Origin of the sequence: Streptomyces sp. NPDC088147, from assembly GCF_044741565.1 — a bacterium.
In the GTDB taxonomy this organism is placed as follows: Bacteria; Actinomycetota; Actinomycetes; order Streptomycetales; family Streptomycetaceae; genus Streptomyces.
In genome coordinates this window covers 970500-1026586 of the sequence record NZ_JBIUSY010000001.1, presented here as the reverse complement: position 1 = coordinate 1026586, position 56087 = coordinate 970500, and the positions used below count along the sequence as shown (strand labels likewise).

General features: G+C 71.6%; 50 protein-coding genes and 1 pseudogene (2 of these 51 cut by a window edge). 23 read left to right on the top strand and 28 right to left on the bottom strand.

Translation table 11 applies throughout. From position 1 onward, the window contains the following. A protein-coding gene (locus tag ACIOGX_RS03670) for a hemolysin family protein (RefSeq protein WP_401909962.1) crosses the window boundary here: on the bottom strand, positions 1-784 show its 5' portion. Its footprint begins 551 nt before the window's first position; the window shows 784 of its 1335 coding nt (coding positions 1-784); the start codon lies at positions 782-784; its stop codon lies beyond the left edge, outside the window. Between the two features lie 192 nt (positions 785-976). Then, the gene (locus ACIOGX_RS03665; protein WP_401759513.1) at positions 977-2383 is read right to left on the bottom strand and encodes an LCP family protein; all 1407 of its coding nucleotides are present in this window, start codon (positions 2381-2383) and stop codon (positions 977-979) included. 277 nt (positions 2384-2660) lie between these two features. Between ACIOGX_RS03665 and ACIOGX_RS03660 the strand changes: the two genes are divergently transcribed. The 3 genes from ACIOGX_RS03660 (at position 2661) to ACIOGX_RS03650 (ending at position 4607) form a co-directional block, all read left to right on the top strand. Further along, a complete protein-coding gene (locus tag ACIOGX_RS03660) occupies positions 2661-3236 on the top strand; it encodes a TerD family protein (RefSeq protein WP_129767667.1) in 576 nt (191 codons plus the stop codon). A gap of 72 nt (positions 3237-3308) precedes the next feature. Next, a complete protein-coding gene (locus tag ACIOGX_RS03655) occupies positions 3309-3887 on the top strand; it encodes a TerD family protein (RefSeq protein ID WP_356510557.1) in 579 nt (192 codons plus the stop codon). A 264-nt stretch (positions 3888-4151) separates the two neighbouring features. After that, positions 4152-4607, top strand: a complete 456-nt coding sequence (locus ACIOGX_RS03650) for a tellurite resistance TerB family protein (protein ID WP_129767665.1) — start codon at positions 4152-4154, stop codon at positions 4605-4607. A gap of 139 nt (positions 4608-4746) precedes the next feature. On the opposite strand, the gene ACIOGX_RS03645 is transcribed toward ACIOGX_RS03650, so the two are convergent. From ACIOGX_RS03645 to ACIOGX_RS03630, 4 genes are all read right to left on the bottom strand, one after another. Beyond that, entirely contained in the window at positions 4747-5643 is an 897-nt protein-coding gene (locus tag ACIOGX_RS03645; protein WP_401909957.1) for a YhjD/YihY/BrkB family envelope integrity protein, read from the bottom strand. Between the two features lie 119 nt (positions 5644-5762). Then, positions 5763-6515 carry a PIG-L deacetylase family protein gene (locus ACIOGX_RS03640; protein ID WP_401909954.1) on the bottom strand — a complete coding sequence of 251 codons (753 nt, stop codon included), beginning with the start codon at positions 6513-6515 and terminating at the stop codon, positions 5763-5765. Then, entirely contained in the window at positions 6512-7264 is a 753-nt protein-coding gene (locus ACIOGX_RS03635) for a papain-like cysteine peptidase (protein WP_401909952.1), read from the bottom strand. Before ACIOGX_RS03635 ends, ACIOGX_RS03640 begins: the two co-directional genes overlap by 4 nt. 28 nt (positions 7265-7292) lie before the next feature. Continuing rightward, the gene (locus ACIOGX_RS03630; RefSeq protein ID WP_401909949.1) at positions 7293-8492 is read right to left on the bottom strand and encodes a hypothetical protein; all 1200 of its coding nucleotides are present in this window, start codon (positions 8490-8492) and stop codon (positions 7293-7295) included. 414 nt (positions 8493-8906) lie between these two features. Here ACIOGX_RS03630 and ACIOGX_RS03625 point away from each other — a divergent pair, with 414 nt between their 5' ends. Beyond that, the gene (locus ACIOGX_RS03625; RefSeq protein WP_401909946.1) at positions 8907-9725 is read left to right on the top strand and encodes a lipase family protein; all 819 of its coding nucleotides are present in this window, start codon (positions 8907-8909) and stop codon (positions 9723-9725) included. A 63-nt stretch (positions 9726-9788) separates the two neighbouring features. Here ACIOGX_RS03625 and ACIOGX_RS03620 read toward each other — a convergent pair whose 3' ends face one another. After that, on the bottom strand, positions 9789-10145 hold the full coding sequence (locus tag ACIOGX_RS03620) for a PRC-barrel domain-containing protein (RefSeq protein WP_356518631.1): 357 nt from the start codon (positions 10143-10145) through the stop codon (positions 9789-9791). A gap of 236 nt (positions 10146-10381) precedes the next feature. On the opposite strand from ACIOGX_RS03620, the gene ACIOGX_RS03615 reads away from it, so the two are divergent. Further along, entirely contained in the window at positions 10382-11413 is a 1032-nt protein-coding gene (locus tag ACIOGX_RS03615; protein ID WP_356518632.1) for an acyl-CoA desaturase, read from the top strand. 49 nt (positions 11414-11462) lie between these two features. Further along, the gene (locus ACIOGX_RS03610; RefSeq protein WP_356518633.1) at positions 11463-11951 is read left to right on the top strand and encodes a GNAT family N-acetyltransferase; all 489 of its coding nucleotides are present in this window, start codon (positions 11463-11465) and stop codon (positions 11949-11951) included. A 27-nt stretch (positions 11952-11978) separates the two neighbouring features. Here ACIOGX_RS03610 and ACIOGX_RS03605 read toward each other — a convergent pair whose 3' ends face one another. The 4 genes from ACIOGX_RS03605 to ACIOGX_RS03590 form a co-directional block, all read right to left on the bottom strand. Beyond that, positions 11979-12350: a VOC family protein gene (locus tag ACIOGX_RS03605; RefSeq protein ID WP_356518634.1), complete on the bottom strand. Its 372-nt coding sequence runs from the start codon at positions 12348-12350 to the stop codon at positions 11979-11981. A gap of 77 nt (positions 12351-12427) precedes the next feature. After that, positions 12428-13162, bottom strand: a complete 735-nt coding sequence (locus ACIOGX_RS03600; RefSeq protein ID WP_356518635.1) for a phosphatase PAP2 family protein — start codon at positions 13160-13162, stop codon at positions 12428-12430. After that, a complete protein-coding gene (locus ACIOGX_RS03595; protein WP_401909941.1) occupies positions 13159-13794 on the bottom strand; it encodes a phosphatase PAP2 family protein in 636 nt (211 codons plus the stop codon). Before ACIOGX_RS03595 ends, ACIOGX_RS03600 begins: the two co-directional genes overlap by 4 nt. Continuing rightward, on the bottom strand, positions 13791-14498 hold the full coding sequence (locus ACIOGX_RS03590; protein WP_401759482.1) for a DedA family protein: 708 nt from the start codon (positions 14496-14498) through the stop codon (positions 13791-13793). The genes ACIOGX_RS03595 and ACIOGX_RS03590 overlap by 4 nt, the downstream gene beginning before the upstream one ends. Positions 14499-14625: 127 nt before the next feature. Here ACIOGX_RS03590 and ACIOGX_RS03585 point away from each other — a divergent pair, with 127 nt between their 5' ends. Next, positions 14626-15000 carry a BlaI/MecI/CopY family transcriptional regulator gene (locus ACIOGX_RS03585; RefSeq protein ID WP_356518638.1) on the top strand — a complete coding sequence of 125 codons (375 nt, stop codon included), beginning with the start codon at positions 14626-14628 and terminating at the stop codon, positions 14998-15000. Continuing rightward, the gene (locus ACIOGX_RS03580; RefSeq protein ID WP_356518639.1) at positions 14997-15950 is read left to right on the top strand and encodes a M48 family metalloprotease; all 954 of its coding nucleotides are present in this window, start codon (positions 14997-14999) and stop codon (positions 15948-15950) included. The genes ACIOGX_RS03585 and ACIOGX_RS03580 overlap by 4 nt, the downstream gene beginning before the upstream one ends. A gap of 272 nt (positions 15951-16222) precedes the next feature. Here ACIOGX_RS03580 and ACIOGX_RS03575 read toward each other — a convergent pair. Next, positions 16223-16624 (bottom strand): annotated as a pseudogene (locus tag ACIOGX_RS03575) (hypothetical protein); the annotation flags it as partial. Between the two features lie 353 nt (positions 16625-16977). On the opposite strand from ACIOGX_RS03575, the gene ACIOGX_RS03570 reads away from it, so the two are divergent. Continuing rightward, the gene (locus tag ACIOGX_RS03570; RefSeq protein WP_356518640.1) at positions 16978-17889 is read left to right on the top strand and encodes an SRPBCC family protein; all 912 of its coding nucleotides are present in this window, start codon (positions 16978-16980) and stop codon (positions 17887-17889) included. 225 nt (positions 17890-18114) lie between these two features. Further along, positions 18115-19287: an acyltransferase family protein gene (locus ACIOGX_RS03565; RefSeq protein WP_401909936.1), complete on the top strand. Its 1173-nt coding sequence runs from the start codon at positions 18115-18117 to the stop codon at positions 19285-19287. Positions 19288-19371: 84 nt separating this feature from the next. Here ACIOGX_RS03565 and ACIOGX_RS03560 read toward each other — a convergent pair whose 3' ends face one another. Next, positions 19372-19827, bottom strand: coding sequence for a tellurite resistance TerB family protein (locus ACIOGX_RS03560; protein ID WP_129767762.1), 456 nt, complete (start codon positions 19825-19827; stop codon positions 19372-19374). 180 nt (positions 19828-20007) lie between these two features. On the opposite strand from ACIOGX_RS03560, the gene ACIOGX_RS03555 reads away from it, so the two are divergent. Further along, the gene (locus ACIOGX_RS03555) at positions 20008-20748 is read left to right on the top strand and encodes a dienelactone hydrolase family protein (RefSeq protein WP_356518642.1); all 741 of its coding nucleotides are present in this window, start codon (positions 20008-20010) and stop codon (positions 20746-20748) included. A gap of 24 nt (positions 20749-20772) precedes the next feature. Here the strand turns inward: ACIOGX_RS03555 and ACIOGX_RS03550 are convergent, their stop codons facing one another. After that, positions 20773-21663, bottom strand: coding sequence for a UbiA family prenyltransferase (locus tag ACIOGX_RS03550; RefSeq protein ID WP_401909933.1), 891 nt, complete (start codon positions 21661-21663; stop codon positions 20773-20775). 189 nt (positions 21664-21852) lie between these two features. Here ACIOGX_RS03550 and ACIOGX_RS03545 point away from each other — a divergent pair, with 189 nt between their 5' ends. The 3 genes from ACIOGX_RS03545 to ACIOGX_RS03535 all read left to right on the top strand — a co-directional run bounded on the left by ACIOGX_RS03545 (position 21853) and on the right by ACIOGX_RS03535 (position 24551). Continuing rightward, positions 21853-22905 carry a 3-oxoacyl-[acyl-carrier-protein] synthase III C-terminal domain-containing protein gene (locus tag ACIOGX_RS03545; protein WP_356518643.1) on the top strand — a complete coding sequence of 351 codons (1053 nt, stop codon included), beginning with the start codon at positions 21853-21855 and terminating at the stop codon, positions 22903-22905. A gap of 99 nt (positions 22906-23004) precedes the next feature. Next, positions 23005-23529 (top strand): isoprenylcysteine carboxyl methyltransferase family protein, encoded by a 525-nt coding sequence (locus ACIOGX_RS03540; RefSeq protein WP_401909930.1) that lies wholly within the window; start codon positions 23005-23007, stop codon positions 23527-23529. Next, positions 23526-24551, top strand: coding sequence for an NAD(P)/FAD-dependent oxidoreductase (locus ACIOGX_RS03535; protein WP_401909927.1), 1026 nt, complete (start codon positions 23526-23528; stop codon positions 24549-24551). Before ACIOGX_RS03540 ends, ACIOGX_RS03535 begins: the two co-directional genes overlap by 4 nt. A gap of 67 nt (positions 24552-24618) precedes the next feature. Here the strand turns inward: ACIOGX_RS03535 and ACIOGX_RS03530 are convergent, their stop codons facing one another. Both ACIOGX_RS03530 and ACIOGX_RS03525 read right to left on the bottom strand, forming a co-directional pair. Then, complete coding sequence (locus ACIOGX_RS03530) at positions 24619-25875, bottom strand: DUF4032 domain-containing protein (protein ID WP_129767648.1); 1257 nt, start codon at positions 25873-25875, stop codon at positions 24619-24621. A gap of 197 nt (positions 25876-26072) precedes the next feature. Continuing rightward, positions 26073-27818 (bottom strand): TIGR03767 family metallophosphoesterase, encoded by a 1746-nt coding sequence (locus tag ACIOGX_RS03525; RefSeq protein WP_401909924.1) that lies wholly within the window; start codon positions 27816-27818, stop codon positions 26073-26075. A gap of 424 nt (positions 27819-28242) precedes the next feature. Between ACIOGX_RS03525 and ACIOGX_RS03520 the strand changes: the two genes are divergently transcribed. Then, the gene (locus ACIOGX_RS03520; protein WP_401909921.1) at positions 28243-28821 is read left to right on the top strand and encodes a hypothetical protein; all 579 of its coding nucleotides are present in this window, start codon (positions 28243-28245) and stop codon (positions 28819-28821) included. 36 nt (positions 28822-28857) lie between these two features. Here ACIOGX_RS03520 and ACIOGX_RS03515 read toward each other — a convergent pair whose 3' ends face one another. The 3 genes from ACIOGX_RS03515 to ACIOGX_RS03505 form a co-directional block, all read right to left on the bottom strand. Beyond that, the gene (locus ACIOGX_RS03515) at positions 28858-30186 is read right to left on the bottom strand and encodes an NAD(P)/FAD-dependent oxidoreductase (RefSeq protein WP_401909919.1); all 1329 of its coding nucleotides are present in this window, start codon (positions 30184-30186) and stop codon (positions 28858-28860) included. Next, the gene (locus ACIOGX_RS03510; protein ID WP_401909916.1) at positions 30183-31712 is read right to left on the bottom strand and encodes an FAD-dependent oxidoreductase; all 1530 of its coding nucleotides are present in this window, start codon (positions 31710-31712) and stop codon (positions 30183-30185) included. The genes ACIOGX_RS03515 and ACIOGX_RS03510 overlap by 4 nt, the downstream gene beginning before the upstream one ends. A 158-nt stretch (positions 31713-31870) precedes the next feature. Next, positions 31871-33355: an FGGY family carbohydrate kinase gene (locus ACIOGX_RS03505; protein WP_401909913.1), complete on the bottom strand. Its 1485-nt coding sequence runs from the start codon at positions 33353-33355 to the stop codon at positions 31871-31873. Between the two features lie 653 nt (positions 33356-34008). On the opposite strand from ACIOGX_RS03505, the gene ACIOGX_RS03500 reads away from it, so the two are divergent. After that, positions 34009-35016 (top strand): hypothetical protein, encoded by a 1008-nt coding sequence (locus ACIOGX_RS03500; protein ID WP_401909910.1) that lies wholly within the window; start codon positions 34009-34011, stop codon positions 35014-35016. Positions 35017-35113: 97 nt separating this feature from the next. Then, positions 35114-36643, top strand: coding sequence for an amino acid permease (locus tag ACIOGX_RS03495; protein WP_356518653.1), 1530 nt, complete (start codon positions 35114-35116; stop codon positions 36641-36643). A gap of 137 nt (positions 36644-36780) precedes the next feature. On the opposite strand, the gene ACIOGX_RS03490 is transcribed toward ACIOGX_RS03495, so the two are convergent. The 4 genes from ACIOGX_RS03490 to ACIOGX_RS03475 all read right to left on the bottom strand — a co-directional run bounded on the left by ACIOGX_RS03490 (position 36781) and on the right by ACIOGX_RS03475 (position 43520). Continuing rightward, complete coding sequence (locus tag ACIOGX_RS03490; protein WP_401909906.1) at positions 36781-37767, bottom strand: glycoside hydrolase family 75 protein; 987 nt, start codon at positions 37765-37767, stop codon at positions 36781-36783. 67 nt (positions 37768-37834) lie between these two features. Then, positions 37835-38329, bottom strand: a complete 495-nt coding sequence (locus ACIOGX_RS03485) for an NUDIX domain-containing protein (protein ID WP_356518655.1) — start codon at positions 38327-38329, stop codon at positions 37835-37837. A gap of 339 nt (positions 38330-38668) precedes the next feature. Further along, positions 38669-40873 (bottom strand): discoidin domain-containing protein, encoded by a 2205-nt coding sequence (locus tag ACIOGX_RS03480; RefSeq protein WP_401909903.1) that lies wholly within the window; start codon positions 40871-40873, stop codon positions 38669-38671. A 151-nt stretch (positions 40874-41024) separates the two neighbouring features. Beyond that, on the bottom strand, positions 41025-43520 hold the full coding sequence (locus ACIOGX_RS03475; protein ID WP_401909900.1) for an RICIN domain-containing protein: 2496 nt from the start codon (positions 43518-43520) through the stop codon (positions 41025-41027). 330 nt (positions 43521-43850) lie between these two features. On the opposite strand from ACIOGX_RS03475, the gene ACIOGX_RS03470 reads away from it, so the two are divergent. Continuing rightward, positions 43851-45950, top strand: a complete 2100-nt coding sequence (locus ACIOGX_RS03470; RefSeq protein WP_356509452.1) for a SpoIIE family protein phosphatase — start codon at positions 43851-43853, stop codon at positions 45948-45950. Positions 45951-46087: 137 nt separating this feature from the next. Here ACIOGX_RS03470 and ACIOGX_RS03465 read toward each other — a convergent pair whose 3' ends face one another. From ACIOGX_RS03465 to ACIOGX_RS03455, 3 genes are all read right to left on the bottom strand, one after another. Next, positions 46088-46963 carry an ABC transporter substrate-binding protein gene (locus ACIOGX_RS03465; protein ID WP_401909897.1) on the bottom strand — a complete coding sequence of 292 codons (876 nt, stop codon included), beginning with the start codon at positions 46961-46963 and terminating at the stop codon, positions 46088-46090. Positions 46964-47120: 157 nt separating this feature from the next. After that, on the bottom strand, positions 47121-47780 hold the full coding sequence (locus ACIOGX_RS03460; RefSeq protein WP_383968759.1) for a response regulator: 660 nt from the start codon (positions 47778-47780) through the stop codon (positions 47121-47123). Between the two features lie 2 nt (positions 47781-47782). After that, positions 47783-48880 carry a HAMP domain-containing sensor histidine kinase gene (locus ACIOGX_RS03455; protein ID WP_401759432.1) on the bottom strand — a complete coding sequence of 366 codons (1098 nt, stop codon included), beginning with the start codon at positions 48878-48880 and terminating at the stop codon, positions 47783-47785. Positions 48881-49086: 206 nt separating this feature from the next. On the opposite strand from ACIOGX_RS03455, the gene ACIOGX_RS03450 reads away from it, so the two are divergent. From ACIOGX_RS03450 to ACIOGX_RS03430, 5 genes are all read left to right on the top strand, one after another. After that, complete coding sequence (locus ACIOGX_RS03450; RefSeq protein ID WP_356509460.1) at positions 49087-49380, top strand: DUF3040 domain-containing protein; 294 nt, start codon at positions 49087-49089, stop codon at positions 49378-49380. 434 nt (positions 49381-49814) lie between these two features. Further along, positions 49815-50300 (top strand): cation:proton antiporter regulatory subunit, encoded by a 486-nt coding sequence (locus tag ACIOGX_RS03445; protein ID WP_383013312.1) that lies wholly within the window; start codon positions 49815-49817, stop codon positions 50298-50300. 6 nt (positions 50301-50306) lie between these two features. Beyond that, a complete protein-coding gene (locus ACIOGX_RS03440; protein ID WP_356509464.1) occupies positions 50307-51599 on the top strand; it encodes a cation:proton antiporter in 1293 nt (430 codons plus the stop codon). Positions 51600-51926: 327 nt separating this feature from the next. Further along, positions 51927-52436: a BlaI/MecI/CopY family transcriptional regulator gene (locus ACIOGX_RS03435; protein ID WP_401910529.1), complete on the top strand. Its 510-nt coding sequence runs from the start codon at positions 51927-51929 to the stop codon at positions 52434-52436. A 4-nt stretch (positions 52437-52440) separates the two neighbouring features. After that, positions 52441-53412 carry a M56 family metallopeptidase gene (locus ACIOGX_RS03430; protein ID WP_401909892.1) on the top strand — a complete coding sequence of 324 codons (972 nt, stop codon included), beginning with the start codon at positions 52441-52443 and terminating at the stop codon, positions 53410-53412. A 60-nt stretch (positions 53413-53472) separates the two neighbouring features. Here ACIOGX_RS03430 and ACIOGX_RS03425 read toward each other — a convergent pair whose 3' ends face one another. Together ACIOGX_RS03425 and ACIOGX_RS03420 are read right to left on the bottom strand one after the other, a co-directional pair. Next, positions 53473-55062 carry an SDR family oxidoreductase gene (locus ACIOGX_RS03425; protein ID WP_401909889.1) on the bottom strand — a complete coding sequence of 530 codons (1590 nt, stop codon included), beginning with the start codon at positions 55060-55062 and terminating at the stop codon, positions 53473-53475. Between the two features lie 116 nt (positions 55063-55178). Beyond that, a protein-coding gene (locus ACIOGX_RS03420; RefSeq protein ID WP_401909887.1) for an FAD-dependent oxidoreductase crosses the window boundary here: on the bottom strand, positions 55179-56087 show its 3' portion. Its footprint extends 546 nt past the window's final position; 909 of the gene's 1455 nt are visible here — the last part of the coding sequence; its start codon lies off the right edge, out of view; the stop codon is at positions 55179-55181.

Below are 56087 nucleotides of genomic sequence, written 5' to 3'. Positions count from 1 at the left end.
TCACCTCGTCGAGGCTGTCGCGGTAGACCGGGAACCGGGACAGGCCGGTCGCCAGCGTCAGATTCGCCGCGTCCGTGGCGGTGGCGTGGGCCTCCAGGGCCCGTACGTCCACGCGCGGCGTCATCACGTTCTCCGCGGTCAGGTCCGCCAGATGCAGGGTCCGTACGAACAGCTCGGCGGAGTCCGCCTCTATGGCGCCCTCCCGGGCCGAGTGCCGCGCCAGGGCGACCAGCTCCTCGGGGGTACGGGCGGAGGCCAGCTCTTCGGCGGGCTCCAGCCCGAAGCGACGCACCAGACGGTTCGCGGTGTTGTTGAGATGCCTGATCAGCGGGGTGAAGGCGGCGGTGAAGCCGCGCTGCGGCCCCGCCACGACCTTGGCGACCGCGAGCGGGTTGGAGATCGCCCAGTTCTTGGGGACCAGCTCGCCGATCACCATCAGTACGACGGTGGACAGGGCGACGCCCAGCAGGGTGGCGACGGTGGACACCGCGCCCGTCGGCAGGCCGAGCGCCTCCAGCGGCCCGCGCAGGAGCAGGGCCAGGGACGGTTCCGCGAGCATGCCGATGACCAGCGAGGTCACCGTGATGCCCAGCTGGGCGCCGGAGAGCTGGAAGGTCAGCCGCTTGACCGCCGCCAGCGCGCTGGCGGCGCCGCGCTCACCAGCGGCGGCGGCACGCTCCAGCTCGCCGCGCTCGATGGTCGTCAGGGAGAACTCGGCCGCTACGAACACCGCACAAGCGAGCGTGAGCGCGAGAGCGAGGAGCAGCAGAAGCAGCTCGGTCACCGTGCCACCTCCGTTCCATCGCTCGACGGGACGGGGACGGCACGGCTCGTACTGGGAGGCTCACCCATTGCGGGACCGCAGCTCCTTCTTGGTCAGGTAGGTGGTGAAGGGCGGAGTGGACACCCCGCCCAGCAATAGTAAAGGATTCGCAAAGAAGCGCAATGCCGTGTCCGGCTCACGCCATCGCCCGGATCACCGGACGGCGCCGAAGTCCTTGCCGACGGTGAGTGTCACCACGCCCGGGGCGGCCGTCGCGTCCTCCCGGGCGACGCTGCCCGGCAGCCGTGAGGCCAGTACCTCGGCCGGTCCCGCCTGGTCCTGCGGATAACCGACCGTGGTCTTCTTCGTGTCCTCCGGCGCGTTGCCGACACCGACGACCGTGAATCCCACCGACCGCAGTGCCTCCGCGACCGTCGCGGCCCGCCCTGTGGTGCCGGAGCCGTTGAGGACCTGGACCCGCACCGTATGGGCGTAGACCGGGTTCTTCGCGTCGGCTTCCAGTTTCTCCTTGTCGACTTCGTCGTCCTTCGCCAGGGAGGCGAACAACTCCGCCGCCTGCGGGTACTGCCAGACGACGTTCGCCTTGTCGGTCGGCGCGTCCGCCTCCCGCGCGTAGTTCGGCACCGTGAGGAACGTCAGCCGGTCGGTGGGGATTCCCTTGACCTCGGACGCGAGGCCGGAGAGGGGCTTGATGCCCGCCAGCGCCTTGTCCGTGGTCAGCGACTTGGTCGCCGAGTCCAGGAAACCGTACAGCGCGTTCGGGCTGGTCAGTTTCTCCTGGGCCTTGGCCGCCAGGGCCTCCATGAACTCCTGCTGCCGGCCGATACGCCCCAGATCCGAGCCGTCCCCGACGCTGTAGCGCGTACGGACGTACCCGAGGGCGGCCTCGTCCCTGACCGTCTGGCATCCGGCGTCCAGGTCGAGATGGGCCTTCTTGTCATGGATGGCGGTCTCGGGGCAGACCTCGATGCCGTCCAGCGCGTTGACCATGCCCTTGAAGCCCTGGAAGTCGACGGACATGAAGTGGTCCATGCGCAGGCCGGTGTTCTGTTCCACCGTCCTGATGGTGCAGGCGGCGGCGCCGGACACCTCGCCGGTCGTACCGCCGATGGCGAACGCCTCATTGATCTTGAACTTGTGCGGCGCGGACTTGCTGCCGTCCCCCTTGTCGCACGCCGGTATGTCCACCCATGAGTCGCGGGGGAGCGACACGACCGTGGCCCACTTACGGTCGGCGGACACATGCAGGACCATCAGCGTGTCCGACTGCATGGTGGTCAGGCCCTCGCCGTACTTCGCGTTGTCGCCGCCCCGTGAGTCGGACCCCACCACGAGGATGTTCTTGGACCCCGGGCTCAGATTGACCGGCCGGTCGCCGCCGATCCTGTTGTCCACGTCGGCGGAGTGGATATTGCCGTTGAGGTCCTGGTAGATCCAGGCCGCCGCTCCCGAGACGCCGATGAGTGCCACGGCGAGTGCGCCGCCCGACCACACGGCTATTCGGCCCCGCCGGGTCAGCCTGGTCCTGCCCGCCCGCCGGCTGCCGCGATGACCCCTGCCCGCCGAGTGACCCCGCCGCCCGCTGGATTCCCTGCCCACGCTGATCCTCCGTGCCCGTCGCCGGCCGCCGTTCGTCCGGAACAGGCCGGTCATCGCCCCGTGCGACAGATGCACTCTACTTTCTCTACATGCTTGTAGAACGAACTGGGGCTTCCTCGCCGGCCCTTCACGGCACACCTTCGCGGCCGGCAAACTTCTACAGTGTTGTAGATTTGCGATCGTGCCATACGGCACCGCGTGGCACCGGAACGTCCGGCGTGCCCGGCGCCCGGGACGGAAGACGTGCCCGGTTCCGGGACGGAAGAAAGGAAGCAATATGGGTGTGAGCCTCGCCAAGGGCGGCAACGTCTCGCTGAGCAAGGAGGCTCCCGGTCTGACCGCCGTTCTGGTCGGCCTCGGCTGGGACGTACGGACCACCACCGGCGCCGATCACGATCTGGATGCCAGTGCCCTGCTGGTCGACGGCTCCGGCAAGGTCGGCTCCGACCGCCACTTCGTCTTCTACAACAACCTGACCAGCCCGGACGGTTCGGTCGAGCACACCGGGGACAACCTCACCGGTGAGGGCGAGGGCGACGACGAGACGGTCAAGGTCGATCTGGCCGCCGTGCCGGCCGATATCACCAAGATCGTCTTCCCGGTGTCGATCCATGACGCGGAGTCCCGTGGCCAGTCCTTCGGTCAGGTCCGCAACGCGTACATCCGGGTGATCAACCAGGCGGGCGGGGCCGAGCTGGCACGCTACGACCTCAGCGAGGACGCCTCGACCGAGACCGCGATGATCTTCGGCGAGCTGTACCGCAACGGCGCCGAGTGGAAGTTCCGCGCCATCGGCCAGGGGTACGCCTCCGGTCTCGCCGGTATCGCCTCCGACTACGGCGTCAACGTCTGACGTCCGTCCCCGTACCCGCGTGCGTCCGCGTACCGACCCGCGCGTCCGACCCCACGCCCCCAGGAGCGAACGATGAGCGTCAACCTTGCCAAGGGCCAGCAGATCAGCCTGACCAAGTCCGGCGGAGGTGAACTCACCGTCGTCCGCATGGGCCTGGGCTGGCAGGCGGCCCGCAAGGGCTTCCTCGCCCGGCTGACCGCCCGCGAGATCGACCTGGACGCCTCGGCGCTGCTCTTCGCCGGGAAGGAGGCCGTGGATGTCGTCTTCTTCCAGCATCTGACCAGCGACGACGGATCGGTGCGGCACACCGGCGACAACCGGGTCGGCGGCGCGGGACAGGGCGGTGACGACGAGTCGATCGTCGTGGACCTCCAGCGCGTCCCCGTCCATGTCGACCAGATCGTCTTCACCGTCAACTCCTTCACCGGCCAGACCTTCGAAGAGGTCGACAACGCCTTCTGCCGGCTGGTCGACGAGACCAACGGCCAGGAACTGGCCCGCTACACACTCACCGGCGGTGGCAAGCACACCGCGCAGGTCATGGCCAAGGTGTACCGCTCCGGCGGTGCCTGGCAGATGTCCGCCATCGGCACCCCCGCCGAGGGACGTACGTTCCAGGACCTCATGCCGGCCGTCGTCCCCCACCTCTAGGGCGTGTTGCGAAAGTAGCGCCGTCCGCCCGCAGGGCGGGGCCTGCGGCGTCCGGTGCGTGCGATCGCAAGGCGGAGGGTCGCCCCAGTACTGGACGTACTGGGGTGATCCCGACAACGCCGCGAGCGTGCGTGCCGGGCGTCGCGGGCCAGGCGGGACTTTCGCAACACGCCCTAGGCCCCCGCGGACGGGCGGCGCTGCTTCCGCAACGCCCTGGCGTCCGCACCCCTCACCCCCGCCGCCCTCACTTTCCAGGAGACACACGTGGCCCTGTGGGACCGCATCAAGGATTCCGCCGCGTCGATGCAGACGCAGCTGAACGCGAAGAAGAACGACCTCAAGAGCGGCGCCTTCCGTGACGCCAGCATGGCGATGTGCGCGCTGGTCGCGGCGGCCGACGGCTCCATCGACCCGTCCGAGCGCCAGCGCGTCGCCTCGCTGATCATGACCAACGACGTACTGCAGAACTTCCCCGCGGACGATCTGCAGACGCGCTTCAACGACTACTGCCAGAAGCTGACCGCCGACTTCGACTTCGGCAAGGTCGGTGTCCTCCAGACCATCGGCAAGGTCGCCAAGAAGCCCACCGAGGCCCGCGCGGTCATCCAGATCGGCATCGTCATCGGCGGCGCGGACGGCGACTTCGACGAGAGCGAGCGCGCGGTCGTCCGCGAGGCCTGTTTCGCGGTCGGCATCGCGCCGGGCGAGTTCGACCTCTGACGGGTCCGACGGTCATGAGCCGGGGCGTGCCGTCTCCCGTACGGCGCGCCCCCCGGGCGTTCTCGGGGCCGGGTCGGCGTACCGCCGTGGTCCCGGCCGCAGTGCACGCTGTTCCGTCGGTGCACCCTGGCCCGCCGGTTCAGTCCGTCCCCTCGGTTCGGTCTGTCCCCTCGGGGGGATCCGTCTCGTCGTAGGCGTCGATACAGCGCTGGATCCGCCGGTGCATGCGGTGCTCGTGGAAGAGACGGCCCACCAGCGCGCCGCCGTAGACGACGAAGCCGACGCCGACCAGCCAGGACTGGATGACCAGGACCGTCCCGAACGGGCCGTAGGTCACCGCGTTCGCGGCGATCAGCGGAGAGAAGACGACGCGCGAGAACACCCGGAGTCCGAGCAGCCCCAGCGCGGTCGCGATGGCACCCGGCAGGAGCGCCGGCCAGCGGACGCGGCCGGCCAGGAGCACCCGCTGCGACCACCAGAAGAAGAGGCACGTCCCGATCAGATCGCCGAACGTCGCGAACACGATCGCGACGACGGACTCGGAGGTGACGGGCGTGTTGACGAAGAGCAGGAGAAAGAAGACGAGCACCGCCAGCCACAGCACATGGCGCCACATGGTGTGCCAGCGCGCCGTCGGCAGCTCCCAGACCCGCTCGTAACCGGTCTGTACGGCGGACCCGAACGTCAGCCCGAACACCGCGAGCGCGGCGAGGCCGAACGCCGTCGTCCGCTGCAACGCCTGGCCCGGTCTGCCGAACAGCTGCTGGATCTCCGCCTGCGCGGAGGACGACACCCCCAGCCCCTGCCCCAGCCAGCGGGCGAACCCCTGACCGCTCGCCGGGTCGGCCGCCGCGACGAGGATCAGCAGGGGCACGAGAGTGAGAAAGCCGAGCGCGGCGAAGCTCATCGCCCGGTGCATCAGCTCCATCTCACGGCCGCGGTTCCAGGCGAGCACGGCGGCAGACGCGGCGATGGAGCGATAGAGGCTCCGGAACCGGTGTCTGTGCTCCGTCGCACCGAAACGCTTGCGGGTCATGGTCGTCTACTACCCGCCGGGGACGCCGCACCTGTGCAGGGCCCCCGGATGGGTGCCGCGCCGCCCGCCCGGCCCCACCCGCGCGGACAGGTCGCGGGCGGGGCGCGGCGTGGCGCCTGTCAGCCGGACTCTCCCGGGGATCCGGCCTCCTCCAGCGCCCAGACCCGCTCGGCGCGCAGCGGTCCGCCCCGGGCCATCACGCGACCGTGGTCGATGGCGAGCGGCGCCAGCTGCGACGCGTAACAGAGCACCGCCGCGCGCTTGGCCGCCCACTGCTGGTCGGACAGCGTCAGATCATGGACGGTCCGCGTCCGGTAGCGGCTCGCGATGTCCTGATAGGCGCGCCCGTAGTCCTCGTTCTCGGCGAGGGCCGTGTCGGTCTCCGCGCCGCCCCACTCCTTGAGATGCCCCGTATAGGGAAGGTCGGCGTAGACGAGGGGGAGCGGCCTGCCGAGTTCGCCGAGGACGCGCAGCGCACGTTCGCGGACCTTCGTGTGATCGGCCTGGTTGGTGCCCAGGGGAATCAGCAGCCGCGTGTCGGGGGCGAGATCGGCGAGATACGTGTCGATCTCGTGGAGCGGGCCGCCGTCCCCGTACGGGCCGTCGGGATGCCCGAGCACGACCCGCTCGACGCCCAGCAGCGCACAGGCCCGGGTGTCTTCCGCCACCCGGGCGAGATGCGCCTCGCCGCCGGACGAGAAGCCGCAGGTGGTGTCCCACCAGGAGACCTCCTGTCCTGGACACGGCGCGCCGCCGTACACGGTCACGACGGTGACGGGCGAGTCGAGCGCGGGGATCAGCCCCGCGAGCGACAGCGCGGCGTCGTCGAAGTGCGGGGAGAGGATCACGGTGGCGGGCGGGGGCGGTGTCATACGGACGTGCTCCTGTCGGTGGCGGATGATGCGGGTGTCGCGGATACCGCGGATACCGCGGATACCCCACGCGGTACGGAGACTCCACGCGGTACGGATGGTGGCGGCGTTGGCGAGGGGGCTGGCGAGGGCGCCGCGGCGAACCGCACCTCGCGGAAGGCGGCGTCCCACTCGGCGTCGTCGCCCTCCCACCGGCCGGGGGCTGCCGCGACCGTGCCCCAGCCGATTCCGGGGCCGAGGGCGCCGCCGTCCGGCGGCGGGGTACGGCGCAGCCAGAGCAGATCGAACCGGTGGCGCGGGTACGCCGTCGCGATGACCAGCCGCAGCCGGCGCAGATCGGCGGCGGTGAGTTCGTCGAAGGCGTCGTGGTGGACATACAGCACATACGCGGACGATCGCGCGAGCGTACGCCAGCGGTCGGCCAGCGCCCGGAACTTGGCGCGTACGCGGTCGAGCTGCCGGTCGATGTCGGACCGGCTGAGCGTGCTGCCCGGCGCCGGGTGGAAGTCGTGGAAGAAACGGATGTCGGTGCCCCGGTCGAGCGCGCAGTGACCGTCGCCGAACGGTTCGACCATCCCGGGCCGCAGCACGTCGGAGAAGTCCCCGGCGATCGTCTCCACCACGGACTCGAATTCGAGATCCAGCCAGTCGAAGAAATGGGCGCGGTCGTCGCCGGTGATCCGGCGGATCTGATGGGTGGACTCGCAGTGGTAGCCCAGCCCGACACAACGGTCGTACGCGTCGTCCATGTCGTACCTCTCCGGTCTCCCCGGGCGGTCAGCCGTTCGTACGCCGCAGGAGCAGGCCCACGCTGCCGCGCTTGCTCAGATAGGCGCGTCCCGCGCAGACGGTTTCCAGCTGCGGGGGTACGAGAACGGTCTCCTCGTCCGCCCGCCAGCTGGTGGACCGCTCCAGCCAGGGGCGTACGCGCGAGGCGAGCGCCGCGGGTTCGAGCGCGACGAAGACGAGATCCGTGGCCAGATCGTCGAGGAGCGCCAGATCCTGGCCGTAGTAGAGCATCTCGATCAGCAGGTGCGCGGTGGCGCGAGGACCGTCTTCCTTGGCCAGTTCGGCGAGGTCGGCACCGTCCACGGTGACCCCGTCGGTACCGGCGAGCGCGGCGGTGAGCCGGGGCCGGAAGACCGCGTTGGGCTCGGTCGCCCGTACGGTGAAGCCCGCGGCGGCGAGCCGGTGGGTCAGCGCTCCCTCACAGGCCCCCACCTCCACCAGCGCGCCGCCGGAGCCGGAGCTGTCGCCGTTGCCGGCGCACCGCTCCCGTACCCAGGCCGCGGTGGCGTCGAGCCGTCGTGCCTCGTACGGCGAGCTGTCGAACTCCCAGGGATCCACCACGGACGCCGCCTCGTCGTCCAGGCTGGCGAGCAGCGCGAAGAGCCGCTCACGCTGGTCGGGGTCGGTGTCGAAGAAGCGCTCGACGGCGGGGACATGGGGTGTCTGGACGACGAACTCGGGGTCCGGCTCGGCCAGCAGATGCCCGCACGAGCCGTTGACGAAGTCCAGCTTGGCCGCGATGTGTTCCGGCCCCAGCGAGCGGTCGAGATCGCTGAGGATCTGGAGGTACGGCGAGAACCCGACGGCGTGCCGCAGCCCGGCCCCCGCGAGGCGGGCGTCGGCGGCGCGGGCGAGGGCGGTGTCACGGCCGAGGCGCCCGCGACTGCGCCGGGTGTCGGCGGGGGAGTGTGTCCAGATCCGGCAGGGCTGTCCGGCGGCGGCCTGACGCAGGAGCGCGGCGAGTACCTCGGGCCCCGGCGAGGCGATGCCCTCCGTCACGGGCCTGACATGGGACGCGATCAGGGCGAGGCGTTCCGCCGCATTCATGTCCGCACCGAGGACCAGCGTCTCGGCGCGATCGTGATCGGCGAGGATCACCCGGGTCTCGCCACCGCCGTCGTCGGTGAGCACGGACAGGAAGTCGAGGACGGCGTCCTCGGCCCGGAGTACGACAACGATATCGATCACGGTACTTCGGTCCTTGGTACGGAGCCGACCGGGGGAGCGGGGCGGGGTGGGGCCGTCGGAGGGTGCTCGGTACGGGAGTGTCGGCTGGCAGGGACCCTAGCGGTCACCGCGCATGTGGTCCAGACCAATCGGAAGGGTGATCGTCGATTTTCGGCCACCCCGGCCGGTCCCACGAGAACGCCGAACTCGCCGAACGCGCCGCCGAACCCGCCAACGACGTGAAGGCGCGAAGGCGCGAGGCCGGGCGAGGTGCGACGCGGGTACGCCGGGGCAGGGGCCCGTGCGCTCCGAGCGCTCCCGCACGCCGCCCGTACGGGTGAACGCGGTGATGTGGCGGGTCCGGGGAATCGCCGATCATCGGACGCGTCACTTCCACGCCCGTGTCCGTGTCCGCGTACGTCCCGGAGGTTCGCCGTGCCCGTCGCCCCGCTCGACCATCAGACGACCGGCTATCAACTGGCCCACGCCTACTGGCTGGCGAAGGCCGCGGAGCTGGCCTACCGCGACGAGGACGAGGCGCGGACCGTCCTCGCCGACTGGGGGTTCGACCGGTTCCGGCACTTCGAGGCCCGCCATGAACTGCCGTTCCCCCTGGAGGACACCCAGGCGTACGTCGCCGCCAGCGACCGGATGATCGTCATCGCGTTCCGCGGCACCCAGCCGCTGGAGATCCGTGACTGGCTGACCGACGCCAACACCCCGCCCGTACCGGGACCGGGTAACAAGGGCTTCGTCCACTTCGGCTTCCACCGGGCGCTCGCCTCGGTGTATCCGGACGTACGGTCCGCCGTCGAGGCGTTCCGCACCGGCGGCCAGACCGTGTGGTTCACCGGGCACAGCCTGGGCGGCGCCCTCGCCATGCTCGCCGGAGGCCGGCTGTACTTCGAGGAGCCGCGGATCCTCGCCGACGGCATCTACACCTACGGACAGCCCCGCACCTGCGACCGGCTGCTCGCCGTCGCGCACAACACCGCGCTGAAGGGCCGTACCTACCGCTTCGTCAACAACAACGACATCGTTCCGCAGGTCCCGCCGGCGCCGGTGTTCACCCATGTGGACCACGTCAGGTATTTCGACGCCGATGGCGTACTCCACGACCGGATGCCGCTGATCGACGGGCTCGTGGACCGTATCAAGGGGCGTACCGCCGATCTGTTCGCGCCCGCGTCCGTCGGAATTCGCGACCACTTCATGCCCGCGTATCTGGCGAATATCGAGAAAAACCTCGTCTGATCTCCGCGCGGCCACGGCGCGGGGCGCGGCTCTCCCGCCGCGCCCCGCGCCCGCGTCGCTTTTTCAGCGGCGGCCGAGCCGGCGCTCACCCTGCGTTCCGGTCGCGTAGGGCAGCCCGTAGTGCGAGAAGATCCGCGGTTCGTCCTCGGAGAGAAGTTCTCCGTCGGTATCGATCGACGGGGCGTCCTTGGCGAGTTTCCTGTCCCACGGGACCTTCAGATAATCCGGTCCGACAGTGGCGTCGGCCAGCGGGACGAAGACCAGCCGCCGTTTCATGGGCAGTCCGACCGTGACCGTGGCGAACGACGGGGCGTCCGTCGCGGTGTCGACATAGATGGCCTCCAGCGAGCCGATCTTCCGCTTTTCGACATCGACCACGTCGTGGCCGCGCCACTCCCGGATGTCCTCGGCTTCGAACATGAGCGCCTCACCTCTCCTCGGCTTATTCTCTTCTTATCCGTTTTTCCAGGACAGTACCCGGACTGGGTATCGGACCGATGCCGGCCGCGCCCGTATCCGCCGTTCGGGGGTGGTGGACGGCTACACTCGAAAACACATTCCCGGTCGGTGTACACAATCAACAGCCGGCTCAAGACGGTCGAGACCGACCCGAAAGGCGTGGCTGAATGGCGATCCATCCCTCAGGTGAACCCGCGGTGCTCGAAAATCGACGGGAAGCCGGCAGTGATTTCGCCTGCCTGGCGAGGAAAATCACCGCGGCCGGCCTGATGCGCCGACGGCCCGGGTATTACGTGGCGCGGATGTCGCTCATCGCCGTGCTCTACGCGGTCGGCTGGGCGGCCTTCGCCCTTCTCGGCGACAGCTGGTGGACGCTCGCCGTCGCCGCTTTCCTCGCCGTCGTCTTCGGACAGGTCGCCCTCGTCGCACATGACGTGGGACATCGCCAGGTGTTCCGGCTGCGCCGGGCCAGTGCCTGGGCCGGCCGGCTCGCCGGGAATCTCGGTATCGGCATGGGATACGGCTGGTGGCAGGACAAGCACTCCCGGCACCACGCCAATCCGAACCACGTGGAACTGGATCCGGACGTCGAACCCGACGTACTGGTGTGGACCCGCGGCCAGGCGCGCGCGGCCAAGGGGCTGCCCCGGCTGATCGGCGGCTCGCAGGCCTATCTGTTCTTCCCGCTCCTCGCGCTGGAGGGCATCAACCTCCATGTGGCCGGGGTACGGGCACTGGCCGACCGTTCGCTGAAACAGCGTCGCCTGGAGGGCCTGCTGCTCTTCACCCACTTCGCGCTCTATCTCGGCGCGCTGTTCGTGGTCCTGCCGCCCGGCAAGGCGGTGGCCTTCCTCGCCGTCCACCAGTGCCTGTTCGGTCTGTATCTCGGCTCGATCTTCGCCCCCAACCACAAGGGCATGCCGACCCTGACCGGTGACGACCGCCCCGACTTCCTCCGGCGCCAGGTCCTCACCTCGCGCAATGTGCGCGGCGGCTGGTTCACCGATCTCGCGCTGGGCGGGCTCAACTACCAGATCGAGCACCACCTCTTCCCGAGCATGCCCACCCCGCATCTGCGCCGGGCCCAGCCCCTCGTCCGGCGTTACTGCCAGGAGCTGGGGATCGACTATCTGGAGACGGGCCTTCTCACCTCCTACCGCCAGGCGCTCAGAAGCCTGCACGACGCGGGCGCCCCGCTCAGGTCGGCCGTGGCCGCCACCGAGGCGTGAGAGGGAAAAGCACTGGTGGGCCCGTGGTGTGTCCGGGCATTCTGGCCGCATGCTGATCAGGGAAGCCACCCCCGAGGACTGGCCCGCCATCTGGCCGTTCTTCCACCGGATCGTCGCCGAGGGCGAGACCTTCACCTACCCCCTCGGGCTCGGCGAGGCCGACGGCCGTGACATGTGGCTGGTCGCGCCGCCGAACCGCACCGTCGTCGCCGTCGACGACGCGGGTACGGTCCTGGGCACGGCGAAGATGAACCGGAACCACATGGGCAACGGCTCGCACATCGCGAGCGCGAGTTACATGGTCGACCCGGCGCACGCGGGCCGCGGGCTGGGCAGGGCGCTCTGTACGTACTCGATCGACTGGGCCCGCGCGGCGGGATACCGCGCGATGCAGTTCAACGCGGTCGTCGAGACCAATGTGCACGCGGTGAAGCTGTACCGGTCGCTCGGCTTCGAGGTACTGGGCACGCTCCCGGAGGGCTTCCTGCACCCGGCGCGCGGCTATGTCGGGCTGCACATCATGCACCGCGCGCTCTGAGGGCGGACGGGACTTCCGTAACACGCCCTAGCGGTCCTGGAGCACGGACAGGACGTTCCCCGCCGGGTCCGTGAACCACGCGATGTACGGGCCGCCGCCCCGGAAGACAGCCTTCTCGTCCGCTTCCATTCCGGGGTAGCGCTCGAAGGTCACGCCGCGGCGGCCCAGTTCGTCGACCGCCGCGTCGATGTCGTCCACCGGGAAGTTGAGGATCGTGAACGACGCGGGTGTGTGATCGGGCTTCGGGTAGATGAGCACGCTGGTTCCGCCCGCGAGACGCAGATGCAGCAGGCCGTGCTCCTCCTCCACCGTCAGTCCCAGTGTCTCGCCGTAGAAGTGCCTGGCCTTCTCGATGTCGTTCACGGCGAATCCGCTGAACGCCGGGGTGTTGCCGAACATGGCGGCCGTCCTTTCTCGATCGGGGTTGATCAGGGGGGATCAGGGTCTAAGAGGTAGACGCCCGCGAGGTCCGGGACTCATCGGTCGTCCGGCGGCGGATGCGGCGAGTGCTCGTGGTGCGACCGTCCGGCCGGGAGGTGCGATCGGGCCGGGACGAAGGACGCGCCCAGCCCGAGCCAGGTGGCGGCGTAGAGCCATCCGCCCACGACATCCGTCGCCCAGTGCACCCCGAGATAGATCCGGCTCAGCCCCACGGCGACGGCCCAGCAGACGAGGAGCGCGATGAGCGCCCCTCTCAGCCGTCCGGGTATCGCCTCGGATACGCGGGCGAAGCGGAGGAGGCCCCAGATCAGCAGACCCGCCGCGAGCGCCGACGTGGTGGTGTGCCCGGAGGGGAACGCGAAGCCGGAGGCGTGGGTCAGCCAGTCCGCCATCGGCGGCCGGGGACGGGCCACGGCCGCCAGCAGGCCGTAGCGGGCGGCCTGTCCCGCGAGGAGGAACACCAGCGCGCCGGCCGCCGCCACCAGCCGGTGCCGCGCGTCGCGGCCGGCGAGCAGCCCCGCCACGACCGCGCACAGATAGGGATACGGCCCGGTGCCGCTCGCCGTCACGGCCCGCGCCGCCGTGACGGCCGCGGGGGACGAGCGGTGCCCGACCGACCAGTCGAGCGCGTCCGTGTCCAGCGGGAACGGGGCGCCGCCGCGGCTCGTGATGAGCACGGCCAGCAGGGCGAAGGCCCCGGCGCACAGCGCGGTGACGATCAGCGGCGCCGTGCGGACGGCTCTGCGGGCCGGCGGTCCCGTCAGGCTCACCGACGGGCCACCAGCGGGCGCAGCGGGGTGTCATGGAGCCGTTCGGCCAGCGGAGCGGTGCGTCGCGCGAGGCTCATCAGCGCCCAGGCCACCACGGAACCGACCAGCAGCCCGAGGACGACGTCGTGCGGGTAGTGCGCCCCGACCCAGACCCGTGATCCGGCCATCAGCAGCGCCGCCGGGACCGCGACCGCCGCGAGCGAGCGGTCGACGAACAGCAGCGCGACGGCCGCCGCCGCCGCGATCGCGGCGTGGTTGCTCGGCAGCGACCAGTCGCCCAGCGGAGGGCAGGCCTCGATGGTGATCGTGTGCAGCGTCTGACAGGGCCGCTGCTCCCGCATCACCGACTTGAGGGCCAGACCGGCGACGTACGCCAGCACCAGCGCGAGCGGCGCGGCGAGTGCCATGACGGCACGCGCCGAGGACCGCGGAGCGCCGGCCGCGGGCCGGGCGCGCCACCACGCCGCCAGCAGGAGCGCGCCGAACAGGGCCAGACCGTAGGTGGACCAGAGGGAGACGGCGGTGTCCAGCGGGCCGGGTGAGCGGTCCGCCAGGCCGGTCACGGACCGGTACAGACCCTCGTCGAACCATCGCTCATCGGACGCGCCCGGCGCCCACGCGTTCACGGTCAACGTGCCTCCTCGGGGGACTCGGGCAGGGATCCGGCGGCTCCGGTCCCGGCCGGGGACGCGGCGGCGCGGCGCGAGCGCAGCACCTCCAGGGCGAGCGGAACGAGCGAGATGACCACGATGACCGCGACGATGGGCAGCAGATAACGGTCGACATTGGGCACGGTCGAGCCGAGCGCGTATCCGGCGAGTACGAGCCCGACGGTCCAGAGCACGCCGCCGAGGACCTGCCAGAGGGTGAAGAGACGGGCGGGCACGTTCAGGGCTCCGGCCAGCGGGTTCAGCACGGTGCGCACGACCGGGACGAAGCGGGCGAGCACGATGGCCTTCGCGTGGCCGTAGCGTTCGAGCAGTTCCTCCGCGCGGGCCGCTCCCTCGCGCAGCTTGCGGGCGCGGCTGCGCGCCAGCAGCGCCCGGCCGCCGCGCAGACCGATCCAGTAGCCGGTCTGCGCGCCCAGCAGAGCGCCGAGGACCGACGCGGTCAGGACCTGCGGGAGCGAGAGATGCGCGGTTCCGTTCGCGCCGGAGACACAGAGCAGCCCGGCGGTGAAGAGCAGTGAGTCACCGGGGAGGAAGAAACCGACGAGGAGGCCGGTCTCGGCGAAGAGCACGACGGCGATGCCGAGGGCGCCGAACGCGGAGAGCAATGAGCCCGCGTCGAGAAGGTTCACGGCCTGTGGCGTCGTCGCGAGGGCGGATACGTCCATTGAAGGGCTGCTCCCATAATGGTGGACGGAGGGGCGGACAGGGGTGTCCCGCATGACGACCCGATTGACTACAGTTCTGTAGACGGTCTACTTCACTGTAGACGAAGAGAGCGGGAGGAGCGTTCCCATGGGTGACGACGGCGCGGAACGGCGGCCGGCTGGGGAGCTGGAAGCCGGTGTGCTCGCGGCGCTGTGGGCGGCCGAGGAGCCGCTCACACCCGGACGTGTCCAGGAGGCGCTCGGTGGATCGCTCGCCCGCACCACCGTCACCACGATTCTGTCGCGGCTGTACGAGAAGGGCAGTGTCACGCGCATCCGTTCGGGGCGCGGCTACGCGTACTCCCCGACCGAGGACGCCCCCGGGCTGACCGCCCGCCGTATGCACTCCGAGCTGGCGAAGGACGAGGACCGGAGCGCGGTGCTCGCCCGCTTCGTCTCCCAGCTCAACGACGAGGACGAGCGGCTGCTGCGCTCGCTGCTGGACGACGGCGGGGCCGGATGACCTACCTCGTACTGATCCCGCTCCTGATGCCCTTCCTCGCGGCGCCCGCCGCCCGCCGGGTCGCCGCGGCCCTCCCGCCGCGCCGCGCGGCCCTGCTGCTCACCGCCGCCGCGCTGGTCCTGGCCGTCAGCGCTTCCGCGGCCCTGGCGCTGCTGGTCGTACCGGGCGCGTCGTATCTCCCCGCCGTCGCCGTCCTCGGTGAACTCGCCGAGCCGCTGGCGGCCGGACCACCCCCGGTGACCATCGCGCTCGCGCTCGTCGCCGGGGCTCTGCTGGTCCGGCGTGCGGCGGCGCTCACCGCCGCCGCGCGGCGCGACCGGGCGGAGCTGCGCCGGGCCAGGGCCCTCACGGGCGGTACGGACGGCGAACTGGCGGTGGTACGGGACGACCGCCCCGACGCGTACGCGCTGCCCGGCCGCCCCGGCCGGATCGTCGTCACCACCGGCATGCTGCGCGCCCTGGAACCGGCCGAGCGCGAGGCGCTGTTCGCCCATGAACGCGCCCATCTGCGCGGCCGTCACCATGTCCTGCTCGCGGCGGCGGAACTGGCCGCGCTCTGCCACCCCGCCCTGCGCTCACTGCGCGAACCGCTCGGCTACGCGCTGGAGCGCGCCGCGGACGAGGCCGCCGCCGCGGCCGTCGGTGACCGGCGTCTCGCCGCCCGCGCGATCGGGCGCGCCGCGCTGGCCGCCCGCGGTGCGCCGGGCCGGCCGGGGTCGGTCAGGCCCAGGACCGTGCTCGCGGCGACCGCGGGCCCGGTGCCGCGCCGTGTCGCCGCGCTGCTGGGTACCGGGCCGAGCGGCCGGCCCGCGCTCGGGCCCCGGACCCGCCGTCTCGTCGCGGGCGCGCTGCTGATGTGCCTGACGCTGTCCGGCGTCTCGGCCGTGGCGGCGGCGAACGACCTGCACACCCATATCGAGATCGCGCAGGGAGAGGGTCCCGGGCGCTGACCGGCGGCGCCGTGCCGATAACCCGGGATTCCCCGTTCCCCCCGTCGCCCGTTCTCCGTTCCCCGTTCCCCGTTCCTCTGTCATTCGTTCGTCATTCGGCCGTCATTCATCGTTCACCGGTATATCCGGCCGAACTCCAAGGTGTCCCCGAAGGAATCATCACCCCCGGTCCTCCGGCCCTGACCGCCGCCGTGTCTTCGGTACTCGTGGGCGGATCCGGGTGCCGAAGCGACCAGTGGACGGTCCCGGTGAAGCGGCTCCGGCAGTACTTCCGGTGTGATCAGAGGCGGCAGCGCGCGGTCCATCCGCAGCGCGTCCACCGATTCCGCCAGTAACTCGTATTCCGTGGTGTCGTCGCGGGTGGCGACACGGATGAGACGCCCGGCCGCCAAGTGCTCGGCGACCATGTCCTGATGGGCCGTATCGTCCCGCCAGGTCCGGAGCGTCGTCGGTACGTCCGGCACGCCACGCCCCACCGGAGTGAGTGCGGCGGCCGGAAAATGGTCGTTTTCGGGGCTGGGATCGAGCCGTTCCGCGATCCAGGTCGCACGATCCCGCAACCACCACAGTGCAAGTGCCAGAGTGGGGGCGCGATATGTTCCCAGCGGAACGCCGATACGCTGTCCACCGCAGATTCCGTACGCGGTGACATGGCACAGGAATTCGTCATGCACGGCCGCTCTCCTTGCGCCGTTCTGTGCAGCCTGATGGCCTGGGCCGCAGTGCTTTGCGGTGACGTTGCGCGGGTACTTTCGGGTGCCGTGGCGGAGCGATTTCCCGGGGGAGTGGAAAGCGGCTCCGGAATGCCCGAACTTCCAACTATGAAGCCTTTACTGACGTCCTGTCACGACGCGGATCCGGCCAGATCCGGAGCGTAATCGCCGCCCTGTATAGCGGAAATTTCATGACACCGCGCCGCGCTGGAGCGTCCCTTGCCATGGGGTCGTATGCCAGCATCTGCGGGTACTGCGCGACGCCGGTCTCGTCGGGGGCCGGCAGGTCTCGACGCGATGGAGGACGACCCCTCATGAACACGAACCCGCACGACGGCACCCCCTACGACCACACCTGGCACGACATCTCGCAGGACGACACGCTGACGACCGCCGCCGACGGCCGGACCGCCCTGCGGATGGAGCGCAGGCTTCCGCACCCTCCCGGGAAGGTCTGGGCCGCGCTCACCGAACCCGCCGCTCTCGCCCAGTGGTTCCCCTCCGAGGTGACCGTCGACCTCACCCCCGGTGGCGCGATGGGTTTCCACTTCCCCGGCGTCAGCGGACCGGGCATGACCGGCACCGTCACGGATGTCGACGAGCCCCGCCTCTTCGCGTTCACCTGGGGTACCGACCATCTGAGCTGGTCCGTCGCGCCCGACGGAGAGGGCTCGCTGCTCACGCTCGTGCACACCTTCGATGATCTCGCGGGCGCGGCGAGCTTCGCCTCCGGCTGGCACCTCTGTATCGCCGCGCTCGCCCAGCTGCTCGCCGGGGGTCCGGTCACCGTGGGCCGTGACACGGGTGAGCTGCACGAGACGTACGTACGGCGGTTCGGTCTCGGCCGTGGCACCGCCGAGCCGGCCGGGGGCGACGCCGCCGGCCCGCGGATCCGGCTGGAACGTCAGCTGGTACGGCCGGCCGCGACCGTCTGGGACGTCCTGTCGGCGGGCATCGAGCCGGTGGCGGGCCTGCCCGTCCCCGTCGGGTTCACCGCCGAGAACGTTCCGGCGGGCCATGTCACGGAGGTCAGGGCGCCGAAGTCGCTCACCTATACCTGGCAGCCCGAGGGGTCGGTCACCTGGGAACTGGGACAGGGGACCGGTCACGGGGCCCGGCTGGTGCTGACCCAGACCGGCCCCGAGGGAGCCGACGCGGACGCGGTCCTGGCCGCCTGGCGGACACGGATCGACCAGCTCGCGGCGGACCTCCTCAAGGCCCAGTGAGTCCGGCCCGGAGGTGGGCCCTCACGCCGTCCGGGGGGATGTGGCCGGAAGGAGGCCGTGTGGCGAGTGTGTGACGGCTCGGTAGGGGCCTCCGGATCCGCGCCACCCAGGTGGAGAGCCGGCGGGAGCCCTGGTTAGGGTGCCTTGAATGTTCGCCCCACGTTTTCCCCTCACATTTTCTGTAAGAGGTGTGTTCACCGATCCGGGTTCCCTCTGGGAGGCTCTGTGACGCAGCTCACCGATCAGTCGGTACGGGCCACGGCGACCGCGAAACCGGCGGAAGCCGCGGCGGCCGGGCCGGCCGCGCCACCGGCCAAGAAGCGGGACGCGTTCTTCGACAACGCCAAGTTCCTGGCGATCGTGCTGGTCGCGATGGGACACGCGTGGGAGCCGCTGCGGGACGGCAGCCGGGCGGTCTCGGCGCTCTACATCGTCGTCTACGCCTTCCATATGCCGGCATTCATCATTATCTCGGGCTATTTCTCCCGGAATTTCGACTTCCGGCCCGACCGGGTGCGCCGGCTGATCACCGGCATCGCCGTGCCGTACATCGTGTTCGAGGTCGCCTACAGCCTCTTCCACCGGTGGGCCGCGGACGATCCGGCCATGGAGATCACCCTGCTCGACCCCTGGTATCTGACCTGGTTCCTGCTCGCCCTCTTCGTCTGGCGGATGACGGCGCCGATCTGGCGTCTGGTGCGGTGGCCCGTCCCGGTCGCGCTGGGGATCGCCATGCTCGCCTCGCTCTCCCCGGACATCGGCGACGACCTCGATCTCCAGCGGGTGCTCCAGTTCCTGCCGTTCTTCGTGCTCGGCCTGCGGCTCAAGCCCGAGCACTTCCAGCTGGTCCGCCGCAAGGAAGTACGCCTTCTGGCCGTTCCGGTCTTCGCCGCCACGGTGGTCTTCGCGTACTGGGCCGTCACCCGCATGAACATGGCGTGGTTCTTCCACCGCGACAGCGCGCAGGAACTGGGCGCGCCCTGGTGGAGCGGCATCCTGATGACGCTCGCCCTCTTCGGCTGCTCCCTCGTACTGACCGCGTGCTTCTTCGCCTGGGTCCCCGGCCGCCGCATGTGGTTCACGCTGCTGGGAGCCGGCACGCTCTGCGGCTATCTGCTGCACGGATTCCTCGCCCAGAGCGCGAGCACCTGGGACTGGTACGACGCCGACTGGCTGCACCGGCCCATCGGCCCGGTCTTCGTCACCGTCCTCGCGGGCGTGGTCGTCACGCTGCTCTGCACGCCCCCGGTCCAGCGGCTCTTCCGCTTCGCGCTGGAGCCTGACATGGCCTGGGCGTTCAGAACCGATCCGGCTTCCAGAACCGATCCGGCTTCCACGACCGATCCGGCTCCCAGGACCGGCTCAGCCGCCAGGACCGGTTCCGCCGAGCGGCGCTGAACGAACTGAGTCCAGGAGAAGGAGAGACGACGCGGGCGGTGGCCGACGGCCACCGCCCCGTGCGTATCCGGCCGGACGGTCCGCTCAGAGGTCGAACTCGTGCGGCGGCAGGTCGAGCGCGAAGCAGGCTTCGCGGACCACGGCCTGTTCCGTCTTGTCGAAGTCGCCGTCGGCGCCGCCGATGACGATGCCGATCTGGATGACGGCCCGTGCCTCGTCGGGCTTCTTCCTGGCCTTGCCCACCTCCTGGAGGACGCCCACCTTCCCGAACGCGAAGTCGGCGGTCAGCTGGTTGAGATAGCCGTCGAAGCGGCGCTGGAGGTCGTCCGCGGGGAAGTTCCGCAGTACCTCATTGGTGGCGATCAACGAGGCGACCCGCTGGCGTTCGGCGGGGTCGACGGAGCCGTCGGCCGCGGCGACCAGAGCGCACATCGCCATGCTCGCGTCGCGGAACGAGCCGCTCTTGAGGTCGTTCTTCTTCGCCATGAGCTGCGTCTGCATCGTCGCGGCGGATTCCTTGAACCGGTCCCACAGGGCCATTTCCGTCATCTCTCCTCAGGTGTCACACAGAGCCACTCCGACAACGCGCGAGACCGGCGCAGCGTGCCCGTCGTGTGTACCCGGGTGCGGCCCGGAGAGGCGCGCGCCCTCCGCGCTCCCGCGTTTCATACGATCTCGATGTCGTTCCGTCACCGCACTCCAGAGCTGGGAGCACCTGCCATGGCCACCGAGCCGACCGACTCCAACGACTCCACCGCGCCCACCGAATCCACCCTTCAGAACGTCTCGTTCCCGAGCGCGGGAACGACCGCGTACGGATATCTCGCCGTACCGCCCGCCGGACACGGCCCCGGCGTCATCGTCATCCAGGAATGGTGGGGCCTGACCGCCCACATCAAGGACATCGCCGACCGCCTCGCACGGGCGGGCTTCGTCGCCCTCGCCCCGGATCTGTACGGCGGCCGGGTCGCCCATGACTCCGGCGAGGCGCTGCGCATGATGGGCGACCTGCCCACCGAGCGGGGTGTCGACCTGCTCTCCGGAGCCGTCGACTACCTGCTCGCGCGGCCCGAGACGGACGGCGAGACGATCGGCACGGTCGGCTTCTGCATGGGCGGCGGATTCGTGCTCAGTCTCGCCGCGAAGGACCAGCGGGTCTCCGCGGCCGTGCCGTTCTACGGTGTCAATCGGGACGGTGTCCCCGACTTCTCGAACCTCAAGGCCGAGATCCTCGGCCACTACGGCGGGGACGACGACACCGTTCCGCCGTCGAGCCTCGAGGAACTGCGTACCGCGATCGAGTCCCAGTCCGGGATCGTTCCGGTCATCCATCTCTACCCGGGGGCGGGCCACGCCTTCTTCAACGACGGCCGTCCCGAGGCGTATCACGCCACCTCCGCCGCGCTCGCCTGGGAGCGCACGATCACCTTCCTCCGCGAGCGGCTCGGCGTCTCCGGCTGACGCCGTACCCCGGCGGGCCCCGGGTCAGCCGAGCGCGGCCCCCCGCCACAGCAGCAGCGCGACATCGACACCCGCGACCACGATCGCCGCGAGGAACGGCACCTTGGGGCGGCGGCGGCCCAGCAGCGAGCCGCCGACCGCCGTGATCAGCGCCACGGCGACGGCGACCGCACCGACCACGCCCGCTCCGCCGAGCGCGAGAAGGACCGTCGCCGCCACCAGCGGGGCCGGCAGGAGCAGCCGCACGGCGGCCGGCCCCAGCCGCTGCGGCCAGCCCCGTACCCCCAGCGCGAGATCCGCCTCGATGTCCGGCAGCACATTGCCCAGATGCGCCCCGACCCCCACCAGCGCCGCGGCGGTGACGATCCACCAGGCCGGCCGGGGCTGCCCCGGCAGACCGAGCGTCACGAAGGCGGGCAGGGAAGCGAACCCGATCGCGTACGGCAGCCACGACAGCACCGTCGACTTCAGCCGGACGTTGTACAGCCAGGCCGCGGCCACCCCCACGAGATGCACCACGCCCGCGAGCGCGCCGTACGCCAGCGACAGCGGAACGCACAGAACCAGCGCCGTCACGGCCGCGGCCCGTACGGTACGCGCGCCGACGGCCCCGTCCACCACGGGCTTCGCGCGGCGTCCGGCCGCGGTGTCCCGCGCCGCGTCGACGGCGTCATTGCTCCAGCCGACCGACAACTGCCCCGTCAGAACGGCGGCGGTCACCAGCAGACAGCCGGGCACGTCCTGCCCGGCGGCCACCGCGAGCCCCGCGACCAGCAGCGTCACCGCGGCCGTGGGACCCGGATGGCACGCGCCCAGCAACGCGCCCAGCAGCCGCGCCACCCGGCGCGGCCACCCGGCCGGAGCCTCGCCGAGTGGTGTACGGACGATGCTCCCCGGCTGGTCGATGGCGTCCACGAGTCCATCGTAAGCAGCACCGCCGACAGCGGTCGGTCCGTCACGCCCGCGCCTCGTCCCGGCCGGACCGCCCGTCACGGCGCGGTCGTACAACCGGTCCTGAGGGGCCGTACAGGCGACTTCGTGTGTGGCACGACCGGTCGGGGGCAGGGATGGCACATCAGCCGCCCCTCCGACCCCGGACCGCAGATGACTCGCATCGCAGCCGTCCACGGAGCCCTGGCTCCGCATCGGTATCACCAGCACGAGATCACGGACATGGTCGCCAAGACCTGTCTGCCCGCGGGTGCCGACCGGCAGGTACTCGACCGGCTGCACCGCGGCGCGCGCGTGGACACGCGCCACACGGCCCTCCCCCTCGACCAGTACGACGGCCTCAAGGACTTCGGGGCGGTGAACGACGCCTTCATCGCCGGAGCCGTGCCGCTGGGGGTCGAGACGGTCGGCCGGGCGCTGGACGAGGCGGGGCTCTCCCCCCGCGATGTCGATCTGCTGATGTTCACCTCGGTGACGGGCATCGCCGCGCCGTCCGTGGACGCGCGCCTCGTCGGACGGCTCGGACTGCGCTCCGACGTGAAGAGGGTGCCGGTCTTCGGGCTCGGCTGTGTGGCGGGAGCGGCCGGCATCGCCCGGCTCCACGACTATCTGCTCGGACGTCCCGACGAGGTGGCCGTCCTCCTCTCGGTCGAGCTGTGCTCGCTCACCTTCCAGCGTGACGACGTCTCGTCCGCCAATCTCGTCGCGACCGCGCTCTTCGGGGACGGCGCCGCGGCCGTCGTCGCCTGCGGCCCCGGGCGCCGGGCCGGCGGCCCCGTCGTCGTCGACACGCGCAGCCGGCTCTACCCGGACACCGAGCAGGCGATGGGCTGGGACATCACGGGCTCCGGGTTCCGTATCGTCCTGGACGCGAGCGTTCCGGATCTGGTCCGCAAGAACCTCGCCGCGGATGTCGACGGATTCCTCGCCGCCAACGGACTGGCGCGCGAGGACATCACCGCGTGGGTGTGCCACCCCGGCGGGCCGAAGGTGCTGGAAGCCGTCGAAGAGGTCCTGCGACTGCCCGCCGACGCCCTCGACATGACCTGGCGTTCGCTGGCGGCGGTCGGGAATCTGTCGTCCTCCTCCGTACTGCATGTGCTGCGCGACACGCTCGCCGAGCGCCCGCCACCGCCCGGTACCCACGGGCTGCTGCTGGCGATGGGGCCCGGGTTCTGCTCCGAGCTCGTGCTGCTCCGCTGGTAGGGCGGCGGCGTCGGCGGCGAGACACAGAGGAGAGGAGACAGAGGAACAGAGAAGAAGAGACAGCGGTACAGGGGAGAAGAGACAGAGGGACGGGGAGACATGATCTGGTACACCGCGCTGGTACTGGCCGTGGGCGCGGAGCGCGTCGCCGAACTCGTCGTCGCCCGGCGCAACACCCGCTGGAGTCTGGCGCGCGGGGCCGTCGAGCGGGGGCGGGGGCACTACCCGCCGATGGTCGCGCTGCACACCCTGCTGCTGCTCGGCTGTCTCGCGGAAGTGTGGCTGGCCGACCGGCCGTTCGACCCGGCGCTCGGCTGGCCGATGGCCGCCGTCGTGCTGGCCGCGCAGGCGCTGCGCTGGTGGTGCATCCGTACGCTCGGCCCGCGCTGGAACACCCGGGTACTGGTCGTGCCGGGACTTCCGCTGGTGACCGGCGGCCCGTACCGGCTGCTGCGGCACCCCAACTATGTGGCGGTGGCGGCGGAAGGCATCGCGCTGCCGCTCGTCCATGGCGCCTGGATCACCGCGCTGCTGTTCACCGTGTTCAACGCGGTGCTGCTGACGATCCGGATACGGTGCGAGAACCGCGCGCTGGATTCGGCCGCCGCCGGCGCCCGGCCATGATCGATCTGCTGGTGGTGGGCGGCGGACCCGCCGGTCTCGCCACCGCCGTGCACGCCGCGCTGGCCGGGCTGGAGACGGTCGTGATCGAACCCCGTTCCACCCCCGTCGACAAGGCGTGCGGCGAAGGCGTGATGCCGAGCGGCGTACGCGCGCTGTCCGCCCTCGGCCTCGGCCCGCTCCCGGGCCATCCGCTGCGCGGCATCCGCTACGTCCGCGGCGCCCACCGGGCCGAGGCCCCGTTCGACGACGGACCCGGGCTCGGGGTGCGGCGTACGGAACTCCACGCCGCGCTGGCACGACGGGCCGCGGAGGCCGGTGTCAGGACCGTGACCGGCCGGGTCGGCGCGGTGGAGCAGACCGCGGACTCCGTGACCGCGGGCGGACTGCGGGCGCGCTGGCTGGTCGCCGCCGACGGGCTGCGCTCACCCGTACGCCGCCGCCTCGGTCTGGACGTCCCCGACCGGCGGCCCCGGCGGTACGGGCAGCGGCGGCACTACCGCATGAAGCCCTGGACGGACTTCGTCGAGGTCCACTGGTCGTCGTCGGGGCGGGCGGGAGAGGCGTATGTGACACCCGTGGCGGACGACCTGGTCGGGGTGGCCGTACTGACCACGGTGAAGGGCGGTTACGACGACCATCTGGCCCGCTTCCCCCGGCTGCTCCCGCTGCTGGACGGTGAGCCGGTCGGCGCCGTGCGCGGCGCGGGCCCTCTGCGCCAGCGGGTACGCCGCCGCAGCGCGGGCCGGGTGCTGCTCGTCGGCGACGCGGCCGGGTATGTCGACGCCCTCACCGGCGAGGGCATCGCGCTCGCGCTGGCCTCGGCGGAGGCGGCCGTCCGGTGTCTGCGGGCGGGCCGGCCGCAGGAGTACGAGCGGCGGTGGCGCGCGCTGTCCCGGCGCCACCGGATGCTGACGGAGGGGCTGCTGAGGGTCAGCGGCCACGCGGCGGGAGCCCGGCTGATCGTCCCGGCGGCGGCCCGGATGCCGTCGGTCTTCGCGGCGGCGGTACGCGCCCTCCAGTGAGCGGGCACACGGCACCCGGGTCCGGAGCGCCGTCGGGAGGCCGGCTCCCGAGGGCCGCGTCCCGGGGTCAGGGCGAGAGACCGCCCGTCGTCTCCGCCCCCGGAGGCGTCATCGCGTTCACCGAGTGCGGCAGTACGTTCACGAGGTAGTCCGCGATCGTCGCCTCCAGACCGACATCGCGCCCCGCCGCCTCCGACAGATACCAGCGGTGCTCCAGCACCTCGTGGTAGATCTGCGCCGCGTCCATCTCGCCGCGCGCCTCCAGCGGTACGGCCCGTACGGTCGGCCGGAAGACATCGCGGACCCAGCGGTGCGCGAGGACCTCGGGCCGCGCCCCCAGGGGATCGCCGGGCGCGTAGTCCTCCTCGCCGGCCATCCAGCTCTCCAGGTCGTTCAGCAGCCGGCGCGCCTGGTTCTCCTCGGCGTCCAGGCCGGTCAGACGCAGCAGCTGCCGCTGATGATGGCCCGCGTCCACGACCTTCGGCAGGAAGGTGACGGTGTCGCCCACCGGGGAGCGCTCGATCTGCATCTCCGCGACATCGAAGCCCAGATCGTTGAGCCGGCGGATCCGGCGGTCGATGTAGTGCCGCTTGTCCACCGGATACACGGACTCGCGCGTCACCTCGTGCCAGAGATCCTCGTACCGCTGGACGATCGCCGCGCCGAAGGGCACCGGGTCGACGGAAGGGTGCAGCGCCCCCGACGCCTCCAGGTCCATCAGTTCCCCGGCGATGTTCACCCGCGCCAGCTCGATGTCGTAATCGCGCTGTCCCCGGCTCAGGTTCTGCTGGATCTGTCCTGTCTCCGCGTCCACCAGATACGCGGCGTACGCGCCCGCGTCCCGCCGGAAGAGCGCGTTGGACAGCGAGCAGTCGCCCCAGGCGAACCCGGCGAGATGCAGTCGTACGAGCAGCACGGCCAGCGCGTCCATCAGCCGCTTCACGGTGGTCGGCCGCATCGTCGACTCGAACATCGAGCGATAGGGCAGCGATCCCTTGAGATGGCGTGTGATCAGCGCCGGTTCCAGGGGTGCCCCGTCCGCGTCCACACGCCCGGTCACCACCGCGACCGGGTCCACGGCCGGGATCCCGAGGCGGTGCAGATCGCGGAGCAGACCGAACTCGCGGACCGCCCCGCGCTCCGATATCTCCTTGACCGCCACGACCTCGGGCCCCGCCGAGGCGAAGCGCACCACATGGCGCGAGATACCGCGCGGGAGCGCGACCAGGCACTCGTCGGGCCACTGGTCGAGCGGAGTGGTCCACGGCAGATCCAGCAGCACGGCCGGCTGCTCCGGATTGGTCGCGCTGATCTGCAGCGGCATCGTGCCTCCCACGGCGGTCGTCGGGCGGGCACCGGATCCGGAACCGCCCCGGACAGTGTGCCGGGTCCGGTGGCCGCGGTCGGAGGCAGGACCGGGGTGGATGGCTGTGCGTCCCTTCCTGGGCGGTGTCGTCCCCCGGGCGGCGTCAGCGGCCGGGGCTGTCGGCGGAGGTGCCGAAGGTGCTGTCGGCGGGGGTGTCAGCGGCTCAGCAGCAGCTCGGTGTTGCGGTCCGTGGACTTGCCCGACGGGGCGGTGGTCGACCCCGGGGCGTTGTGCGACAGCTCGCGGTACAGGGCGGCGAGACCGGTCTGCGAGAGGTCCTCGAAGTCGGTCCTGTGCGGCGCCGCCGACTCGATCAGCGTGGTGAACAGCGAGAGCGTGCCGTCCCCGTTGTCGGTGATCTCGATGACCCGGGCGAGCTGCGGGAAGTCGATGTGCGAGGCGGTGGAGATCTCCCAGAAGCTGCCGTGCGGAAGGATCGAGTTGCGGTGGCTGTGGCCATTGACCCAGGCCAGCACATTGCGGTTCCGCTTGAGCAGCGCCAGGACCTCGTCGCCGTTGTGCCGGGCCTCGCCGGGGTGGGCGGGGTCGGGGTGGGTGTTGGTCATCGTCCAGCTGTTGTGATGGCTGAAGATGACGACGTATCCGTCCCGGTGCTCCGCGAGCTTGCGCTTCAGCCAGGTGAGCTGGGCGGTGTTGAGCGAACCGGTGTAGTGGCCGCCCCGGTCGGTGGTGTCGAGGCTGATCCCGGTGACGTTCTCGCCCATCGGGAACGTGTAGTAGAGCGTGTCGTCGTCCAGATTGGCCGCGGTGTAGCCATGGCCGGCCGGACCGGCGCCCGCCCGCTCCGGGTCGAGGTGCGCGGTCAGATGCTCACGGGGACCGAACGGCGCCCGGCGCGGATCCGCGGTGATGGACCGCATCGCGCGCTTCGAGCGGCGCAGCAGGTCGATCAGCTTCTCGCCGTGGGGGTCCCCGCCCTTCGAGAGGAGCTTCAGCAGCTGCTTGGCCTCGGCGTCGGGGATGCCGTACAGCTTCTTCGCACCGACGGCGAACTCGGCGAGGAAGCCGGACGGGTCGGCCATCGCCCCGCTGGCCAGACCGTCGTGATTGCCGACGGTCGAGTACCACGGGATACGCAGCCCCGGGCTGTTCACGGACCGGATCGCGGCGTCGAGGAACCCGTCGATACGGGGGTAGCCGAGCCGCTTGTCGGTGTCGCGACGGGAGTCCTCCGGGTGCCAGAACAGCCGCTCGTCGGAGTTCTGCACCCCTTCGTAACGCTGGAGGTCACCGGTGTTGGGGGAGATACGGCCACCGCTCATCACCGTGAGGAACCAGTCCAGTTCCGCCCGGGAGTTGTTGTCGGTGTTGTCGCCCGTCGTCACGGCGAAGGAGAGCGGCGCCCCGGTCGCGGGGCCGGCCTTCAGCGCGTTGATCTGCTCGATCAGGGCCACCGCCCCGGGGACGGTGAGCGCCTCCTGGGGCCGCCATCCCGAGAGCTGCTGCGAGCGCAGATACTCGGTGCGCACCGGGTGCTGGACATCCACCAGATGCAGATCGGTGAGCTGGACGAAGGAGCTGAGTACGGTGCGCCGCTGGGCGCGGCCGGGCCGCGGGGCCGCGAGCGTCTCGCGGACGACCCTGCGCCAGCCGGGACCGTCGCCGAGCCGCCGGAAGGCCGCGGCGCTGTCACGGGGAGCGGCCACCGTCTCCAGCGTCGTACGGGCGGGGACGGTACGGATGGGCGTGGCCGGGGCGGCGGGGCCGCGGGGGGCGGGGACGGAGGGTGCGGCGGTCACTCCGGGCGCGGCGGCCGCTTCCCCGGGACCGCCGCCCGCGCCGAGCGCCAGCCCGATCCCGGCGGAGACGCCGACCGCTCCGGTGGCGGTGAGAAAGGAGCGGCGGTCGACGGCGGTGACTGCGGAGCGTATGCGTGTCATTCTGCGGTCTCCCGAGTGCGAGCGCATCAACAAGCGCGCCGGGGACGGCCCCCTGGCTACTCCTTTATGGTTGACACCGGGCGTGGCCTGCGCGTGAACGACGTTCCAACGGCCAACACCGATCACCACACAGGGATCACCGCGTCGGGGAACCGTCGCCGCGCCCACAGTCGCAGGACCGGAGCCGGTCACTCAGCGTTCACTCTGCGGGGAAGGGTGGTCCGTGTTTCCCGTGGCCGTGCCTCCGGGCCCGCTCCCCGGCCCCGCTTCCGGTGGCCCCGCGCGAGCGGGCCGGTTGTCAGACCCCCGTGGGAGGGTGTTTCCCGGGCCGGTGATCCACCCCTGGACACCTGGATTTCCCGACGCCCAGCCCTGGTTGTCGCCGTGCGCTGGTTCCTGAGCCGACCTCTGAGGAGCTGTCATCATGACGGATCGTCCCGCCTCCGCCTCCGCCTCCGCCTCCGCACCCGCCGCGCAGGCGCTCGCCGAGTTGGCCGAGCTCCTCGCGCCCGGCCGCGCGGTCGTCGCCGAAGAGGCCCTGTTCGCGTACGACGACCCGGACGCCTATGTCCGTACGCACGCCGCGCGGCTTGATCGCCGCGGCATCGACGCGCCCATCGAGAACCTCGCGTGGATCGCGCTCGTCGACGCCCTCACCGCCCAGGGGCTGCTGGCCGAGGTCGACTGGAAGGAGGGCGGCGACGAGATCAGACGTCAGCTCCGGGGTCTCGAATCCCGTCCGACCGTCGACCCGTGGTCCCTCGCGGGCCCGGAGGACTCGGACGGTACGGACGGCACGGACGCGGAGCCGCTGGACACCGCCGCCTTCCTCAATGAGGCCGGCCGGCTTCATCTGGAACTCGGCGTGGCGCTCGCCGTCCTCGACATAGAGTCCGACTGCTACCCGCTGGTCTGCTTCCCGGCCCGGCGGGCGGGTGAGCTGACGCCGCTCGCCGGGCGCGCCGGTTTCTACGCGGCGGTCCTGGGGTCCGACGATCTCTGAGCCCGTACACGCGACGGGGCGGCGCCGCGGCCGGGCTCAGCCTGTGCTGATCACGACCGGGCCGCCGCCGGGATCGGCGCGGTCGATCCAGTCGGCGGAGGCGTACAGCGGGCGGTTCGGCACCGCGCCACGCCGTAGCCGTTCCCGGTGCAGCACCCGCCCGTCCTGGCTGACCAGGAGGAACGACAGCCGGTCGGCCGGGCGTGCCGTACGGAGCGTGAAGCGGCCCAGCGGCGGGCGCGGACCGCGTGGATCGATACGGTTCGGCGCGACCCACCGCAGGGGCGCGTCCACCTCCACCGGCAGCTGTCCGCCCGGCCAGGCGCCGTCCGCCAGATACCGCAGCACGGGCCCCGCGACGAGCCGGCCCTCCCGGGCGGCGGTGCTCGCGGGCTCGATGGCGTGCAGCAGATTACCGACGGCGAAGACGCCGGGCGCGGCCGTGCGGAACGCGGTGTCGACCGCCGGGCCCCGGGTGCCCCGGTCGAGGGTGATCCCGCCACGGCGGGCCAGCTCATGGTCGGGGATCCAGTCCCCGGTGAAGACGACGGTGTCGCAGCCGACGGTGGTCGTCCTGCCGTCGTCGTGCCGCAGCGCGACCCCGGTGAGCCGGCCCCGGCCGAGCAGTTCGGTGACGGTCGTGCCGGTGAGCAGCGGTACGCGGTGGCGCAGCCGGGATCCGAGCCCCGAGGCCCAGGAGGACTGGTGGTGCGGCTGTTCGGTGACCATCGCCGCGATCTCCACGCCCGCGCTCCGCAGGGTGCGCGCCGCGGAGTAGCCGACGGGCTCGGCCCCGATGACGACGGCCCGCAGCCCGATCCGCTGATGGTGCAGATGGACGGCCTGTTGCAGCTCGCCGGTGGTGAACACACCGGCCGGCCGTGTCCCCGGCACCAGCCGTGCGCCGCGCGGCCGTTCGCGCGCGCCGGTGGCGAGGACGACCGCCCCGGCCGAGAGGCTTTCCAGGCCCTCGGGTCCGGTGGTCTCCACGGTGAGCGGCCCGGGGCCGCCGGGGGAGACCTCGCGCCCGTGATGTCCCGCCCAGCCGGTGACGGAGACACCGGTGCGCAGCGTCGCTCCCGCGCCGGTCGCCAGATCGCGCCAGTGGCGGGCGTACGCGGGGCCGCTCATCGGACGGTGCAGATCACGCAGGCCGAACCCGGTGTGGAAGCAGTGGCGGGGGACGCCGCCGGCCTCCTCCTCGCGGTCGACGACCTCGACCGTACCGGCGCCCGAGGCGGCCAGCCGCTCGGCCGCGGCCAGACCCGCCGGGCCCGCGCCGACCACCAGCACATCGACCGAGCGCCGCTGCCGGCCGGGGCCGGGGCCCGAGGACATGGCATCCCGGTCCGATGTCGCGCTCATGGTCCGACCTCCGGCCGCTGGGATGGTTCGCCGTCATCGGACGGTCCTGGCGTGCCGGACGGTCCGGGCGTGCCGTACGTGCCGACCGCGCCCGGGGCTTCGGGGGCTTCGGCGGCCTCTGGAAGTTCGGCGTCGAGCAGGGCGCGTACGGTGGCGCCGCAGTAGAAGCCCTGGCACCGGCCGCCCCGGGCGCGGGTGCGCCGCCGCAGCCCCTCGGGCGAGCGGGGCGGGACGGTACTGGCGAGGGCGTCGCGGATCTCCCCGCGCGAGACCCGTTCGCAGTGGCAGACGATCCTGCCGTACTCCGGGTCCGCCGCGATCAGCTCGGCGCGCTCGTACGGTCGTGGCGACGCCTCGCCGATATTCGGCATCCGTACCGGTTCGAGCTCCCGTGCCGCGCCCAGGTCCCGGCCGGAGCCGGCGAGCAGCTCCACGACATGGGCGGCGATCGCCATGGACGCGGTCAGCCCGGTGGAGCGGATACCGCCCACCGTGATGTAGCGCTGCCCGGGATGGGAGCGGATGCGGTAGTCGTCCTCCTCGGTGGCGGCGCGCAGTCCCGCGTAGACGGCCGTCACCTCCTCGTCGAGCAGCTCCGGCATGATCCGTCCGCCCTTCTCCCGCAGGAAGTCCAGCCCCTCGGCCGTCGATCCGGTCGCCGTCTTGTCGTCCAGGTCCTCGGCGGTCGGGCCGAGCATCACATTGCCGTACACCGTGGGCGCCACCAGCACCCCCTTGCCGAGCGCGGTGGGCACCGGCAGCAGGATGTGCCGGACCAGATCGCGGGCGAACTTGTCGAAGACCATGAGCTGACCGCGCCGGGGGGTCACGGTGAAGTCCGTGTGGCCGAGCAGCCGGTCGACCTCGTCGGCGTACAGTCCGGCGGCGTTGATCAGCGTATGCGTCCGCAATACGCCGCGGCCGGTGGCCAGTTCATGCGCGGACTCGTCGCCCGGCAGCTCGGCGACGCCCTCCACCCGGCAGTTGAGGTGCAGATCCGCCCCGGCCCGTACGGCCTGGGTGGCGTACGCGAGCGTCGTCGTCCAGGGGCAGATGACGCTCTCGCCGGGGACTTCGAGCGCCCCGAGCGCGCCGGGGCCGAGACGCGGTTCACGGGAGTACAGCTCGTCCGCGTCCAGGATCCGTGTCTCGTGGTACTCATTGCGCCCGGCCTTCTCCGCCAGCCCGGGGAGCACGGCCAGTTGTTCCTCGTCCCACGCGACGAGCAGGGCGCCGAGCGGTTCGACGGGGATCCCCGTCAGCGCGGCGTACTCCGCGAGCCGCCGCTGTCCCTCGCGTACGAGCCGGGACTCCAGCGAACCGGGCACGGCGTCGAAACCGGTGTGCAGAATGGCCGTGTTGGCCTTCGACGTCCCGTCGCCGACATCGTCGGACGCCTCCACCAGCGCGATCCGCAGCGGATAGCGGGTCAGTTCACGGGCGATGGCCGTGCCGACCACTCCGGCGCCGATGACAGCGACGTCGTACACCTCGTCCGGCAGCGTGCCCGAGGTCGTGACAGTCATGGTGCTCCAGGTCCAGGCCGGGACGGAGGTCCGGGCCGCGGTTCGGTGGGCGTCGGTGCGCGGCGGTTCGGTTCGGATTCTCTTCGGTACGCGGCGATTGTCCCCGGTTCCCCTCGGTTCTCCCGCGGCCGGGGCCGTTCGTTCCGGACCGCCCTGCTTCAGGGCGGGGGAGTACGGTCGAGCAGCGCCGCCACCTCCGCGCGGAAGGCGCCCAGCCGCTCCGCCGCCTCGTCCCCGCCGATCCTCGGCTCGTAGACCGCGGCGGGCTTCCACTCCGGGATCACCTGCCGCAACGACTGCGCCGGGTCGAGGCCGAGGCGCGCGAGGGCGCCCACCCCCAGCGCCGTGACATCGGGCAGCGCCGACACCTCGACGGGCCGTTGCAGCAGATCGGCCTGGGTCTGCATCAGCAGTGCCGACCGGGTCAGACCGCCGTCCACCCGCAGGCTCGTCAGCGGTGTGCCGAGATCGGTGGCCACCGCGTCCGCCAGCTCCACGACCTGGGCGGCGATGCCCTCGCACAGCGCGCGTACGAGCTGCCCCGGACCGGTGTCCAGGCCGAGGCCGGTCATGGAGCCGCGCAGATCGCCGCGCCACCACGGCGCGGCGAGCCCCGCGAGCGCGGGTACGAAGGTCACGCCGCCGCTGTCCGGTACGGAGGAGCCGACCGTGTCGAGATCGGCGGCCCCCGAGATCACGCCGAGATCCGTCAGCCAGCGCACGGCGGACGCGGCCGTGTAGACCTGTCCGTCGAGGCAGTAGCTGGTCCGTCCGTCCAGCCGCCAGGCGACACAGCTGACCAGGCCCGACGTTCCCCGGCGCGGCAGGCCGCCGGTCTGCGCGAGCAGGAACGCGCCGGTGCCGTAGGTGCACTTGGCGGATCCCGGTTCGGTCACGTCCTGGGCGAGCAGCGCGGCCTGCTGGTCGACGAGCAGCCCGGTCAGCGGGATCTCGGCGCCGAACGCACCGGTGGTGCCGACCGGTCCCGCCGCGTCGACGACCCGGGGCAGCGCCTCGTCGGAGAGCCCGAAGATCTCCAGGGCCTCCGGAGACCAGTCGACCCGGTCGAGGTCGAGCAGCTGCGTGCGCCCGGCGGTGGCGGCGTCCGTCACGAACGCGCCGGTCAGCTGGTGGATCAGCCAGGAGTCGCTGGTGGTGACGGTGCCCTCGCGGGTCAGCTCGCGCCGGATCCAGGCCATCTTGGGGGCGGCGAAGTACGGGTCCAGCGGAAGTCCCGTCAGCTGCCTCAAGCGGTCGTCGTACGGCGTGAGTTCCCCGCAGAGCGGCTCGGCGCGGCGGTCCTGCCAGACGATCGCGTCGGTGAGCGGCGTACCCGTACCCGGATCCCAGGCGAGCACCGTCTCGCCCTGGTTGGCCAGACCGACGGCCGCGACCGGCTCCGCCGCGTCCGCCAGCGCCTGCCGCCCGGCGTCGAGTACGGAGCGGAGGAGGACGGCGGGATCGACCTCCACCAGTCCGCCGGAGCCGTAGCGGGGCGGCGCCGGGGCGGAACCCGTACCGATCACGCCTCGTTCGGGGCAGATGACCAGCGCCTTGGTGGACGAGGTCCCCTGGTCGACGGCGAGTACCGGCCGGGTGGTCGATCCGGCGCGAGGGCGGGGCGAGTGCTGGGCTGGCGGCATATCCCGTTCTTCGGTCGCGGAGGGGTACGAGGCCGCGTCGATCGCGGCGCGTCGTGATCGCTGAGCGAAAGCGTGATGCAGGTCAGAGCGGGCGTCAAGGGTTCTCTGGACCGTCCGTGCGCGGGTGCGGCGGCGCCTGGGCCCGGCGCTCCGGGAAATCGTCCGGGCACCGCGGCCGGGCGGGGTCCAACCTGCTTTGATCAACAGAGAGTTGCGAAAGATCAGCAAAGTGTTCGAGCCACGTCACTCTGCCCCCTACACTGATCGCCGCAGCGGCAGGTGGTGCTCTTCGGCTCTTCCTGACCTGCGGCACGTCAGGTCTGTGCCTTCTGCGACGACGCCGGATCGCTCCACCCCCCACCGTCCTAGAGGATCAATGACGAACATACTTTCAGCCAGGTGCCCCTTCGGCCGCGCCCGGCTCAGTACGTCCTGTAGGCAGCCCGCGACGGCCGGCGTCTCCCGGCCGCCGCGGTACGGGAGTTCCGGAATACCGGAACGGGGGAACGTCCGCCATCCCCAGGTCCCCGGTCCACCGGGGCCGGGAAGGGAGGGGCGATGCTAGTGCACCCCGCTCCGTGCGCCCTCCTCCGACGGCCGTCACCGTGGCTCGCCCGGCGGCCGTCCACGCGCGTGCGGACGGGGCCGAGTTGATGGCGAGCGACAACATGCGCCCCGTGTACCACCCGGCGGGCCACGACAACGAACTGCGCGCCGCGGTCCAGGATCTGCGTACCGGCCGCTGGGTCTCGATGCGCAACGTCCTTGCCGCGACGCCCGACTGGTCCCTGTGGACCCAGCGCACCCAGGTGCTCGCCGCCGTGGCCGCCGGTTCCGACGCCGTACGGGCATGGCTGTCCGAAGAGCCCAGGAGCGTCGCCGCGCACGTGATGCACACCCGGGTGCTCGTGGAGCGTGCCGTACGGGCCCATCGCGAGGGACACGCCCGCACGCAGGAGCTGTGGCAGCAGGCATGGGAGGCGTGCGGCAGCGCCGCGCGTCACGCTCCCGACGACCCGGTGCCCTGGGTGTGTCTGCTCGCCCTGTCCCAACTCGACGGCAGACAGCGGCTGGAGGAACACCGGCTGGCGCCGCCGGGGCCGATGCTCTTCCCCGGTCCCTGGGCCCTGCTCGCGGAGGCCGACAAGCGCGATCCGTACAACCGCGAGGCGTACCACCGCATGCTCCAGTTCGTCTACGCGCGGCGGGCCGACGGATCGCTCTCGGAGGCGGTCAACTTCGTCCAGTGGGCGGCCTCTTCGGCACCCGAGGGCTCGGCGCTGCACGTCATGCCGCTGTTCGTACGGGTGGAGCGCTACCGCCGGGAGAACGGGCACGAGAAGGCGCTCGACCTCCACTGGGTCACGGAGGACGCGACCCGTGACGCGCTGCGGGCGCTGGACCTGTGGTTCGACCACGCCGTGCTCGCCGAAGCCTCGCTGCTCGACCTCAACCATCTGGCGCACGGCCTGTGGGGATCGCTCCAATTCGAGCGAGGGGCCCGGGTGTTCGAGGCCCTGGGGCCTTACTACGCCTCCGTGCCGTGGGCGTATCGTACGCGCAGCCCCGGTGACGCCGGGCAGGCCGAGGACGTGTTCCTGCGCGCCCGCGGCCGGTGTCTCGCGGCGGCCCGCGACCAGCGGGACGGGCCGGGCGGCTGAGCGGCACCCGCCGCGGTGCCGCTCGTGTCCCGCTGTCCTCGGCAGCACATCCCCCAGCCGTCCCCCGATTCGTTGTTTCTCACCGGAGGTTCTTTCCATGTCCACTTCGCCACCGGCCTGGACGAAGGCCGGCCCCATGCCCCAGAAGGACGAAGAACAGCGGCTGCGCGAGCTCGGCTACCAGCCCGTCCTCGCCCGCCGCATGGGCGGGTTCGGCAACTTCGCCATCAGCTTCTCGGTCATCTCCATCCTGTCCGGCTGCATGACCCTGTACGGCTTCGGCATGGGCACCGGCGGCCCTTCGGTGATGCTCTGGGGCTGGGCGGGCGTCGGTCTGTTCGTGCTCTGCGTCGGCATGGCGCTGGCCGAGGTCACGAGCGCGTATCCGACCTCGGGCGCCCTTTACTACATGGCGGACCGGCTCGGCGGCCGTAAGTGGGGCTGGTACACGGGCTGGCTCAACCTGCTCGGACTGCTCGGCGCGATCGCGGGAATCGACTACGGAGCCGCGCTGTTCACCGGAGCCTTCCTCAACCTCCAGTTCGGCTTCAGCCCCACTCCTGGCTGGACCTTCGTCATCTTCCTGTGCATCCTTCTGCTGCACGCCGTGCTGAACCTGTTCGGGGTCAAGCTGGTCAGCGTGCTCAACTCGATCAGTGTGTGGTGGCATCTGGCCGGTGTCGCCATCATCGTCGGGGCCCTGGCGATCGTCCCCGACCACCACCAGTCGCCGTCGTTCGTCTTCACCGAGTTCGTCAATGACACCGGCTGGCAGAACCCGCTGTACGTGGCCGCGATCGGGCTGCTGCTCGCGCAGTACACCTTCTGCGGCTACGACGCCTCGGCCCATCTCTCGGAGGAGACCTCGAACGCGTCCGTCACCGCCGCGCGCGGGATCGTCCGGGCCATCTGGGTCTCCTGGATCGCCGGCTTCGCCCTGCTGGCCGGCCTCACCTTCGCCATCCAGGACTACGCGGGCGCCCAGAACAGCGACACCGGCGTGCCGCCCGCGCAGATCCTGATCGACGCGCTCGGTACGAGCGGTGCCACGGCGCTGCTGCTGCTCGTGATCGTGGCGCAGCTGTTCTGCGGCAACGCGGAGGTCGCGGCGGCCAGCCGGATGGTCTTCGCCTTCAGCCGTGACAACGCCCTGCCGGGCTCGGCGCTGTGGCGGCGCGTCAGCAGCCGTACCCAGACCCCGGTCCCCGCCGTCTGGCTGTCGGTCATCGTGGCGGGTGTGCTCGCGCTGCCGTCGCTGTACTCCACGACGGCGTACGGCGCGGTGACGGCCATCAACGTCATCGGTATCACCCCGGCGTACGCCATCCCCATCTTCCTGAAGCTGCGCGCCAAGGACCGCTTCGAGCCCGGACCGTGGACGCTCGGGCGCTGGAGCAAGCCGATCGGCTGGATAGCCGTGGTGTGGGTGGCCCTGGTCACCGTGCTCTTCTGCCTGCCCCAGTCGAACCCGGTGACGGTCGACTCGATGAACTACGCCGTGATCGCCCTGGCCGTGGTGCTGATCCTGGCGACCGCCTGGTGGTACATAGCCCGTGGTTCGTACAGCACGCCGCAGGCGTACGGCAACGCGCGCGAGCAGTCGGAGATCTCGGAAGGCATCGTCTGAGCCTTCTCCCGTCCGGCGGGACGCGGTGTGTGCGGCGGGGGTCCGGCCCGGGAGGGCGGGCCCCCGCCGCACGTGTGCGTGGTGCCCACGGGCAGGCCCGCGCCGTGAGCCGGGGTCCTGAAGCGGCCGCCGGCCCTTCAGTTGTCCCTGAGGAATTGTTTCGCCAGCTCGTCGCCGCGCCGCGCGATGGTCTCCTGGTCGTCCAGCCGGGAGAGCTCGGAGTCCTTGAAGACGATGTACGTCACTCCCGACGGGACCCCGCCGCCCGAGGGGTCGGGTGCGATTCCCAGCGCGCGTGCCGTCGCGTACGACGCCTCCCCGATGATTCCCGGCGGTCCGGTGTCGCCGACGACGGCGTACTCCACCTTGTCGCGGTGGATGACCGCCGCGACGGATCCGCCGCGGATGCCCGACGAGCGGAAGTTCCAGATGGAGCTGGAGAGGGGCACGACGATATACGGCAGCTCCTCCGGATTGAGCGCCCTGCCGTCGGACTGAAGGTACGCGGTGCTGTCCTGGTAGTAGGGGTCCGCCGCGGAGTTGCAGTGGGCCGTCGTCTGGCCGTCGCAGTCGATGTCCATGTCGGCCTTCCAGAAGACGGCGCCCTTGGCATCGCAGACGGGGATGGTGGGCGCAGTGCTCTCGCGGGTGCGGTACTGCCCGTTGGAGATCTGGTCGCAGCCGCCGGCCCTGGCCAGCAGAGCGGACGCCGTGACGGGTCCGTCCTCGGGGGATCCGTCGTGGCTGAACGATTCTCTGCCGGCGGGCGGCCCTGCCGCGGGCTTCGGCGCGCCGTGGCGATCGGGCGGTGCGGCGGCGGAGGGAGGGGCGGAGGACGGCGCCGAGGCGGAGGGGGCGGAGGCGGCCGGCGCGGAGAAGGACGGCGCGGAAGTGGACGGCGCGGAGGGCGACGGCGCGGAGGAGGCCGCTACGGAGAGGGACGATCGGAGGGCGCGGTACGCGGGGTCGACGGACGCGGAGTCGGGCGACGCGCGGGCGGGTGACGCGGGGGCGTGCGGCGCCTCGGCGGGCACGGCCAGGGCGGGGAGCACGGTCGCGGGGATGACCGCGGCGGCGAGCAGCGCCGTACTGGCGGCGGCGAAGACATGGGGGCGAGCGGGCACGGAGAAGATCCCTTTCCTGAATGAACCGGACCGGACGGCGCGCCTGGGCGGCACCCGGATGGCGGGGTCAGCGGCTGGACGGGGACGGCCTGTGGCCGCCGCCTATGCACTCGCTCAGCCGGTCGAGGAAGACCCGCTGCCCCGTCACCAGTGGCTCCACGGCGTTCTCCAGCGAGAACCAGGCGACACGGTCCAGCTCGGGGAATTCGCGCAGGACACCCGATCCTCTCGGCCACTCCATGGTGAAAGTGCCGGGCACGGCGAGGGCGGGGTCGAGATCCCCCTCTACGGCCCAGACCGTGACCGTCTTGCCACTCCGTTGCCGCGTCTCGCCGAGCGGGATCCACGGACCGTCGGGCGCCGGCAGGCCGAGTTCCTCCTGGAACTCACGGCGGGCGGCGTCCTCCGGCCGCTCGTCCGGTCCGTGCTCACCCTTGGGGACCGACCAGGCGGCGGCATCGCGGCCGGACCAGAACGGTCCGCCCATGTGCCCGAGGAGCACTTCGGTACCGGTGTCCGTCACCCGGTACACGAGGAGGCCCGCGCTCTGTTTGCCCGACATGCCGTCAGTCTGGGCACGGGTGCGTAACGGTGCATTCCGGGCATCAGCTGTCTGTGCGGGTTTCGCTCGCGTCTTCGATGCCGGCGTTCCGTGCCCGGCTTCGCGGACAGCCCGTGGGCAGCGGGGTCTTCGGCGCATCATCGAGCGCGTCACGGGGAGCCGCAGCTTTACGGTGTGCCGCCCGGCCGATCGTATGAATGGTTGCGCCGTACGAGGGCGGCGCACCCGGTCGGTGCACGGCACCGGCCCGCCGGTCGGGTAACGGAAGGGCCCGGCCCCGGCGCACACCGCGCACCGGAGCCGGGCCCCGTCATGCGGGACGCCGTACCGTCGAATCTCCTACGGGAACGAGGTCACCGTCGACGGAACCGTCGAGGTTCCCGAGGTGGGTGACCCGATGCTGTTGATCACATGGTTGTACTGGCCCATACCGCCGAGCGAGACGACCAGGAGATCGTGGAACCTCACTCCGGGTTTGACCGGCGCCTGGAAGCCGTGATCCTGCTGGATGGTCGAGTCCGAGGTGTAGTTGCAGTAGCTGCCCATACCCCAGCCCTCGTGGTTGTTGACGGTATCGGCGACCTTGTAGGCGGCGTAGCCCTTGATGGCGCCGTTCTGGATGGCGGCCTGGTTGGGGGCGTCGTACGCCTTCTCGTTCTGGAAGAAGATCGTCCTGCCGTTCTCGCCGTACCACTCCACGTCGTACTTGTTGAAGTGCTCGACGAAGAGCCCCGTGGCCAGCACGTCGTCGCCGTTGACCCGGATACCGTAATCCGCGCGGTTGGTCTCCCAGCCGACACCGGCGCCGTGATCGGCACGCCAGACCCAGGTGTGGTCGATGATCGTGTCGTCGCTGTTGACCACCATGCTGGTGGTGGCCTTGCCGGGGCCGGCGCCGCCGATCCTGATGAACACGTCCTGCACGGTGGTCGGATTGGCGGAGTGGTCCGCGGACGCGCCCTGCGGGCCGACCTCCAGAAGCGTCGGGGAGTTCACCGGACCCGCGTCGATCAGGAACCCGGCCAGCTTCACCCCGTCCACATCGGCGACCTTCATCGCGGTCACCCCGTTGTCCGGGACGATCGTGGCGAGCCCGAGTCCCAGCACGACGGTGTTGGCGCGGTTCACGTTGATCGGCTGGTCGACGTGGTAGATGCCGGGCGTGAACAGCAGGTTGAGCCCCTGCGCGAGCGCCTGATTGATCGTCGCGGCGGTCGCGCCCGGCTTGACGACATAGAACTGGTCGAGCGGCAGCGACTGGCCCTGCGGCGCGCCATTGCCCCAGGTGGTGCCGCGCGCGTTGGTGCGCTTGGCGGGCACGAACACCTTGTAGGCGTTCCCGTCGAGGTAGAGGAAGGGCTTCTCGCGGGAGACGGGGGTGTTGTTGAGGGTGGTGTAGGGCGGGTTGGGGAAGCTCTGGGCGGGGGCGCCCTCGACACCGGAGAAGGTCATGTTCCAGACGCCGTTGGTCCAGCCGCCGACGGAGCTGTCGCGGGTGTACCACTGCTGCTGGGAGTAGGGGCCGACGGTGCCGTCGATACGGCTGTCGGCGATGTAGCCGCCGCTGGCCCAGCCGTAGCCGTTGGGCGCGAGGTTGAGGCCGCCCTTGACGTGCATACGGCGGAAGGGCGCGGCCTGGGCGACGGCCCAGCGGTTGGTGCCGTTGACGGGGTTGAGGGCGAGGTTCTCGGCGGAGCGCCAGAAGTTCTGGGTGGCGTTGCCGTTGAACCAGCCGGCGTCCACGGTCACATCACCGTTGAAGGTGGTGTCGTCGGGCGAGAGCCCGAGGCCGGAGATCGAGGTGTAGAAGCCGAGCTGGGCGTTGATGTTGTTGTACGTGCCGGGCTTGAACAGCAGCTGGTAGCGGCCCGAGCCGAACTGCGCCGATTCCTGCCGGCGGAAGATCTCGTCCAGCCTGCCCTGGATATTGGGCGTCGACGGATCGAAGACCACCACGTTCGGCCCCAGATCACCACCGCCCGGGAGCGGGTCCCCGCCGCCGGAGGTGCCGCCGAAGACCTGGAACTCCCAGAGCGAGTAGCCCCACTGGGTGGCGCGCGCGGTGCCGTACACCCGCACGTAGCGGGCGTTGCCCGAGACATTGAGCGTCTCCGTGCCGCCGGGCCCGGTGGTGGTGGAGTACGCGGTGGTCCAGTTCGTGCCGTTGGCCGAGAACTCGATCCGGTACGCCGTGGCGTACGCGGTCTCCCAGCGCAGAACGATCTGGCTGACGGCGGCGGTGGCGCCGAGGTCGACCTGGATCCACTGCGGATCGGACGCGGCGCTCGACCAGCGGGTCCCGTTGTCGCCGTCGACGGCTCCGGTGGCGGGGGTGCCGCCGTTCTCCTGGCTGGAGGCGGTCACGGGCTTGCCCTGGGAGAGCAGGGTGGGCGCGGCCTGGGCGGAGGTGTCGGGGATGAGGAGTAACAGGGAGGCGATCAGGGTGGCCGCGAGCGAGGCGGCGAGCCCTCGTCTGCTCGCGGGGCGCCGGCGTGCGGGCGAGGGTCTGCGGAACACCGGTGAAGCGAGCGGAGGAGCGTGCATGGGCAGGTCTCCTGAATCATCGGCAATGCGGGAGGTGCGAGGGGAGAGAGCCTGGAGAGCGCTCTCTGAGTACCGGAGATGCTTCTCCCGCGCCTCGTACACGTCAAGAGCCGTGCGCGATCCCGGCGCGCGCGGCCGTGTCGGGATCCTGTCAGAGCAGCTTCCACAGATGGTCGTCCGTGCCGTTGTCGTCGAACTGGACCACCTGGGCGCTGTTGGCGGTCGACATCCCGTCGACGCCCAGCACCTTGCCGCTGTGCTTGTTGCGGATGCGGTACCAGCCGTCGCCGTTGTCCAGCAACTGCCAGAGGTGGTCGTCGGTCCCGTTGTCCGCGAACTGCACCACCGGCGCGCTGTCGGCGGTGGACATGCCGTCGACGCCGAGCACCTTGCCGCTGTTCCCGTTCCGGATCAGGGACCAGCCGCCGCCCGCGTCGGTCAGCTGCCAGGCGTGGTCCGCCGTACCGGAGTTGTCGAACTGCACCACCCGCGCGCTGTCGGCCAGCGACATCCTGTCCACGGCCAGGACCTTCCCGCTGTGCTTGTTCTGGACACGGTGGAAGGCGGGTTCGGGGGTCCAGGGCCGGCCTTCGGGGTGCGCGGTCGGGAAGGCGGTGATACGGAGCCTGGCCGCGCCCATCGGGATCAGCGTCACCCGCTCCACGGCCGACGTGCTGCGGGCCGGGCCGTCCTGGAGGGGAGCGACGACCCGCTCGTCGTCCGCGACCCACTCGGCGATCCGGCGGGCGGGGGCGGTGATCCGGACCGGGGTGCCCTCCTGGGTGAAGGGATCGCCCGTCAGCGGGCCGCTGTCGGCGGAGAACCGCAGATCCGCCGGAGGATCCGCGGGGCCGTCGGTGGCGAGGCCGTAGTTCCACGGTCCGCTCGCGTGCACGGCGAGTTCCGGGAAGTCGTCCGTCCCGGCGTAGCGCTCGTACCGCTCGGCGATCCGCAGGGAGTAGGTCAGCGGGCCGTGGTCGACGCTGACGGCGCCGTGGTTGTCGTCCCAGCGGCGTACGGTGGTGCGCTGCGGCAGCCGCAGCGTGACCCGGTCACCGTCGCTCCACGCGCGGTCGACCTTGACGAAGGAGGGGCCCGCCGTGGCGGCTGTGCGCCGCCCGTTGACGGACAGTCCGGGGTGTTCGCACCAGCCGGGAATCCGCAGATACAACGGGAAGCGGAGGCGGCGCGGGGTGGACACGGTGAGCGTGACCGTCTCCTTGAAGGGATAGTCGGTGTCCTCGGTGACGGTGATCTCCGTGCCGTCGGCGACCTTCGCGCGGACACGGCTCGCCGCGTACATCGAGGCGGCCAGCCCCCGGTCGGGGGTCGCGAGCCACAGCTCCTCGGTGAAGTAGGTCCAGCCCATGCCGTAGTTGTGCGGGCAGCAGCGGTACTGGTCGACGCCCGGCTGGAACGACTGCATCGCGAAGCCGTTCTGGAACTGCCCCTGCGTCTTACGGGAGTTGTCGAGGCCGATGCCGTTGGCGGAGGTGATGTAGTGCACGCCCCTGCCCCATGGGTCCGTGGCGGCCGGGAGCATGTTGAAGGCCAGCTCCTCGCAGCGGTCGGCCCACACCGGGTCGCCGGTGATACGGGTGAGCAGTTCATGGCTGGCCATGAACTCGACGATTCCGCAGGTCTCGAAGCCCTGCCGGGGGTCACCGAAGCCGGGCCGGGCGTTCTCGTCCCCCGCGAATCCGCCACCGGGGAACTGACCGTAAGTGCCCATGATGGCCGCGTAGTTGCGATAGGTGGACCGGGTGAGGCCGGCGGACCCCGAGCGCAGGGCGTACTGCGCGGGCTCGCGGAAACCCTGGGCGATATTGACATTGTGCAGATCGGGGAAGTGGTCGACCCAGTTCGCGCCGTGGGTGTGCATGGTGTCGGCCAGGCCGAGCAGGAAGGGCTCGCGGGTGCGGTTGTAGACCCACATCGCGATGTCGAGGCCGTCGCCCCAACGCTTCGAGACCCAGCTGGAGTTGAACGCCCCGGGGCCCTGCGCGTCCATATAGCGGAGGAAGCGCACGATGAACGGCAGGATCCGCTCGTCGCCGGTGAACTCCTCGTGCGAACGCAGCGCCTGGAGCAGCGGGAGGTACGGCCAGAAGTCGGGGCCGCCGTTGAGCGCGGTACGCAGCCGGGTCGGGCCGAAGAAACCGTCCGGCCGCTGTGTGGCGAGGATCGCGTCGATCCAGCGGCGGCTCGTGGCGAGGGCGTCCCGGTCGCCGGTGAGCGCGGCGAGGCCGACGTACCCGCGCAGCCAGTAGGTGACTTCCTCCCAGCCGTCCTTCTCCGGGTGGACCCAGCCGGACTCGTCGAACCGCAGGAAGTGGGAGACCTCGGCATAGCGGCCGAAGAGGCCGTCGAGGAGGAGGCGCAGCTGCCCCGAGAGCCAGCCCCGGGCCGTGACGCTGCCGAGAGGGAGTTTCTGGAAGGCGGTGGGGGCGAGCGGCGCGGCGTTCGGCGCGTACCAGCCGCCGGGTGCCGGGGCCACGGAGGAGGCGGAGGCGGAGGCGGGTATGGAGGCCGGGGCCACGGCGGAGGCGGGGGTGGAGGCGGAGGCGGCGGACGCGAAGGGGCCGAGCAGGCCCCCGCTGCCGATCGCGAGGGCGCCGGTGTGCAGAAAACGTCGTCGGTCGAGCATGATCAGGGACTCCCATCCATGTCAGTGCCGAGCTGTACAACGTTGAAAACAGGGGGAGTTGGCATCACAGCACGCGGCTGTCGCTCTGTCCAGGCGTGGGGCGGGGCGGACCGGAAGGCGGGCCGATCCCGCGGCCCGGCGGCCCACCGCGGGGCCTGGCCGACGGGCGGGCCGGGCGGTGGTCTCGATCCGGGCCAGGCGGTGGTCTCGATCCGGCCCATAATGCGACGTTTTGCCGGGAAAGTTACGCTACATGTTCGAGCGCCACGAAACTCAGTGAGGAGCCCCGGCGGCTGACCGGGCTCCCCAGCCCACCTCCGGAGCGGGCGCATGGCAGGACGCGATCGGGACCGGGACCGGCCGGTGATCGGTGCGGACGAGAGACTCGCACTGAACCGCATGGGCAGCTTCGACTGGGACCTCGAAAGCGGGGCCTTCGAGCTCGATGCGGCGGGCCTCGCTGTGTTCGATATGCGTCCCGACGAGTACGACGGCGTGGCCGAGACCCTGGCCTCGCGCGTACCCCGCGAGGAGGGCCTGCGCCTCCAGGCCGTGGTGGACGCGGCGATCCGGAGCGGCCGGTCCTCGTACGGCTCGTACTTCCAGCTGACGCGCCGCACCGGAATGCGGCAGTGGACCCATACGAGAGCCCGCATCCTGCGCGACGAACAGGGCCATCCGTACCGCATCATCGGCATCGTGCGGAACGCCACGGCGGACCTCTCCGAATTCACCGTGGTCAACCCGGCGGAGACGGGTGATACCGGCGGTACGGCCAGCGCGGGCGGTGCGGGTGCGGGCATGGCAGGCGCGGTCCACAGCGCCTCGGACGCCCTCTCCCGGGCGATCACCGTGGACGATGTCGCCGCCGCGCTGACGGGCGCGGGCGGTCTTGAGCACTTCGGTGCCGACGGACTCGCTCTCGGCGTGGTGGAGGGCGGCGCCCTGAAGCTCATCGCGCTGGCGGGCGAGTCCATCGACGTGCTCGACGACCTGCGGCTCCACCGCCTCGACGGCTCCCTGCCGCTCGCCGAGGCCGTCCTGAACCAGCGGCCGAGGTTCGTCAGCTCGCTGCGTGACCTGGTGATCGACCGCTTCCCCCGGCTCCGGCCGTACGTCCGGGGGCTCGGGGCCAACGCGGCGGCCTTCCTGCCGCTGGTCGCCCAGTCGCGCTCCATCGGCTGCCTGGCGCTCTTCTACCGGCACCGCACGCACTTCGCGGCCGAGGACCGCACCACGCTGATGGGCCTGGCGGGCATCGTGGCCCAGTCCCTCCAGCGCGCCGTCCTCTTCGACCAGGAGCGCGAGTTCGCGACCGGCCTCCAGGCGTCCATGCTGCCCCGCGACATCCCGGAGTTCCCCGGCGCCGAGATCGCGGTCCGCTATCACGCGGCCTGGAGCGGCCGGGAGGTGGGCGGTGACTGGTACGACGTGATCACCCTGCCCGAGGGCCGGGTCGGCATCGTGATCGGCGACGTCCAGGGGCACGACACACACGCCGCCGCCATCATGGGCCAGCTGCGTATCGCCCTGCGCGCCTTCGCGGGCGAGGGCCACGCGCCCGCGACCGTCCTGGCACGCGCCTCGCGCTTTCTCTCCGAACTCGACACAGAGCGCTTCGCGACCTGCGTATACGCCCAGGTGGACCTGGTCACCGGCGGGATACGCGCCGTACGGGCGGGCCATCTCGGCCCTCTCATCCGGCACACCGACGGCAGAATCGGCTGGCCCCATCTGCGCGGCGGACTGCCGCTGGGGTACGCCACGGCCTTCGGACAGGAGGAGTTCCCGGAGACCCGGCTCGACCTCGTACCGGGCGAGACCCTGGTGCTGTGCACCGACGGGCTGGTCGAGGAGCCCGGCAGCGACATCTCGGTCGGGATGGACGCCCTCGCCGCGATGGTACGGGCCGGTCCCGGGCAGGCGGGCGCGCTGGCCGACCACCTCTCGGAGCGGCTGTGGGAGCGCTGGGGGACGGGCGACGACATCGCGCTGCTCGTGCTGCGCCGCCGCCCCGATCCCGGTACCGACCAGGCGCCCCGTATCCATCTGTACGTCCACCAGGCGGACCCGGAGGGCCTGGTGGAGAGCCGCGCCGTGCTGCGCCAGGCGCTGGCGGACTGGGGGCTGGCCGCGCTCATCGACGATGTGGAGCTGGCCGCCGGCGAGCTGCTGGTGAATGTGCTGCTCCACACGGAGGGTGGCGCCGTACTCACCCTGGAGGTCCTGCCGGAGCCGGTGCGCCGGGTCCGCCTGTGGGTCAAGGACCGCTCCAGCGTCTGGCCCCGCCGCCGGGAGCCCGGCGAGGCGGCCACCTCCGGAAGAGGGCTCCTGCTGGTGGACGCGGTGGCCGCGCGCTGGGGGGTCGAGCCGCGCGGGGACGGCAAGGCGGTCTGGTGCGAGTTCCAGCCGGACGGCGGACCGCGCTGAGCGTCCCCGGTCAGGGGCGCCGCTCCCGCGAAGCGGCTGCCCGCCGCCCACGAAGCGGAGCGGATGCCGGGGGACGGGTCCGGGACGGGGGCCCCGGATCGGGGCGGCGGGGACGACAGTGCGCCTGCGCCGACGATCTAGGCCCCGGCCGCGTCCACGGCGTCGGCGACCGTGTGGAGGAACCGGGCGTGCGCGCGGTGGCTGACCGGCGCTTCCGGGTTCCACGGCACGATCCGCGCGCGCTCCTCCAGGGCACGCCAGTGCGCGTTGCCCCGGAGTCCTTCGCGCGGCGCCGCGTTCACCCGTACGTCGGCGAGCACGATGTCCGCTTCCAGCGCTGCCGCCTCGGCCCACTCGGCCGTACGCCAGTTGGCCCCGCCGCCCTCCGCGGGTTCGATCAGCGCCACTCCCAGCTCGCCGACGGCCCGTAGATCGGGCCAGGTCAGCGGCCGGGCCAGATACGCCGTCTCCGGTCCCGCCGCCGAGAGAGCCAGCACCCGGGGCGCGCCGGGGCGGGCCGCCACGGTACGCAGCCGGGACTCCGCGCGCTCCAGATCGGCCTCCGCGGGCCGGAGCGGCGTCCGCAGCGAGCGGGCCAGCGCGGTGAACCGGTCCCTGGTCCCGTCGAGCGAGCGGTCCTTCCCCACGTCGAGGACGACGACGGGCACCCGCTCCTCCAGACGCTTGGCCGCCTCCGGGTCGATGCCGTACACCTGCCCGCCGCCATAGCCGACGGCGACGACGAGATCCGGCTCGGCCGCGACCAGGGCGTCCAGATCGAGGGCGCTGCCCGCGCCGAAGGAGCGCAGCTCGGCGAGGGGCAGTTCGCCCGCCTTCGCCGGGTCGGGGGTGTCCCCGTCATGGTGGGATCCGAAGATCCCCAGGGGACGCAGACCGTGGTCCCAGAGGGTCGCGCCCGCCTGTATGTAGGCCACCACCCGCGTCGGGTGGGTTCGTGCCACGGTGAGATGGCCGCGGTCGTCAGTGAACTCCCAGCTGTTGCCCGGGTTCATGCCTCGCCTCGTTCCGCTCGTGTTGGTGCGGTGTCCTGGGCGCCGAATCCGTACGCGGGTTCGTACGGGCGCCACCCACTCTCTGCCCAGCACGGGGCGCGCGGACTCCCGCCGCGTGCCGGGCGTTCCCCGGCGGGCGGGACTCCGAGGACCGGCCCTACGGCTCGATCAGACCGGCCCGGATCGCGTAGCGCGTGAGCTCCAGCCGGTCCCGCAGCCCGAGTTTCTGGAGGATGTTGGCGCGATGCCGCTCGACGGTCTTGGCGCTGATGACCAGGATCCCGGCGATCTCCTTGGACGTGTGTCCCTCGGCCACCAGCTTGAGGATCTCCTCCTCGCGGGGCGTGATGGCGCTGTCGGGGATGCCGTCGCCCTGTCGTACCCGGTCGAGGTAGTTACGGATCAGCGCGGTCACGGCCCCGGGGTAGAGGAACGGTTCGTCGCGCATCGCGGCCCGGCACGCCTCCACCAGGTCCCGGTCGGCGACGGACTTGAGGACGTAGCCGCTCGCCCCGGACTTCAACGCCTCGAAGAAGTACTGCTCGTTGTCATACATCGTCAGCATCAGGATGCGGGTCTCCGGCTGGAGCCCCGCGAGTTCGCGCGCCGCCTGGAGGCCGGTCAGCCGGGGCATCGCGATGTCGAGGATGGCCAGGTCGGGCCGGTGGGAGCGGGCCATCTCCACGGCTTCCGCGCCGTCGCCCGCCTCGGCGACGACCGTCAGATCCGGTTCGTTGTCGAGGATCAGCCGGACGCCCCGGCGGACCAGGGCGTGATCGTCCGCCAGGAGAATGCGGGTCCGGGTCGTCTCGGGCATGGTCAGTCGCTCCCTTTGATCTCGTCGCTCGTGGAGCTCCGGCGGCTGATGCCGCTGTCGCCGCCGCTTCCGCTGTCGCCGCTGTTTCCGCCGCCCCCGGCGTTTCCCCTGCCTTCGGCGTTCCGGCTGTCGTCGGCGTCTTCGCCGATCGGCACGCGCAGCCGTACGTCCGTTCCGCCGCCGGGGGCACCGCTCCGCCCGCCGCCGCGCCCCACCGACAGCTCGGCGCCGATGAGCAGGGCCCGTTCGCGCATCCCGCGGATCCCCGCGCCCTCGGCCGCCGTACCGATCCCGTGTCCGTCGTCCCTGAGACGCAGCTCCACCACTCCGCTGGTGCGCCGGAGCGTGAGATCCACGTGCCGCGCGTCGGCATGGCGCACGACATTGGTGAGGCCCTCCTGCGCGACCCGGTAGAGCACCAGCTCGACATCCTCGCCCAGCCGGGGCAGGGCGCTGTCGAAGCCGCTCCGGACGGAGAGGCCGGAGTGCGTGGTGATCTCGCTGGTCAGTGCCTTCAGCGCGCTGATGAGACCCAGTTCCTCCAGGACACCGGGGCGGAGCCGACGGGCTATCCGGCGGATCTCGTCCAGGCTGCCCCGGGTCGTCTCCTGCACATGGCGCAGTTCGTCCCGCAGCGGAGCGGGCGCCCGGTCGGCGACGCGCTTCAACTCGAGCAGCACCGCCGTGAGGGTCTGGCCGATCTCGTCGTGCAACTCCTGGGCGACCCTTCGGCGTTCGGCCTCCTGGGCGGAGAGCGCGAGCCCGCTGCTGGCGGCGCGTTCGGCCTCCAGCCGGTCGAGCATGGTGTTGAACGTCCTGATCAGCCCGGCGATCTCGCCATGCCCCGAGACCGCGGGCCTGCGTCCGGGGCGCAGCAGATCGGTCGTGGTCATGGCCCGGGTGAGCCGTTGCAGCGGAGCGAGCCCGATCCGCAGCAGCGCGGCGTTGGCGACGAGCATGGCCACCAGCCCCAGCGCCATGATCAGCGCTTCCGTGAGCAGTACGGGGGCGGACACGGTGACGGGGCCGAGCAGGAGCAGGGCGGTGGCCGCGAACAGGACCGCGGCGTTGAGCAGAAAGATCCGCCAGAACAGGGACACGGAGCACGGCCTCCTCGCAGTAGACGCCCTCCACTATCGCCCGCCCGGGGAGCGCGGTCCGCCGCCCGCCCCGGGCGGGCGCCCTCCATGGGGGTGTACGCCCGCGCGTCTACATGTCGGCCACCCCCGGATATGGGTGTCGGCTCCGATGGCGCCCTGCTGCCCCGACAGGTGATCGTGTGAAGGACCCGATGGGAAGGGAACCCGTGGCAGCCTTCGAAGAAGACCGGCGACTCGGCGATCTCGCCACACGGCTGCGTCAGGACGACCCCCGGTTCGCACGCGGCCTGGAGGCCGGCTCCCCCTGCCGTCCGCGTGAGTACCGGCACGGCGTCGCCTGGCTGCTGCTGGCCGTCGCACTGGGCGGATTCGTCCTGGGTGTCGTCGTCGGTCATGGACTTCTCATCGCCGGCGGGCTGGTGCTGGCCGGAGCGTCCGCCCATCTCTTCGACCCCGACCGGGGCCGCGTCCGGCAGGGCATCGCCCGTACATCGGAATAGCCCTTTCCGGAACAGACTGCCTTTTCCTTCTCATAAGGACCAATCAGCACATTTTATTTTACGTTAAAATGGCAAGCGGGTGACCGACGCTTCCTTGAGTGTTGGTGCGCCCATGGCAGTGATTCTGGGCGGACGGCCGGTCACGCGGGGCTCGAGGGGGCGGTTTCCACATGCGCGCTCCCCTGCCCGTTCGCCGCGCCGGATCGACTGACGACGCGTCGGTCCCGTCGCCGGTGCCCTTACCGGCGTTTCCCGCACCGTCGCCTTCCGTGACGGTGCTTCCGCACGGCGCATGACGCATGGCGCGTGATGCATGACGCGGAATCCCTGTCCGGTGGTGGGCGACACACCGTCACGCCCGGCCGCCAGGTGGGCCCGTCCACGGGACCGCCGTGCCCGCACCCCCTCACGTCACGCCCGTATGGAGCGTTCTCATGGAGCCCACAGCTCACGTCAGCAAAACCGCCCTGCCCGGGGTCGGTACCCGCTACGACCTCAGCACCGACGCGGGCAAGCATCTGTCCGTCGTCGTGCACCAGGACGGCCGGCGCATCCTCGCCTTCCACGATCCCGAGGACGACGACAACTGCCGGGACGCCGCGACGCTCGCCCCGCACGAGGCGACCGCGCTCTCCAAACTCCTGACGCCCGATCCCGTCGCGCATCTGCACCAGCACCTCGAAATCGATCTGCTCACCGAGCACATCCAGCTCACCAAACGGTCCCCGTACGTGGGCCGGACGCTCGGCGCCACCCAGGTGCGGACCCGCACGGGCGCCTCGATCGTCGCCGTCCTGCGCCGCACCGACGCCTTTCCGTCACCCACCCCGGACTTCCGCTTCGCCCTGGGGGACACGCTCGTCGTCGTCGGCACCCGGGAAGGCGTGGACGCCGTCGCCGAACTGATCACCGGAGGATAAGCGCCCGTGCACGACACCACCGCTCTGCTCATCGAACTCGGGGCCATCATCCTGGGCCTCGGGATACTCGGCCGGCTCGCGGGCCGGGTGGGCTTCTCCGCCATTCCGCTCTATCTGCTCGCCGGGCTCGCCTTCGGCCAGGGCGGGCTGCTCCCGCTCAACGCGAGCGAGGAGTTCGTCGCCACCGGCGCGGAGATCGGCGTCATCCTGCTGCTGCTCCTGCTGGGGCTGGAGTACAGCGCGTCCGAACTCGTCTCCAACCTCAAGACCCAATACCCCTCCGGCATCGTCGACTTCGTACTGAACGCCGTGCCGGGCGCCGCCGCCGCGCTGATCCTGGGCTGGGGTCCCGTCGCCGCGGTGGCCCTGGCCGGTGTCACCTGGATCTCCTCGTCCGGCGTGATCGCGAAGGTCCTCGGCGACCTCGGCCGGCTCGGCAACCGTGAAACACCCGTGATCCTCGGTGTCCTGGTCATCGAAGACCTCGCCATGGCCGTCTATCTGCCGCTTCTCACGGCGCTGCTCGCCGGACTCAGCCTCGCCGGCGGGAGCCTGACGCTGCTGATCTCGCTCGGCACGGTCGGCGCCGTCCTCTATCTGGCCCTGCGGCACGGCCGGCTGATCAGCCGTGCGGTCTCCTCCGACAACCCGGAGATGCTGCTCCTGGTCGTCCTCGGTCTCACGGTCCTGGTCGCCGGAGTCGCCCAGGAACTCCAAGTCTCCGCCGCCGTCGGCGCGTTCCTCGTCGGTATCGCGCTCTCCGGCGAGGTCGCCGAGGGCGCGCACAACCTGCTCGCCCCGCTGCGCGATCTGTTCGCCGCCGTCTTCTTCGTCTTCTTCGGCCTGAACACCGACCCGGCCGCCATTCCGCCGGTCCTCGTACCGGCCCTGATCCTGGCGACCGTCACCACCCTGACGAAGATCGGCACCGGCTGGTACGCGGCCAAGCGGGCCGGGGTACGGACCGCAGGCCGCTGGCGCACCGGCGGCACGCTCGTGGCGCGCGGTGAGTTCTCCATCGTCATCGCCGGACTGGCGGTCGGCGTCGAGCCGCGGATCGGGCCGCTGGCCACCGCGTACGTACTCATCCTGGTGATCCTCGGCCCGCTGGCGGCCCGCTGGACGGAACCCCTGGCCCGGCGCCTGACGCGCAAGCCCGCCCCGGCCCCGGCCGGGCCCGTGCCGCCCGTCGCCGCTGCCGCGGCACCGTCGGAGGCGTCCGCCTCGCCCGTGGTGGAACCGCCCGCGACGGAAGCGAACGACACGGAAGCCAGCGACACGGCGCCCAGCCACCCCTGAGCCCCGGCCGGTCCGCCTCCGGAACAACGAGAACGGGGGCGGGGCGGCGCATTCCACCAGCGGCGCGCGAGCGACGAGTACGGGGCACAGGACGCGCGCCCTGCGCCCTGTGCCCCTGCGCTGCCGGATGTCCGGCGTGCTGTCGGACCCCGGCGCCGGAATCCCGCCGAGGCGCCGGCGGGCCCTGACCGGTGGCCCGAGCTGAAATCTACAGGACTGTAGAAGATTCCGGGAGTGGGAGTGCCCCTCGTGTGAGCGCGGGGCACTCCGGGCTCAGTAGCATGGACGGCCTGCCCCCGTGCTGTGACGGCGCGGCAGGAGGGAGACATCGTGAGGGTGCACGGCAGTCCGGACGAGCGTCCCCGCCGACGCGGCCAGGGCGAGCTGGAGGCCCAGGTACTCGCCGCGCTGCGGCAGGCGCCGGGGCCCGTCACGGCCGCCTGGGTGCAGGACCGGATCGGCGGACAACTCGCGTACACGACGGTCATGACGATCCTGACCCGGCTCCAGGCCAAGCGGGCGGTGACACGGGAGCGCGCGGGCCGGTCCTTCGAGTGGTGCGCGGCCTCGGACGAGGCGGGACTCGCCGCCCTCCGGATGCGCAAGGTGCTGGACGGGGAAGCGGACCGCGAGGCCGTGCTGGCGCGATTCGTCACCGCGCTCTCCCCGGACGACGAACGGCTGCTGCGCGACCTGCTCGTCCTCCCCGAGGACGGCCCGGAATCCGGGGACGCCCCGGAAGCCGAGGACGCCCCGGAAGCCGGGGACGGCCGGTCATCCGGATCCGGACCCGAGGGCGGTTCCGGCGACGCGCCCGGAAACGGGGCGGGGGCCTGACGGAATGGGGCTGTTCGTCTTTCTGCCGCTCGTCCTGCCGCTGACCGCACTGCCCATCGCGCGCCTGGCCGAGATCCATCTCCATCCCCGTGTCGCCACCCGGCTGCTGTCGGCGCTGGCCGGAGTCCTGGCGCTGTGCAGCACCGTCTGTCTGGGGCTGCTGGTCGTGGTCGGTACGGCGCAGCTGCCGGGCAACCCGCTGCCCGACGGCTGGTCGGACCCGGAGGTCAGGGCGGCGGTCCCGTACGACGAGATAGCGGGCAAGGCGGCCATCGTCGCCCTGGCCGGGGTCGCCGTCGGCTGCACGGCCGCCACCTGGCGCCATCACCGGGTGCGCCGCCGCGCGCAGCACGCGCTGGCCGGGCTGCCGGACGGTGAACTCGCCGTACTGAGCGACGACGCGCCGTACGCCTACGCGCTGCCCGGCCCCCGGGCCGCCGCAGGGCCCGGCGGCGCCGCGCCGGGGCGGATCGTGGTCTCCACGGCGATGCTCGCGTGCCTGGACGACCAGGAACGTACCGCCCTGATCGCACATGAGCACGCGCATCTCAGCGCCCGGCACCACCGGTTCCTGCTGGCGGTACGGCTCGCCGCGCGGGCCAATCCGCTGCTGCGGCCCCTCAGGGCGGCGGTGGCGTACACCACCGAACGCTGGGCGGACGAGGAGGCGGCCCGCGCCACCGGCGAGCGCACGGTCGTGGCCCGCGCCATCGGCAAGGCCGCGCTGGTCTCCCGGGGCACCCCGACGCCGACTCTGGCCGGTTTCGCGGCGTCGGGTCCGGGGCCAGGACCGGTACCGCGCAGGGTGGCCGCGCTGCTGGGGCCCGAGCCCTCGGCCGTCCGCTGGCCGCCGATGTTCACCGCGGTGGGGCTGGCGGTCTGGGCGGCGGCTGCCGGAACGCTCGGCTCCGCCCTCTCCTCGGCGAACGCGACCGTCACGCTCTTCCTCGTCCTGAAAGCCGCCACGCCCCTCTGACGGAGCGCTCGCCGCCACGCCCCTCCGACGTGACGGAGCGCCGCCACGCGCCTGACGGTCTCAGGTCCGCGCGGGCTCCTCGGATCCGGCTGCCGCCGTGACCCCGGCCGCCTCATGGGCCTCGGCCGCCCGCGCGATATTGCGGGCCATCCCGCCGAACACCAGCGCGTGGAACGGCGAGACGCTCCACCAGTACGCGTGGCCCAGCAGCCCCTGCGGATGGAACACCGCCCGCTGCCGGAAGACCGTACGGTCCCGGTCGTCACGGTCCGCGCGCAGCTCCAGCCAGGCGAGCCCCGGCAGCCGCATCTCCGCGCGCAGCCGCAGCAGCCGGCCCGGCTCGATCTCCTCCACCCGCCAGAAGTCCAGCGAGTCACCGACCCGCAGCCGCGTGGCGTCGCGTCTGCCCCGGCGCAGTCCGACCCCGCCGACGAACCGGTCGAGCCACCCTCGTACCGCCCAGGCGAGCGGGAACGAGTACCAGCCGTTGTCGCCGCCGATGCCTTCGATGACGCGCCACAGCGACGCGGCCGACGCGCGCACCGTCAGTTCGCGGCGGTCGGTGTAGAGGCTGCCGCCCGCCCAGTCGGGGTCGGTGGGCAGCGGATCGCTCGGCGCGCCCGGTACGGACGCGGACGACCAGCGGGTGGTCACCTGGGCGTCCTGGATACGCCGCAGGGCCAGTTCGACCGCGCGGTCGAAGGGGACGGGACCGCCCGGCGGATCGGGGAGGTACCGCGTGATGTCCCGTTCATGGCAGACGACCTCATGGCGCAGGGACTCCGTCAGCGGCCGGGCGATCGAACGGGGCACCGGCGTCACCAGACCGATCCAGTGGCTGGACAGCCTCGGTGTCAGGACGGGCACCGGAAGGATGATCCGCCGGGGAAGCCCGGCCACGGCCGCGTACCGCCGCATCATGTCCCGGTACGTCAGCACGTCGGGGCCGCCGACGTCGAAGGCCCGGCACACCTCGGCGGGCAGCAGGGCACAGCCCACGAGAAGCCGCAGCACATCACGGACCGCGATCGGCTGGATGGATGTACGCACCCAGCTGGGCGTCACCATCACCGGCAGCCGTTCCGTCAGATAGCGCAGCATCTCGAAGGAGGCGGACCCCGAGCCGATGACGACCGCGGCGCGCAGCACCACGGTCGGTACTCCTGAGCCGAGAAGGATCCGGCCGACCTCGGCGCGCGACCGCAGATGCGGGGAGAGTTCACGCTCCGGGACCCCGGCCGGGGTGAGCCCGCCGAGATAGACGATGCGCCGTACTCCGGCGGCCTTGGCCCGCTCCGCGAAGATCCGGGCGGCCCTGCGGTCCGTGGCCGCGAAGTCCCGTCCCGTACCCAGCGCGTGCACCAGGTAGTACGCCACGTCGATGCCGTCCATGGCCGCCCGGACGGACTCGGGGTCGGTCACATCGCCGCGTACCACGTCGGTACGGCCGGCCCAGGGGTGATCACGCAGCTTGTCCGGCGACCGGGCCAGGCAGCGGACCGTATGCCCCGCGTCCAGCAGCTCGGGCACCAGCCGGCCGCCGAGGTATCCCGTCGCGCCGGTGACCAGACAGCGCGCCCGTTCGCCGGGCTCCGTTCCCGGCTCCGCCTGCTCCGAAGCGGCCGGGAGGTCCGGCCCGTCCGATGCCATGTGCCACACACCCCACTTCCAGGGTTTCCGTTCCAGGCCCTGTCCGGGTTCTGGTTCCTCAGAAGTGAGCCTGTGCCCGGAACGGACCGTCGGCAAGGCGACGGCACCTCGTGTGCTCATGCTCCTTCCGGTGCTCCTTCCGGCCGCACCGGCGGATCCGCCGGTGCCGGCAGGGGAGGCCCGAACAGCACCGCGCGCGCCACCCTCGGCGCGAAGAGCCCGCTGACCGGCGCGGTCAGCGCGCACGCCGCGCGGAACGCCGCTCCGACCACCGGATCGCCGGGGGCGCGGTCCACCACCCGTCGGACGTACCAGGCACCGGCACGGTCCGCCGGCCGCGTCCGCGCCGCGTTGCCGGTCGCCCCCGGCAGCTCCCTGTCCGCGCCGGACGCGATGTCCCAGGCCTGCCGCGCGGCCCCGAGCACCGCCCGCTGTACGCGCCGGGTCGTCGGCGTACGGCGGGGATCGGCCAGCGCGTCGCGCAGCGCGAGCGCGCCGAGCGCGGCGACCGCCATCCCCTGCCCGTACACCGGATTGAAGGCGCACAGCGCGTCGCCCACGGCCAGGAACCCGGCCGGCCGGCGGCCGTGGAGGTCGTAGCGCCGCCGGACATTGGCCGTCGAGCGGAACGCGTGGACCGCCGAGTCCGGCCGGGCCTTCACCAGCCATTCGTGCAGCGCCGGATGGGGGAGCAGGGCCGCGAACTCGGTGAACGCGGCACCGTCCGAGGGCGGTTCGCTGCCGCGCAGCCCGGAGAGCGTGACGAGATAGCGGCCGTTCTCGATGGGCAGGGCGACCGCCCCGCGCGGCTCGCCACGGCCCGGGACGAAGTAGTAACCCGGACAGTCCGTCCTCAGGCCGGTGGCTTCCGGCGCGTGGTAGACCCTGGTCGCGTAGGCGAGTCCGGTGTCGAGCGTCTCCTCGTGAGCGGGCTCGGCGCCGATCCCGGCCAGCCAGTCCGGCGCGTGGGTGGCACGTCCCGAGGCGTCCACGACCAGATCGGCGGCCAGCGACCGTACGTCGAG

What these genes read in the sequence shown, in the direction of transcription:
- ACIOGX_RS03660 (WP_129767667.1), top strand. Translation starts at nt 2,661, where the DNA reads ATGGGTGTGAGCCTCGCCAAGGGCGGCAACGTCTCGCTGAGCAAGGAG.
- ACIOGX_RS03655 (WP_356510557.1), top strand. Translation starts at nt 3,309, where the DNA reads ATGAGCGTCAACCTTGCCAAGGGCCAGCAGATCAGCCTGACCAAGTCC.
- ACIOGX_RS03645 (WP_401909957.1), bottom strand. Translation starts at nt 5,643, where the DNA reads ATGACCCGCAAGCGTTTCGGTGCGACGGAGCACAGACACCGGTTCCGG.
- ACIOGX_RS03640 (WP_401909954.1), bottom strand. Translation starts at nt 6,515, where the DNA reads ATGACACCGCCCCCGCCCGCCACCGTGATCCTCTCCCCGCACTTCGAC.
- ACIOGX_RS03635 (WP_401909952.1), bottom strand. Translation starts at nt 7,264, where the DNA reads ATGGACGACGCGTACGACCGTTGTGTCGGGCTGGGCTACCACTGCGAG.
- ACIOGX_RS03620 (WP_356518631.1), bottom strand. Translation starts at nt 10,145, where the DNA reads ATGTTCGAAGCCGAGGACATCCGGGAGTGGCGCGGCCACGACGTGGTC.
- ACIOGX_RS03610 (WP_356518633.1), top strand. Translation starts at nt 11,463, where the DNA reads ATGCTGATCAGGGAAGCCACCCCCGAGGACTGGCCCGCCATCTGGCCG.
- ACIOGX_RS03605 (WP_356518634.1), bottom strand. Translation starts at nt 12,350, where the DNA reads ATGTTCGGCAACACCCCGGCGTTCAGCGGATTCGCCGTGAACGACATC.
- ACIOGX_RS03590 (WP_401759482.1), bottom strand. Translation starts at nt 14,498, where the DNA reads ATGGACGTATCCGCCCTCGCGACGACGCCACAGGCCGTGAACCTTCTC.
- ACIOGX_RS03585 (WP_356518638.1), top strand. Translation starts at nt 14,626, where the DNA reads ATGGGTGACGACGGCGCGGAACGGCGGCCGGCTGGGGAGCTGGAAGCC.
- ACIOGX_RS03580 (WP_356518639.1), top strand. Translation starts at nt 14,997, where the DNA reads ATGACCTACCTCGTACTGATCCCGCTCCTGATGCCCTTCCTCGCGGCG.
- ACIOGX_RS03570 (WP_356518640.1), top strand. Translation starts at nt 16,978, where the DNA reads ATGAACACGAACCCGCACGACGGCACCCCCTACGACCACACCTGGCAC.
- ACIOGX_RS03560 (WP_129767762.1), bottom strand. Translation starts at nt 19,827, where the DNA reads ATGGCCCTGTGGGACCGGTTCAAGGAATCCGCCGCGACGATGCAGACG.
- ACIOGX_RS03555 (WP_356518642.1), top strand. Translation starts at nt 20,008, where the DNA reads ATGGCCACCGAGCCGACCGACTCCAACGACTCCACCGCGCCCACCGAA.
- ACIOGX_RS03545 (WP_356518643.1), top strand. Translation starts at nt 21,853, where the DNA reads ATGACTCGCATCGCAGCCGTCCACGGAGCCCTGGCTCCGCATCGGTAT.
- ACIOGX_RS03540 (WP_401909930.1), top strand. Translation starts at nt 23,005, where the DNA reads ATGATCTGGTACACCGCGCTGGTACTGGCCGTGGGCGCGGAGCGCGTC.
- ACIOGX_RS03535 (WP_401909927.1), top strand. Translation starts at nt 23,526, where the DNA reads ATGATCGATCTGCTGGTGGTGGGCGGCGGACCCGCCGGTCTCGCCACC.
- ACIOGX_RS03530 (WP_129767648.1), bottom strand. Translation starts at nt 25,875, where the DNA reads ATGCCGCTGCAGATCAGCGCGACCAATCCGGAGCAGCCGGCCGTGCTG.
- ACIOGX_RS03525 (WP_401909924.1), bottom strand. Translation starts at nt 27,818, where the DNA reads ATGACACGCATACGCTCCGCAGTCACCGCCGTCGACCGCCGCTCCTTT.
- ACIOGX_RS03520 (WP_401909921.1), top strand. Translation starts at nt 28,243, where the DNA reads ATGACGGATCGTCCCGCCTCCGCCTCCGCCTCCGCCTCCGCACCCGCC.
- ACIOGX_RS03515 (WP_401909919.1), bottom strand. Translation starts at nt 30,186, where the DNA reads ATGAGCGCGACATCGGACCGGGATGCCATGTCCTCGGGCCCCGGCCCC.
- ACIOGX_RS03510 (WP_401909916.1), bottom strand. Translation starts at nt 31,712, where the DNA reads ATGACTGTCACGACCTCGGGCACGCTGCCGGACGAGGTGTACGACGTC.
- ACIOGX_RS03505 (WP_401909913.1), bottom strand. Translation starts at nt 33,355, where the DNA reads ATGCCGCCAGCCCAGCACTCGCCCCGCCCTCGCGCCGGATCGACCACC.
- ACIOGX_RS03500 (WP_401909910.1), top strand. Translation starts at nt 34,009, where the DNA reads ATGGCGAGCGACAACATGCGCCCCGTGTACCACCCGGCGGGCCACGAC.
- ACIOGX_RS03495 (WP_356518653.1), top strand. Translation starts at nt 35,114, where the DNA reads ATGTCCACTTCGCCACCGGCCTGGACGAAGGCCGGCCCCATGCCCCAG.
- ACIOGX_RS03485 (WP_356518655.1), bottom strand. Translation starts at nt 38,329, where the DNA reads ATGTCGGGCAAACAGAGCGCGGGCCTCCTCGTGTACCGGGTGACGGAC.
- ACIOGX_RS03480 (WP_401909903.1), bottom strand. Translation starts at nt 40,873, where the DNA reads ATGCACGCTCCTCCGCTCGCTTCACCGGTGTTCCGCAGACCCTCGCCC.
- ACIOGX_RS03475 (WP_401909900.1), bottom strand. Translation starts at nt 43,520, where the DNA reads ATGCTCGACCGACGACGTTTTCTGCACACCGGCGCCCTCGCGATCGGC.
- ACIOGX_RS03470 (WP_356509452.1), top strand. Translation starts at nt 43,851, where the DNA reads ATGGCAGGACGCGATCGGGACCGGGACCGGCCGGTGATCGGTGCGGAC.
- ACIOGX_RS03465 (WP_401909897.1), bottom strand. Translation starts at nt 46,963, where the DNA reads ATGAACCCGGGCAACAGCTGGGAGTTCACTGACGACCGCGGCCATCTC.
- ACIOGX_RS03460 (WP_383968759.1), bottom strand. Translation starts at nt 47,780, where the DNA reads ATGCCCGAGACGACCCGGACCCGCATTCTCCTGGCGGACGATCACGCC.
- ACIOGX_RS03445 (WP_383013312.1), top strand. Translation starts at nt 49,815, where the DNA reads ATGGAGCCCACAGCTCACGTCAGCAAAACCGCCCTGCCCGGGGTCGGT.
- ACIOGX_RS03430 (WP_401909892.1), top strand. Translation starts at nt 52,441, where the DNA reads ATGGGGCTGTTCGTCTTTCTGCCGCTCGTCCTGCCGCTGACCGCACTG.
- ACIOGX_RS03425 (WP_401909889.1), bottom strand. Translation starts at nt 55,062, where the DNA reads ATGGCATCGGACGGGCCGGACCTCCCGGCCGCTTCGGAGCAGGCGGAG.